Consider the following 40912-nt stretch of genomic DNA (forward strand, 5'->3'; position numbering starts at 1 on the left):
TTTCGTCACGTCTTTATCCATGCTTACGGCGGAACCCAACACACCAGAACCGACAAACGGTAAGTTAGCCATGCGCAGCATCCCTTGCAGGGAGCCATCTTCGCCCAGCGTTCCATGAACGATTGGGAAAATCACATCCACCGGGGCTAAAAACTGCGCAGAGGAGGATTCAATCAGTTGGTTCTGGGTTTGACCAGGCACCACGGCGACATTTGTTCCGGAGCGATTCAGGGCGATCAATGCCGGATTTTCTGCGTTTAACAGATAGTTCGACGCATCATTGACATGCCACTGGCCTTGTTTATCAATTCCCAGCAACACCACTTCAAACTTTGATTTATCAATGGCGTCGACAATATTTTTCGCTGACTGCAGCGACACTTCGTGTTCTGCTGACTTGCCACCAAACACGATACCCACCCGCAGTTTTGCCATGCCTAAACCCATCCTTAAACTGTGCAAAGGCGGACAACATACCACGCTCATTGCGAGGATTCATGTGCTTCCTGCAGCTTAAAACAACGCAATTTCTATAATGATTATTACGTAATCAATATTGCATGTTATTAGGGCTTGGCAGTGAAAATACCGGGCAACAACTCGGCTCGATAAAATCAATTTGTATGATAAAGTTCACATTCTTCGCTATTCTTTTTTATCTCACTTATAAAATGTGCACGGTATGGAATCCTGGAAGGTCAATATTATCTCGGTATGGTTCGGGTGTTTTTTTACCGGATTAGCCATTAGCCAAATTCTGCCGTTTTTGCCGCTGTATGTTGAACAACTCGGCGTAACGTCCCATCAAGCATTGTCTATGTGGTCAGGGCTGACCTTCAGCGTGACGTTTCTGGTTTCCGCTATTGTATCGCCAATGTGGGGTAGTCTTGCCGATCGCAAGGGGCGGAAATTAATGCTGCTGCGGGCATCACTGGGGATGGCTGTCGCCATTTTATTACAGGCGTTTGCCACCAACGTCTGGCAACTTTTTATTCTACGCGCCATCATGGGGCTCACCTCTGGCTATATCCCCAATGCGATGGCGTTAGTGGCCTCTCAAGTTCCTCGGGAACGTAGCGGCTGGGCATTAAGTACTCTTTCAACCGCGCAAATTAGTGGGGTTATTGTTGGCCCATTATTGGGTGGATATATGGCCGATACCCTTGGTTTAAGAATGGTCTTTTATGTCACCGCGGCGTTGTTAATGGTCAGTTTTTTAGTGACATTATTCCTGATTAAAGAAGGTGCACGACCTGTAATAAGTAAATCCGACCGTTTGTCAGGCAAAGCCGTGTTTGCTTCACTTCCTTATCCTAAATTAATGATGAGTTTGTTTGTCACCACCATGGTCATTCAGCTTTGTAATGGTTCGGTGGGACCAATACTCACTCTGTTTATCAAACAGCTTTCTCCTGAAAGTAACAATATCGCTTTTATCAGTGGTTTTATTGCGGCGGTTCCCGGTATCTCGGCTCTTATTTCGGCCCCACGATTAGGTAAGTTGGGTGACAGAATTGGCACTGCCCGTGTATTAATGGCAACGTTGATTATTTCAGTCCTATTATTTTTTGCTATGTCATGGGTGACCTCGCCTATGCAATTAGCCGTATTACGTTTTTTACTGGGCTTTGCCGATGGCGCGATGCTACCAGCGGTTCAAACGTTGTTAGTGAAGTATTGCAGTGACCAGGTGACCGGGCGGATTTTTGGATATAACCAGTCGTTTATGTATCTGGGGAATGTGATTGGCCCCTTAATTGGTGCGGGTGTATCTGCCATGGCGGGGTATCGCTGGGTATTTATTGCTACGGCGTTGGTGGTGTTACTTAATGTATGGCAGTTGGCCGTGATGTTAAGGCGTAAAAGGCAGCAAGATACCATGCGAAATCAGATGCTGCCTTAATCTTTAAAGTTTCTGCAAGGTATTACCCCTTTTAAAAGGGACAAAAACCAACCAAAATTACATCAACCACAAACTATGTTGTTAATTTTAGATCTGAAATAACTGCATGGTGATATTTTTAAGTTGTCATCTATAAAATGTTTTTGCGCTCCAACACAAATTTGTTAATCCATATAAAAATAGTCGCTACTCCCTCTAGGCAACATGAAAACAGAATGATAACGTCAGGTTTCAAATCCTTTGGGATAATTATGATGAGAAACCTCATTTCTGAGTTACTGACCAGACTCGCCGAAAAAGAAGAAGAGTCAAAAGAGTTTGTTGCACAGATAGAAGCCCTTGAAATAGTCGTTACTGCCATTCTCCACCGCATGGGGCACCAGGATCAGCAGGCAATAACATCTAGCATTGAAGACTCTTTAGCCAATGTCAAACCCAGTGATACAGTCACATCTTATGACACTGATCTATTGAAGAAATATTTAATCCGACTTCTGAATCGCCCATCAGTTTGAATTTCGGTATTACTCTTTTTTCTGTCTGGTTTTTTATTATTAATACCCTTAATAGTTAATAAGGGTAATTAAGTTGTACTCATCGTTTTTATTTCTCCATTATTCCTCACAGCTGAGTTTCGATAACGGACGAAGCGGCAGAATACCTGCGTCCGGCAGTTCGCCTTTTCGCACTCTACAGACCAAAATTAAAGCATCACATTAAAAAGGGTGGTGCTATGAAAACGGTATTAATGTTCGCTTTATTGGCAGGTATTGTTGGCTCTGCGGGGGCGGCAGACAAAGCGCTGACGCCGCAGCAACAGCGTATGACGACGTGTAATCAAAAAGCCACTGCACAAATCTTAAAAGGGGATGAACGCAAAACCTACATGAGCAACTGCTTAAAAAATAGCGAGTCGCCCCCCGCAGATAAAAGCCTGACCCCGCAACAACAGAAGATGAAAGAGTGTAATGCGCAAGCGGGGCGACAAACCTTATCCGGTGATGTGCGAAAAACCTTCATGGATAATTGCCTGAAAAAACAGCCTAAATAAGCTAAATGGGTGAGACGCTCCGCTGGCTCACCCTAAAAATCATACTTTCCCCCAAAGCATGCTTTCTATAATTACGGCAAATGTTTCAGAATATTCCTAAATATCATGATTAATGATCACAATTCTGGTAGATGGATTCCTGGGGGGCTTATGGACGGTTCAACATACCTCGATGAGGATCGACATCGTTCGGGAAGGCGGTTTGCCCGCCGCCTTTACATACCGAGAACTATTGGGTTAGGGACCGGTTTTTTCTGTGTCGCCTCGGTATTGGTGATGCAGCCAGTATCGGGGTGGTGGTGGTTGTTACTTATCGCCTATGGCTATATCTGGCCGCACTTAGCATGGCAAATGGCCGATCGCGCACCTGACCCAGCCCGGGCAGAAACCCGTAATTTAATGATTGATTCGTTAATGGGCGGCGTATGGATTGGGGTGATGGGAATGAATGCACTCCCATCAGCATTAATCCTCGCGATGATATGCATGAACAATGTCGGTTGCGGTGGATTGAAACTGTTCTTCAACGGCTTGGGCTTTATAGTGCTGAGTTGCCTGTTGACGCTAGGTATGTTCCTAATACCCCTTAATCTAGAAACCATGCCATCTCAGGTCTGGATTTGCTTGCCGTTTTTGTTGATTTACCCGACTTACTTTGGGCTGGTCAGTTACCGAACCGCGCTAAAACTTTCCGAGCATAAACGGCGCTTAATGCACATGAGTACTCGTGATGGCATGACCGGCGTATATAACCGTCGTCACTGGGAACATCTGCTGCACGGTGAATATGACAACTGCCAGCGCTATCATCGCAGTGCCACCTTGATTTTGATTGATATTGACCACTTTAAATCAATTAATGATTCATGCGGCCATGATGTAGGTGATGAGGCGATTCTGGCCATTACAGAGCATTTGCAGCTCACTTTGCGCATTACAGATGTTGTCGGACGCTTCGGCGGTGACGAATTTGGCGTGATTATGTCAGGCACGGCGCAAGATAGCGCGATACAGGCCATGGCTCGTGTACGTGACTATCTTGATGAGTTTCGTTTACCGCATGCACCGCATATCTCACTGCGTATCAGTGTCGGTGTGGCAGAGTTTGATCACAGCATGGTGAGCTATCGCGAATGGTTAAAAGCGGCAGATGTTGCGTTGTATAAAGCTAAAAACCTGGGGCGCAGCCGTACTGAAGTGGCCGATATTGCAGCTTAAAACCCCCTCCCGGAAACAGGAGAGGGTAACAAAATTATGATTTGCCCAAGTGTTCTGATTTCGCCATACATTTCACCATGGCTTCCATCACTGCAGCTCTGAACCCTTTTTCTTCCAGAACCTTCACGGCTTCAATAGTGGTGCCGCCTGGCGAGCACACCATATCCTTTAACTCACCAGGATGTTTACCCGTTTCCAGTACCATTTTGGCTGAGCCCATGACGGCCTGCGCAGCAAATTGATAGGCCTGTTTGCGCGGCATCCCCCCTAACACAGCGGCATCAGCCATGGCTTCGATAAACATAAACACATACGCTGGTGCAGAGCCGCTAACCCCCACAACCGGATGGATCATGGTTTCAGACACCACTTCGGCAAGCCCGAAGCTGCGGAAAATGTTAACCGCATCGGCAATATCTTCGGGAGTAGCCAGCGCGTTTGGCGTGATGGACGTCATACCCGCATTCACTAACGCTGGGGTATTGGGCATGGCGCGAATAATTTTGCGATCGTGGCCCAGTGCTTTAGCCAGAGAATCCAGCGTTACGCCCGCAGCAATGGAAATCACCACCGAGTCTTTATTCAGGCTGGAATTGACTTCACTCAGCACTTTTAGCATGACATTTGGTTTCACGGCACCGAAAACAATATCTGCAATTTGTGCCACTTCTTGCGCACTTTCTGCCGCATTAATACCATATTGATCGTGCAACTCTTGCACTTTATCGGGCGAAGGTGTGTAGACCCAGATATTACCAGGAAGCACCTGTCCACTGGCTATCAGACCACCAAGGATGGCTTTCCCCATGTTGCCGCAACCAATAAAACCAATCTTCTTATCCATAGTCTCACTCCATCTTCTGAGTTGTACGATGAGCATAGCTTAACGTGATTTCCGCCGCTTCGGCTAACCGTAAGCAAAGATAAAGTTTGCGATTCTGCAAAAGCACGGCAAGATCGCCACCATAAACCCCGACCCACAGGAATCGTCATGCAAATCTGGGTGGATGCTGATGCGTGTCCAAAAGTGATTAAAGAAGTACTGTTTCGTGCAGCGGAACGCGCACAAATGATGGTAACTCTGGTTGCCAACCAGGGGCTAAAAGTTCCACCATCGCGTTATATCCGCAGCCTGCAAGTGGCAAGCGGGTTTGATGTTGCTGATAACGAAATTGTGCGCCGCTGCGAAAAGGGCGACTTAGTCGTCACCGCAGATATTCCTCTGGCCGCTGACGTGCTGGAAAAAGGTGCGATTGCACTGAACCCTCGTGGAGAGCTGTACACGCCAGCGACTATCCGGGAACGCCTGACGATGCGCGATTTTATGGATACTTTACGATCCAGTGGTGTACAAACTGGCGGGCCAGACAGCCTCAACCAGCGTGACCGCCAGCTGTTTGCCAACGAACTGGAAAAGTGGCTGCTGGTTGCCAGCCGTTCAAAAAGCGCCTAAAACCGATGTAATTCTATTCCGCGTACTAGCTTGCTGATATGATGATTCGCGTAACGAAAAACGTTATAGATTCAGATTGCTGACAAAGGGTGATAAATGTGTTTTGTAGGGTGGATAAGCGTTAGCGTCATCCACCATTTACGCCAGTTGTGTCGGATGACGCTGCGCTTATCCGACCTACGAAGAAGTTTGTCATCAGTCTCTGGATTTTTACCTACTCAGATTTTTACCAACTCTGGCGTACTGCTGAGGATTAGCCACTGATGACTCAACCCATTTATTTAGTCGGCGCACGAGGTTGTGGCAAAACAACCGTCGGTGTTGCATTAGCGCAGGCATTGGGCTGTAACTTTGTCGATACCGACCATTACCTTTTAGACAACACCAAAATGAGCGTTGCCGATATTGTGGCAAAAGAGGGCTGGGAAGGTTTTCGTCGTCGTGAATCAGGTGCGCTGCAAAGTGTTACTGCTCCCGGTACGGTTATTGCCACCGGCGGCGGCATGGTTCTGGCCGAAAGTAACCGTCAGTTTATGCGTGAGCATGGTGTCGTCATTTATTTGCGAGCTCCTGCGCAAATCCTGGCATCACGTTTAGAAGCTTTCCCGGAAGAAGGACAGCGTCCAACGCTCACTGGCAGACCTATTACGGATGAAATCGTTGAGGTTCTCGCCGCGCGAGAAGCGCTTTACAACCAGGCTGCACACCATGTCGTTGATGCCACTCGTCCGCCTGCGGAAATTGTTGAAGCGGTGTTGGCGGTACTGCATACGGCTCGAGCCAGCTGATTTTTGTCTATACTTAACGCTCATTCATCTCCAAAGGAAGAGCGATGGCGAGCAATCCTCCATACCCCCGGGAAGCGCGTATAGTTGCCGTTGAAAAAGGTGCGACAGATAAAACTGTGACCTGGTATCAACTTCGAGCCGATCATCCCCATCCTGATACGCTGATTAGTGAGCACGAAAGCGAACAAGAAGCGCTGGATGCTAAACAGCGTTATGAAGATCCGCAAAAGACGTAACATCCCGGCAAGGACGCCAGAATCCCCTCATCTTTTAAGTGAATTCATTGACCTGGTGATTAATCACATCTTTTGCTCAATTCATTTGTTAAATATTCATTACCATGATGTTGTATCAATGTCGTTGACGTTTCGTTGAATATTCCGGCAGGTGCTCTGCAAATATGCTGCTACGCTTTGTGGTTAATTATTGAGCGACCTTCAGCAGAGTATCATTTGTAAGGATTGGTACCAGCGCAGCATTGAGGGGCTGATATGGGACAAGGGCGGAACGAACATGAAACAAACATTGGCAATTATTACCATCGGCGTCGTCCCGGTCAGTGAAATACTGCCGTTACTGACAGATCACATCTCTGAAGAGAGAATCAAACACCTCAGTTTACTGGGCCACCTCTCTCACGATGAAGTGATGGCTGAATACGCCCCTACACCGGGAAATGAACCACTTCTGACGCTTTTATCCGGCAACGTGCTGGTTTATGTCGATAAACAAAAAGTTGAGAAGGCGCTGCAGAGTGTGATTGAAGTGCTGGATAATCAGGGCTTCGATGTCATTTTGCTGATGAGCACCCACCGCTTATCGAATCTCTCCGTGCGTAACGGTATTTTGCTCGAGCCAGAACGTATTATCCCACCGCTGGTGGCCTCAATTGTCGATGGGCATCAAGTCGGTATCATCATCCCCGTTCCTGAATTGCTGAAATTTCAGAATAAAAAATGGCAGTTGTTGGAAAACGAGCCGCTGTATGAATTGGCGAATCCCATTCATGGAAGCGAGCAGGATTTAATCGAAGCCGGAAAGAAACTGGTTAAAGATGGTGCGGATGTGCTGGTTCTGGACTGTCTGGGTTTCCACCAAAAACATCGTGATTTGTTGCAAAAATCACTCGATGTTCCGGTATTGTTATCGAACGTGTTAATTGCGCGCTTAGCGTCAGAGTTGCTCGCATAACAACGGTCAATAATTTGCGTGACAGGCTCTTCCGTTCCCCTCTATATTGTTTTTTCAACTATTTTAAAAAGGGCCTGGTTATGCTTCAAAGTAATGAGTACTTTTCCGGTAAAGTGAAATCTATTGGGTTTACCAGCAGCAGCACTGGCCGCGCAAGTGTTGGGGTGATGGTTGAAGGTGAATACACTTTCGGGACCGCCCAACCAGAAGAAATGACAGTGATTAGTGGGGCATTGCACGTGTTACTGCCGGGTGAAACCGAGTGGAAAACCTATGCGGCGGGCACCGTGTTCCATGTTCCTGGACACAGCGAATTCCATTTACAAGTTGCTGAACCGACCTCTTATCTTTGCCGTTATCTGGCTGATAAATAATGTCTTTATTTCCCTCTTCCCGTCGGGAAGAGGGAACAGATTTTAGCGCTGAGCTTCGCCGCCTAACGCTTCCACCAGGTTCTTAATCAACGCCGCCAGTTCACCCGTCATCAGAATAAAATCTGCATCAAAACGAGCACCGAAATCTTCACGGTCAATATCCTCGTTTTGGTCGCGCAGCGTATCGGCAAACTTCAGACGCTTAATTGAACCATCATCGGCAACCAGGAACTGAATACGTTCTTGCCAGTCCAGAGCTAATTTCGTCACCACTTTATCGGCTTCGATATGCGCAGCAATTTCATCGCACACCAGATCCTGCTGCTTACAGCGGATCACCCCACCACCTTCGAGAATGGCTTTCAGCTCGGCTTCATCCATCAGCGCAAAGCCTGGAGGAACATCGCCGGAGCGCACCCACTCAGTCAGCGTCAGTTCAATTGGGTTTTCCAGTGCCAACGGGACAACCGGTAGCGAACCGAGGCTTTTACGCAGCAGCGCCAACGTATCTTCAGCTTTCTTGGCGCTGGCACAATCAACCATGATCAAACCGTTTACGGTATCGATCCACATCATCGTTTGGTTAAAACGGCTGAACGCGCGTGGCAGCAAAGAGTGCAGCACTTCATCTTTTAGAGAATCTTTCTCGGTCTTTTTCAGCTTGCGAGCTTGTTCGGCTTCGAGCCTGCTGATTTTTGCTTCCAGCTCTTGTTTAATCACTGGAGCCGGGAGAATTTTTTCTTCTTTACGGGCGCAAATCACAATTTGCCCATTGGCGACATGGGTTAATGAATCGCTGTGTGAGCCCATTGGCGATACCCAACCGGTCTTGGCCATGTCCTGGCTACCGCATGGGGTAAAAGTAAATGCGGCCAACTGCTTTTCCATGTCATCCGCTGAAAGCGTGATGTCACGGCTTAAACGGTAAACCATTAAATTTTTGAACCACAGCATGATTTTTTCCCGGACTGTCAGTTAAACGCAGCGGGCATGATAACGAATCAGGCGCTGTGTTTCATTGTCTTTACGGCGTAACACTTCTATTCTATTGATAATACTAATCAAATGAGGGGGTTGCTGTGCGCATTGGTATCGACCTGGGTGGGACAAAAACAGAGGTGATCGCTCTGGCGAACGACGGAAAGCAACTTTTTCGTCATCGCCTGCCAACACCAAAAAATGATTATCAGCAAACCATCGCAACTATTGTTGAACTCGTGCGTCTGGCTGAAGAAGCAACCGGGGAGAAGGGAACGGTCGGAATGGGTATTCCAGGTTCGATTTCACCCTATACCCGCGTGGTCAAAAATGCGAACTCCACCTGGCTTAACGGGCAGCCTTTTGATAAAGATTTGTGCGATGCGCTCCAGCGCGAAGTGCGTTTGGCAAACGATGCCAACTGCCTGGCGGTTTCGGAAGCTATCGACGGAGCGGCGGCTGGTGCGGCGATGGTTTTTGCCGTGATTATTGGTACAGGATGTGGTGCAGGCGTGGCCATTAATGGCCGCAGCCTGATCGGCGGCAACGGCACGGCGGGCGAGTGGGGCCATAACCCATTACCGTGGATGGACGAAGACGAACTCCGTTTTCGTGAAGAAGTGCCTTGCTACTGCGGAAAACAAGGTTGCATCGAAACCTTTATTTCCGGTACTGGTTTCGGCACCGACTACCATCGCCTGAGCGGGAACTCATTGAAAGGCAATGAGATTATGCATCTGGTGGATCAACAAGATCCGATCGCTGAACTGGCGATCTCACGCTATGAAATGCGCCTCGCAAAATCTTTGGCACACATCGTCAATATTCTCGATCCTGAGGTGATCGTGTTAGGCGGCGGCATGAGCAACAACGAACGCTTGTACAAAACGGTGCCACAGTTGGTGAAACCGTGGGTGTTTGGTGGCGAATGCGAAACTCCAATCCGCAAAGCAGTGCACGGCGATTCCAGCGGTGTGCGCGGTGCCGCATGGTTGTGGCCGCTGGAGAAGTAAAAGCTGGCGGATGACGCTACGCTTATCTGCCCTACGAGATCTCACATGTAGGTCGGATAAGCGCAGCGTCATCCGATAAAATTACTCGACAGCAAACTCCTTAGCCAGGCGGCTCACACCCAATCCGTTGATCTTCTTCACCTTAATCTGTACCGGAATACGTTCTTTCATTGCCTCAACGTGGCTTATCACGCCGATGGTTTTGCCGCTGGCATTGAGCGTATCTAACGCATCCAGCGCGGTGTCCAGTGTCTCTGCGTCCAGCGTGCCAAAGCCTTCATCAAGGAACAGCGAGTCGATGCGGGTTTTGTGGCTCACCAGGTCGGATAACGCCAGCGCCAGCGCCAGGCTGACCAGGAAACTCTCACCACCTGAAAGCGTGCGAGTGTCGCGCACCGCATCGGCCTGCCATGTATCGACCACTTGCAATTCCAGCGCTTCGCTATCTTTGCGTTGTAACAAATAACGCCCATGCAAACGGTTTAGCTGGTTGTTCGCCAACCACACCAGATTATCGAGCGTTAGTCCCTGGGCAAACTTACGGAATTTATCGCCTTCCTTCGAACCAATTAACGCATTGAGATAGCCCCAGTCTTCAACTTGCTGCTGGCACTCGACGATGGACTGCATCAGCCCTTGCTGGCGTAGGCGATTTTCTGCGTCATGGCGAAGCTGTTGCTGAATCTGTCCTTGTTGCGTGGTGTTCTCGCGCAGTTGCTGATTACACAGCGTTAATTGTGCGTCCAGCAAACTCAGTTCTGCATCGTCAGCAAGCGTAGTTGGGCGAGCCGCTTTATGGTCAGTGAGCGCTTTCTCAGCTTGCTGGCAAAGAATGGTTTGCTGCTGATGCTGTTGCTCAAGATGCTGTTTTTTCTGCTCAAGTTGCTGGCGTTCACTTTCATCGAGTAATGCGGCCTGGAATGACGGTGCATCGGCGAACTGGCTAGCGGCAAGGGCGGACAGGAACTGCTCATTTGCCTGACCCACGCGGGCTTCTTCCTGTTGCAACTGCTGTTGCAGCGTCTTCCACTGGCTCTCCAGCGCAATACAGTCGCTGTGCAAGTTATGCCAGTTTTGCAACGCTGAAATTTGTTCGCTTTCGGATAGCGGAGCAGGCGTGGTGCCATCATCAATCAGCGCATTGAGTAGGTTTTCCAGGGCGTTTAGTTGCTGTTGTAAACGTGGAAGTTGTTCATTGCGCTGTTGCCAGTTTTGGGATTCCTGTTGGCGCTGTTCCAGCCAGCTATGTTCTTCACCGTGAGCGGGATGTTGTAGGCCAGCATTTTCGAGCACGCTATTGAGTGTTTCTCGTTGTGCCGCGGCCTCTGCCGCTAGTTTGCTGTGTTGCAGACGCGTCCGAGCGAGTTGCTCCTCCAGCACGATCCGTTGGCTGAGTTGATGCAGCTGCTGCTCGCGTTTTTCTTCGCTTTCCAGCCACTGCTGGAGGTCGTCCTCGGGCTTCAGCGCCAGTTGCAGGCTGGCGCACAGTTGCTGCCAGCGTAGACGTAATGCCTTCTCTTCTTCATCAAGCGTTTTGATGGCGACAACCAGGTTTTCGCGCTGTGAACGCAACGTGTCGAGTTGGCCTTTCATCGCAAAACCAGCTTCCGCAAGGCTGGCAACTTCACGTTTTAGTGCCGTCAGACGCTGCTGATTTTCTCCTGGCTGTATGGCCTGATAATCCGCCACTGCCGGATGCTGCGTGGAACCACACAGCGGGCAAGGTTGATCGGGTTGCAAATGGGCGCGTTCAGCTTCGAGACTGACAATGCGCATTTCCAGTTCGCATACTTTTTCCAGGTCACTTTCATGCTGGCGGCGCTCTTTGTATTGCTGGCGTTTGAGTGCCAGCTCGACATCGCCTTGAGTGATCTGTTTTTCAAGTGCAGTAATATCTTGTTGCTGCTGGATTTTTCGCTTGTGAAGTGAGGCAAGTTGCGGCTGTAAAGCAGCAAGCTGCTGGCGCAAAGGGCGCGCGGTAATCGTTGCTTGTAAATGAGTACTCACTTCATCAGCAGTGAGCGTAAGCTCAACGGCTGGCAGCAGTTCCAGCTTTTTCTGGCTAGTTTCAATATCACGCTGCAAGGTCTGTAGCTGGCTGGCATCGCGTTGTTGTTGATTGAATGCCATGCGCCAGCCTGCAAGTTCAGCGCCCCACAGGCGGTACCTGTCATGCGTTTTCAGCCAGGCTTGCAGCTCGCTGTTTTCATGCGCCAGTTTTGCTGCCTGGCTTGCGGCGGCCTGCCGGGTCTGCTGGCGTCGCACTGTCGCTTGATGTAAGCGAGTATTCACTTCTTCGCTTTGTACGCGGGTGTTTTGCAGCGTGGCCTGTAATTCCTGCAAGCGTTGCCAGTCAGGGCGCAGTTTTTCTGCGGGCTGGGCTCGTGTTAGTTTTTCGAGAAGCGGCACTGCTTCTTCGATTGCGCGAGTTGCCGCATTCAGTGCCGTTCCCGCATGCGAATGTTTTTGAGTCAACAGGTCGAGTTGGCTGAGCCATTGCTGGTGTTGCTGAAGTGTCTGCTGTTCAGCCAGGCGGTTTTTTTCTTCTGTAGTAAGTGCCTGCAAACTCTCTGAAAGCTGCTGGCGCTGGGATTCATCCAGAAGTGCTACACCTGCTGCCTGCGCTTGCAGGTTCTCTAATTGGCTGCGTACATTTTTATGATTTTCGAACACCGCCGCAGAAACTGTACCGTAAATTTCAGTACCGGTGAGTTCTTCAAGCAATGAGGCACGGTCATTGGCGTCGGCATTTAAAAACGCCGCAAACTGCCCCTGAGAAAGCATCATGGAGCGGGTGAAGCGGTCGTAATCGAGTCCGGTCAATTTGGCGGTGATATCGAGCTTATCTTTCACTTTATCGGCGATGATCTTGCCGCTTTCTACTTCAGCCAGCTCAACGCGCGGGGCTTGCAGATTGCCGTTGGCCGCATTACGCGCCCGGTTCTGGCTCCAGAATGCGCGGTAGGCAACACCTTTTACTTCAAATTCCACTTCCGCCAGACACTCGGCAGTGTCGCGGGTCATCAGGTCATTCTGCGATTGCGAGACCGTGTTGAGACGTGGCGTTTTGTGATAAAGCGCGAGGCAGACAGCATCAAGTAGCGTAGTTTTACCCGCTCCTGTTGGCCCGGTGATGGCAAACAAACCATTGCTGGCGAAAGGCTCGCGGGTGAAATCAATTTTCCATTCCCCTTTCAGGGAGTTGAGGTTTTTCAATCGCAGACTGAGGATTTTCATGCTTGTTCCTCCGCGTCATGCAGGCTGGCGACCGTTTGGGCAAACAGAGTGCGCAGGCGTTTTGCGCGTTCTTCAGTGGTTTCTTCCTGAACCAGGCGGCGTTCAAAAACCTCTTCAACCGTCAATTCACTTAGGGTTTCTTTATGTTGTTGAGCAATAACACGCTCGCGCTGCTCACGGCTACGGCGCAGCAAAACCACTTCAACAGGTAGCGTTTCGGTTAGCTGTTGAATATGGCGCTGCATATCATGCAGATATTCATCGGTGGCGATTTCAATATCCAGCCACACTTTGGGTTCTGTCGGTGCATCGCGCCATTGTTCAAGCTGCTGTTCAATTTCGTTCAGCGAACCTTTGATCACCGCCAGCGGCTGGCTAACTGGTACCGTAAGTGGGGTGACTTCATGAAGTTTACCTTCTGAAAATTCAACCAGATAAACACTTTTAGTCTTACCGGTTTCGTCAAAACTTAACGGTATTGGTGAGCCGCTGTAGCGGATATGCTCGGTGCCACCAATTAATTGCGCACGGTGAATATGGCCCAGGGCAATGTAATCGGCATCCGGGAAATGCTGCGCCGGGAAAGCGTCGAGTGTGCCAATATAGATGTCTCGCACGGCGTCACTTTTCGTCACGCCGACGGTGGTTAAATGCCCGGTGGCGATAATTGGCAACTGCGCGTCAGCGCGCAGAACGCAAGCGGCGCTAAAACACTGCTGATAATGTTCACCGATCGCTTCCATTAATGAACGCTGCTTTTCATGGCCGGATAAACCCGCCAGACTGTTTTGAATATCGCGTGGCCGCAGAAAGGGAATAGGGCAGAGAATAGCACCAGGCGCGCCATCTTTCGTATTCAGTACAATTGCCTGCTGGCTGGTATCGTGGCGTGCGCTGGCGACGACATAAGTGTTAAGACACGCCATCAGTTCACGGGACTCGTTCAATGTGGCAACTGAGTCATGGTTACCGGCGAGCACCACCAGTGAGCAGCCGGTAGACTGGAGTTGCACCACAAAGCGGTTATACAGTTCTCGCGCATAGCTTGGTGGCGAGCCAGTATCAAAAATATCGCCCGCGACGATTATTGCATCCACATCATGTTCAACGGCAGCTTTCAGCAGCCATTCAAGAAAAGCCTGATGCTCCGGCCCGCGGCTTTTGGTATAAAAATTTTGACCAAGGTGCCAGTCTGATGTGTGAATTATGCGCATAACCTGTCCGGTGGCTTAAAAGCGAGGCCTCGATTATAAGGGGGCGAGGCGGAAAACGGCATAGGTCTCTGTGTCATAAATCAAATTGATGAGTCACTAAACAGTCATGTTTTTCATAAATCTGTCATAAATCTGACGCATAATGGCGCCGCATTGAAACAACTATAATTATTCCTTGAGCAGGGCGAATCATGGCGAAGCGTATTTTAGTCGTAGAAGATGAAGCTCCAATCCGTGAAATGGTGAGCTTTGTGCTTGAGCAAAACGGTTTTCAGCCTGTAGAAGCGGAAGATTATGACAGTGCAGTGAATCTGCTTATCGAACCCTTCCCGGACCTGATTTTACTGGACTGGATGTTGCCAGGCGGCTCGGGTATTCAGTTTATCAAGCACCTGAAGCGTGAAGCATTGACGCGGGAAATCCCGGTAATGATGCTGACAGCACGAGGTGAAGAAGAAGATCGCGTGCGTGGCCTGGAAGTTGGTGCCGATGACTATATTACCAAGCCGTTTTCACCGAAGGAGCTGGTGGCACGCATTAAAGCTGTGATGCGCCGAATCTCTCCGATGGCGGTGGAAGAGGTTATTGAGATGCACGGGCTGAGCCTTGACCCTTCATCACATCGCGTGATGACCGGTGAAAACCCGCTGGACATGGGGCCAACTGAATTTAAGTTATTACACTTCTTTATGACGCATCCGGAACGGGTATATAGCCGTGAACAGTTGCTTAACCATGTATGGGGCACCAATGTGTATGTCGAAGACAGAACAGTGGACGTACATATCAGGCGGTTGCGTAAAGCGCTCGAACATAGCGGGCATGATCGAATGGTACAAACAGTACGCGGTACGGGTTATCGGTTCTCAACCCGCTTTTAGTTCCTTATCAGGAGAGTGACGCGTGCTGGAACGGCTGTCATGGAAAAGGTTGGTGATGGAGCTGCTGCTCTGTTGCTTACCTGCTGTCATCTTGGGCCTTATTTTTGGCTATTTACCCTGGTTTTTATTACTGGCGGTCACAGGACTGCTGGTTTGGCATTTCTGGAATTTGCTTCGTTTGTCGTGGTGGTTGTGGGTTGATCGCAGTATGACACCGCCCCCTGGTCGCGGGAGCTGGGATCCGTTGTTATACGGTCTTCATCAAATGCAGCTGCGTAATAAAAAACGCCGTAAAGAATTAGGCAATTTAATCAAACGCTTTCGCAGCGGCGCGGAATCACTGCCCGATGCGGTAGTGCTGACTACCGAAGAAGGGACCATTTTTTGGTGTAACGGGCTGGCCCAACAGTTGCTGGGGTTACGCTGGCCGGACGATAACGGGCAGAACATCCTTAACTTGCTGCGTTACCCTGAATTTACCCGCTATTTGACGCAAAAAGATTTCGCCCGGCCGTTGACGCTGGTGCTTAACAATGGCCGTCATCTGGAATTCCGTGTGATGCCATACAGCGACGAGCAGTGGCTGATGGTGGCACGTGATGTCACGCAGATGCACCAACTGGAAGGGGCGCGACGTAACTTTTTTGCCAACGTTAGCCATGAACTGCGTACTCCGTTGACGGTACTGCAAGGTTATCTGGAGATGATGCAGGATCAGGCGCTTGAAGGGCCGCTGCGCGATAAGGCTCTGGGCACCATGCGCGAGCAAACTTCGCGGATGGAAGGTCTGGTGAAACAGCTTTTGACGCTATCTAAAATTGAAGCGGCACCGGCAATGGTGCTCAATGAAAAGATTGATGTGCCACTGATGCTGCGTGTGGTGGAGCGAGAAGCGCAAACCCTCAGTCAGCAAAGGCAGACGTTAAAGTTCGATATTGATCCCTCACTCAAAGTCTTCGGTAATGAAGAACAGCTACGCAGCGCGATTTCAAACCTGGTGTACAACGCGGTAAACCATACGCCGGAAGGGACGCAAATTACCGTGAGTTGGAAACGGGTCGCGGGTGGTGTGGGCTTTAGCGTGGCGGATACTGGTCCTGGTATTTCTGCGGAACATATCCCACGCCTGACCGAGCGGTTCTATCGAGTGGATAAAGCGCGTTCAAGGCAAACAGGTGGTAGTGGGTTAGGCCTGGCAATAGTGAAACATGCATTAAGCCATCACGATGCGCGTCTGAATATCGAAAGCCAGCCAGGGAAAGGTTCCACGTTTTCCTTTGTGTTGCCTGAGCGTTTAATCGTTAACGATAAAGTGCTGTAAGCCGCGTAAGTTATGACACTGATGACAAGTTTTTCGTAGATCGGATAAGCGAAGCGTCATCCGACACTTCTCTCTGTAACAACTGGCGCAAATGGTGGATGACGATATCGCTTATCTACCCTGCAAAACCCGTTTATCGCTGAATAGTGTCAAAATAACTTTCCACAGGTCAGCTTGCTGGCCTGTGTTTTTTTTGCCCACATGTAAATCAAAAAAGCTTAATTGGTGATATTTTAACCACACAAAAAACCATACAATTTTCTAATGTATAAACAAATCCACTGATTTTAAGTCTAATTTAAGGAGATCAATCTGGTTTTTGGATCCCTTCTTGCCTTCAAACGCTATAAGCGTTTTAATTGCGCCCCTGTGAATAGCAGACCGACTGGATTTGAGTGGTAATTCAAACAACTATTCTTCGCCACCGATCCCGGAAAGGATTTTCCGCTGTCGTTACTGCCAATCACCGCTTTTATGCCGATGTATGACTGTCTAAGGATTGGCAAATACACGCATAAAAATTTGAATACTTACAACACCACACATCCACAGGCTGCCAAAATTTTATGACCCATCATCTGAAATCTCGAGACATCCTCGCGCTAGGCTTTATGACCTTTGCGCTGTTTGTCGGCGCAGGCAATATCATTTTTCCACCAATGGTGGGGTTACAAGCTGGCGAACACGTCTGGATTGCCTCACTTGGCTTCCTGGTGACCGCGGTTGGTCTGCCCGTTTTAACTATCGTCGCGATTGCTCGTGTCGGTGGGGGTATTGATAGCCTGAGCTCACCGATTGGCCGTCGTGCCGGTGTGCTGTTAGCGACTATTTGTTACCTGGCGGTTGGCCCATTGTTTGCCACCCCGCGTACGGCTACTGTTTCCTTCGAAGTCGGGATTGCACCACTGGTGGGTTCGGGTGAACTGCCACTGTTTATCTACAGCCTGGTTTACTTCGCGATTGTTATCGGTATTTCACTGTATCCAGGTAAATTGCTGGACACCGTTGGCCACGTGCTGGCTCCGGTGAAAATCGTTGCGCTCCTGGCGCTGGCGGCGGGTGCAATGCTGTGGCCAGCAGGCGGTATCAGCACTGCGACTGAGGCGTATCAGAATGCGGCGTTTGCTAACGGTTTTGTGAATGGCTATCTGACGATGGATACCCTGGCGTCGCTGGTGTTCGGGATTGTGATTGTTAACGCGGCACGTTCCCGTGGCGTGACTGAATCCCGCTTGCTGACACGCTATACCATTTTGGCTGGCCTGATTGCTGGTGTTGGCTTAACGCTGATTTACCTTGCGCTGTTCCGCCTGGGTTCTGATAGCGCTACGCTGGTCGCTGACCAAAATGCCAACGGTGCTGCGATCCTGCATGCCTATGTGGCTCATACCTTCGGTAGTGCTGGTAGCTTCTTCCTCGCCGCGCTGATTTTCCTTGCCTGCATGGTCACGGCAGTTGGCCTGACTTGTGCGTGTGCTGAGTTCTTCAGCCAGTATCTGCCACTGTCTTACCGTTCGCTGGTGTTTATCCTTGGCTTGTTCTCGATGGTGGTTTCTAACCTCGGGTTGAGTCATCTGATTCAGGTTTCAATTCCGGTGCTGACGGCGATTTACCCGCCGTGTATTGCGCTGGTGGTGCTGAGTTTCACCCGTCCGTGGTGGCATAACTCAACCCGTGTGATTGCGCCAGCGATGGTCATCAGCACCTTGTTTGGCATCATGGATGGGATTAAAGCTTCAGCAATCAGCGATATTTTACCCGCGTGGACTTCCCACTTGCCGCTGTCCGAACAAGGCCTGGCATGGTTGCTTCCGACCATTATCATGGTGGTAATTACCATCGTATGGGACCGAGCCGCAGGGCGACAGGTGGCCTCCGCCGCCCACTAAAAATTATAATTTTGTACAACCACGGGGCTTTGCTCCGTGGTTTTTTTTATTGTTAAGCAGGGTTGGAATTAATGGAAAACGCTAATAAGCTCAAGCGCGGCTTGAGTACCCGGCACATACGCTTTATGGCGTTGGGTTCGGCAATTGGCACCGGGCTGTTTTATGGTTCGGCAGACGCTATCAAAATGGCAGGGCCAAGTGTGTTGTTGGCCTACATCATCGGTGGGGTGGCGGCTTACATCATTATGCGCGCCCTTGGCGAGATGTCGGTTCATAACCCTTCCGCCAGTTCATTTTCACGCTATGCGCAAGATAACCTCGGCCCGCTGGCAGGTTACATCACCGGCTGGACTTACTGTTTTGAGATCCTGATTGTCGCAATTGCCGACGTCACCGCATTTGGTATCTATATGGGGCTGTGGTTCCCGGCGGTACCACATTGGGTCTGGGTATTGAGCGTAGTGCTAATTATCTGCGCCATTAACCTGATGAGCGTCAAAGTGTTTGGCGAGCTGGAATTTTGGTTCTCTTTCTTCAAAGTCGCGACCATCATCATCATGATTGCTGCCGGTATTGGCATCATCGTTTGGGGTATTGGTAACGGTGGTCAGCCAACGGGTATCCATAATTTGTGGAGCAATGGCGGCTTCTTCAGCAATGGCTGGATAGGCATGATTATGTCGTTGCAGATGGTGATGTTTGCTTACGGCGGGATTGAAATTATCGGTATCACTGCAGGTGAAGCGAAAGACCCACAGAAGTCGATTCCTCGCGCCATCAACTCTGTTCCGCTACGTATCCTGGTGTTCTATGTGGGCACGCTGTTTGTCATCATGTCTATCTATCCGTGGAACCAGGTGGGTACGGAAGGCAGCCCGTTTGTACTGACGTTCCAGCATATGGGGATTACGGCTGCGGCAGGGATTCTTAACTTCGTGGTGATCACCGCATCGCTTTCAGCCATTAACAGTGATGTCTTCGGTGTCGGCCGCATGTTGCACGGTATGGCAGAGCAGGGCAGCGCCCCGAAAGTGTTCGCCAAAACATCACGCAACGGTATTCCGTGGGTCACTGTGTTGGTCATGTGCTGCGCACTGTTACTGGCGGTGGTGCTCAACTACCTGATTCCAGAAAACGTTTTCCTGGTGATTGCTTCGCTGGCGACCTTTGCCACGGTTTGGGTTTGGATAATGATCCTGCTGTCGCAGATCGCGTTCCGTCGCAAGCTATCCCCTGAAGAAACTAAGGCGCTCAAATTCCCGGTACCGGGCGGCGTGGTAACCACCATTGTGGGCCTGGTGTTCCTGGTGTTTATTATCGCGCTGATTGGCTGGCATCCTGACACGCGCATCTCGCTGTATGTCGGCTGCGTGTGGATTGTGTTGCTGCTGGTTGGCTGGATGTTTAAACGTCGTCAAATACTCGCCACAAACTCGTAAGAGTCTTACAGGGTGGACTAGCGTTAGCAAAATCCACCCTATAACTTACATTTCCGGGCACTCTACTTTACTTATTGCTTCCCAGTAGTTTTTCTCGTTGTTGCGTTCAAGCGCAATTCTCGCGTCGCGGATATACATTTTGTTATCTTCGTTGGCGAGAATTTTGTTCCCCCAGGCTTCATCCGTCATTTTCTTTTGTGGATGGCAGGTCTTTTTTAAATCCGCAGTAATCTGTTGTTTATACTTCCCAAATTGCAGCGATTCATAAGGCGAGGCAGCCAGCGTGTTGGCGGAGTAAAATACGAACAGAAGCAAGGAAAGGCTACGGGCAATAGTCATGGCGAGCTCCTTGATGCAGGGCAGATGGAGTAAGAATATTCTCACTATAGGTATCGCTAACTTATTAAGCAACCGACGCTATTTCTCCGCCCCCGCTTTCCTCCCCCAATAAAAATAGTAATGATGAGTGATAAGCGCTTACGCTGTGGCAAGGTGGCGTCAATTTATTCTCTGGGAAAGCGATTATGTTTAATGCCTGGCACCTTCCGGTGCCCCCTTTTATTCAGACACGTAAAGACAAGCTGTACATCAGTTTGTGGGTTTCTGGTGATGATTTGCCGCACCGCGTGGTACTCCGTTATGAAAAGGATAACGAAGAAACCTCGGTACAGATGACTCGCCAGAAAGCCGCACCCGCTGAAGGTATTGTCGCCTGGCGCGGAGTGATTGATTTATCGGAAGGGCAACCGCGACGCCGCTACAGTTTTAAAATGTTGTGGCTGGATAAACAGCGCTGGTTAACGCCACAAGGTATCGGGTCGATCCCGCCGGCACGCCTTGAGCAGTTTGCGGTCGATCTGCCTGACGATGGCCCACAATGGGTACAGGATCAGATCTTCTACCAGATTTTCCCCGATCGTTTTGCCCGCAGTGAGCAACGTACTCCGGAACAGGATCGGATCTATTATCACCACGCCGCAAAGCGCGACATTATCTTGCGTGACTGGGATGAGCCGCTGATAGCGGACGCAGGCGGATCGACCTTCTATGGCGGCGATCTTGACGGTATCAGTGAAAATCTTTCGTATCTGAAGAAGCTGGGTGTCACTGCGCTGTATCTCAACCCGATTTTTACCGCGCCGAGCGTCCATAAATACGATACTCAGGATTATCGCCACGTCGACGTGCAGTTTGGTGGCGATCACGCCTATTTGCGGTTGCGTAAAAACACTCAGCGTTACGGTATGCGCCTGATGCTCGACGGTGTGTTTAACCACAGCGGCGATACTCACCAATGGTTTGACCGCCAGCAAACACACGGCAGCGGTGCGAGCCACAACCCGCAATCACCCTGGCGCGATTTTTACAGCTATAACCAGGAGGGGCAAGCGCTCGACTGGCTCGGCTATTCCAGTTTGCCAAAGCTGGATTACCACTCCTCCAACCTGGTTGACGAGATTTACCAGGGCGACGAAAGCGTGGTGCGCCATTGGTTGCGTGAACCGTGGGGCATAGACGGCTGGCGGTTGGATGTGGTGCATATGCTAGGCGAAGAGGGTGGCGCGAAAAACAACCTGCTGCACGTTTCCGGTATCACCAAAGCGGCGAAAGAAACCAAATCTGATGCCTATATTTTGGGTGAACATTTTGGCGACGCCCGCCAGTGGTTGCAGACAGATGCCGAAGATGCGGCGATGAACTATCGCGGTTTCACCTTCCCGCTGTGGGGATTTCTTGCCAACACCGATATTTCCTATGATCCGCAACATATCGACGCACAAACCTGTATGGCGTGGATGGATGAATATCGTGCGGGGCTTTCTCATCAGCAGCAACTGCGCATGTTTAACCAGCTCGACAGCCACGACACCGCACGCTTCAAGTCGATCCTTGGCAAGGATGCGGCACGCTTACCTCTGGCCGTCGTGTGGCTGTATTGCTGGCCCGGCGTGCCTTGCGTCTACTATGGTGATGAAGTGGGTTTAGATGGCAATAACGATCCGTTTTGCCGTAAACCTTTCCCATGGAATCCGGATCAACAAGATCTGGGGCTGCTGGCACTTTATCAACGGCTCGGAAAATTACGCCACAAAAGCCGCGCCTTGCGCCACGGCGGCTGCCAGGTAATTTACGCCGAGGGCGACGTGGTGGTATTCGTTCGTGTCTGGCAAAACGAACGTGTGCTGGTGGCGATTAACCGTGGTGATGAAGCACTGAGAACGCTGCCGTGGAACCCGCTGTTGCACGGCAAAGCGTGGACACAGCTTGAAGGCGAGGCGACGTTAGAAAATTGCGCACTGTCGCTACCTGCGGTCTCCGTTTCATTGTGGCATAGTCTCTAGTCCTGCAACCGGTTTCCCTTTTGCCAGGCAAAGGGGAATACCGGTGCTATCCTTACTTTTCCCTCTCATCAATAACCTCTGCTTAAGTTAGACATTTCCAGATCTCATACCATTTGGGAGGCTGTACCTTGTGCCGCTTCCTTAATCATTCAGATGAAATTTAAGGAAAATTTATGTCTATACGTGAACTGATCGACCCCACCAACTCCACCCTGATCTTTATTGATCACCAGCCTCAAATGTCTTTTGGCGTGGCGAATATCGACCGCCAGACGCTGAAAAATAACACCGTTGCGCTAGCTAAGGCCGGAAAGATCTTTAACGTTCCGACTATTTTTACCTCGGTAGAAACGAAGAGTTTCAGTGGATATATCTGGCCTGAATTGCTGGCGATACACCCAGAAATTACGCCTATCGAACGCTCTTCAATGAACTCCTGGGAAGATGCGGCTTTTGTTGCGGCGGTGAAAGCGACCGGCCGCAAGAAACTGATTATTTCTGCTTTGTGGACCGAAGTGTGCCTGACGTTTCCTGCCTTGATGGCGCTCGACGAAGGTTTTGAAGTTTACGTTGTGACTGATACTTCGGGCGGCACGTCGGTCGATGCTCACGAACGCTCAATTGACCGCATGGTACAGGCCGGGGCCGTTCCGGTGACCTGGCAGCAGGTGTTGCTCGAATACCAACGCGACTGGGCGCGCCGCGACACTTACGATGCGGTGATGGATCTGGTGCGCGAGCACAGCGGTGCCTATGGCATAGGCGTCGATTATGCTTACACCATGGTCCATGGCGCGCCAGAACGGAAAGCCTGATTTATCGCCGCAGGAAGCCTCCTGCCTTTTGCTTGTTTTGCATCAGGAATAGCCTATGGCTGACAACAATACTGTCACGCTGGTGATAACCCACGCTCTTAAATCAGGCCAGGCGGCGCATTATGAGCAATGGCTGGCGAAAATCATGCCAGCCGCTGCGCGTTATCCCGGACATCTTGGCGTGCACGTTATTCGCCCCACCACCGGAAACGATGTCTACAACATCGTGATTCGTTTCGACACCCTGGAGAATCTCACCGCTTGGACTAAATCGGCTGAGCGAGAAACGCTGGTTGAGGAGATAAAACCTGCTTTGCGTCTTGACGATCATCTGGAAGTTCGCACCGAAAATGCCTTCTGGTTTACCCCGGAAACCCCAGCGCTGAAACGCCCCGCGCAATGGAAGCAATTCCTGATCACCCTGGCGGTCATTTTCCCGAGCACCAACGTTGTTCCGCGTGTTACCGCGATGCTTTTTCCTTCGCTGCACGGCTCGCTTTTGTTGCACCTCATCAATGATGCGCTGGTTGTCGCACTGGTGGTGTGGCTGTGGATGCCAGTCATGACGCGGCTGTTTGCCGGTTGGCTGAAAAAATAACGTTTTACTGAGGAGTACGGGTTATGTCGCAAATTGCCTCACTCATTCTCACTAACGGTCAGTTTCACACTCTCGACAGCGAAACGCCGCTCGCCGAAGCCGTGGCGATCAAAGACGGTAAAATTGTTGCCGTGGGCAGCGAATCCTGGGTGATGAGTTTTGCCAATGAAGAAACGCAGCGTGTTGATCTCAAAGGTTATACGGTGATTCCAGGCCTGAACGACTCACATCTGCATTTGATTCGTGGCGGCTTGAACTACAACCTGGAGCTGCGTTGGGAAGGTGTGCCTTCTCTGGCCGATGCCTTGCGTATGCTCAAAGAGCAGGCATTACGCACGCCGTCGCCACAATGGGTGCGCGTGGTCGGGGGGTGGACGGAATTTCAGTTTGCCGAGCGCCGTATGCCAACGCTTGAAGAACTCAACGAGGCGGCACCGGATACGCCGGTTTTTGTGTTGCATCTCTACGATCGCGCATTGTTAAACCAGGCGGCACTAAAAGCGGTGGGTTACACCAAAGACACGCCCAATCCAGCGGGTGGCGAGATTATGCGTGACCGAAATGGCAATCCAACCGGCATGCTTATCGCCAAACCGAATGCCATGATTCTGTACTCGACGCTGGCGAAAGGGCCGAAATTACCGCTCGATTTACAGGTCAATTCGACGCGCCAGTTTATGCGTGAGCTTAACCGATTAGGGATTACCAGCGCGATTGATGCCGGTGGCGGGTTCCAAAACTATCCCGAAGATTATCAAATCATTGACCAACTCCACGCGCAAAAACAGATGACGGTGCGTATTGCCTACAACCTGTTTACCCAGCGTCCGCAGCATGAGCTGGAAGATTTTGAAAAATGGACCGATATGCTGAAACCGGGGCAGGGCACTGATTTCTATCGTGCAAATGGTGCCGGGGAAATGTTGGTGTTTTCAGCCGCTGATTTTGAAGATTTCTTGCAGCCGCGCCCGGATTTACCAGACGGTATGGAGCAAGAGCTGGAACGCGTGGTGCGCCATTTAGTGGAACATCGTTGGCCATTCCGTCTTCATGCGACTTATAACGAATCCATCAGCCGTATGCTGGAGGTGTTTGAGAAGGTGAATCGTGAGATTCCGTTTAACGGCCTGCACTGGCTTTTTGACCACGCAGAAACCATCAGTGAAAAGAATATTGAGCGCGTTAAGGCGTTGGGAGGCGGTATCGCGGTCCAGCATCGCATGGCTTTTCAGGGCGAATATTACGCGGCACGTTATGGTGCCGAAGCTGTTAAACAGACGCCGCCTATCGCGAAAATGCTCGCCGCTGAATTACCAGTTGGGCTGGGGACGGATGCGACGCGTGTCGCCAGTTATAATCCGTGGACGGCGCTTTACTGGCTGGTGTCGGGGCGCACGGTAGGCGGGATGCAAATGTATGACGACAATAACCGGCTTTCGCGTGATGTGGCGCTTGAGCTATGGACGGCTGGCAGCGCGTGGTTTTCCAGTGAACAGGGTAAAAAAGGGCGTATTAAAGCCGGGCAACTTGCCGATTTAGTCGTGCTTTCAAAAGATTTCTTTAAGGTGCCAGAAGAGGAAATCAAAGGCATTGAATCGCTGTTAACGCTGGTGGATGGCAAAGTGGTTTATGCGGCAGGTGCCTTTACCGCGCTTGCTCCACCACCGATTCCAGTGCTACCCGAATGGTCGCCTGTGGTGAACGTTCCTGGGCATTACCGTTCGGCACCGCCAGAGGCTGGGAAAGTGGGGATGATGGCGCAAGTTCACCAATGCTGCGGAAGCTGTAATGTGCATGGTCATCAACATGATACGGCGCGTAAATCAGCGATACCTGTTGCTGATGAAGGCGCATTCTGGGGCGTGATGGGCTGTTCTTGTTTTGCTTTCTAGAAACTAAAAAAGGCCGCTTGCGCGGCCTTTCTCGTCAAAAACGTTTAGCAATTACAGGCTAGAAACGTTTTCGCTCAGGTATTTAGCAACGCCGTCTGGAGACGCGTTCATGCCTTCTTTACCTTTTTCCCACTGAGCTGGGCACACTTCGCCGTGCTCTTCGTGGAATTGCAGCGCATCAACCATACGCAGCATTTCATCAACGTTACGGCCCAGCGGCAGGTCGTTAACAACCTGGTGACGCACGATACCGGCTTTGTCGATCAGGAAAGAACCGCGCAGAGCAACGCCTGCGTCTGGATGTTCGATGCCATAAGCTTTCTGAATTTCACGCTTAATGTCAGCAACCATCGCATATTTCACTTCACCGATGCCGCCTTTATCAACAGGGGTTTTACGCCATGCGTTGTGAACGAACTCGGAGTCAAAAGATACACCAACGACTTCTACGCCACGTTTCTGGAATTCTTCGTAACGCTTGTCGAACGCAATCAGTTCAGACGGGCATACGAAAGTGAAGTCCATTGGCCAGAAGAACACAACGGTGGTTTTACCATTGGTGTGTGCTTTGAAGTTGAAGTTTTCAACGATTTCGCCACTGCCGAGTACGGCTGCAGCTGTAAAGTCAGGGGCTGGACGAGTAACCAGGACCATATGTACTCCTGTTAATTTTGTTAAAGTGAGTGTTAACGCAACGGGGGGGAGTATAGGGGCGGCAATCCCTCTAACTCAAGCATACTGTGCCGATTAATCAGATAGGATTTACCTATCAAAAAATGAATATTCGCACAGCAGCGATCCAAAGTAGCCCTTTTTTATAAAAGGGCAAGAAGTAAATAACCAGGCTGAGATCGGTTACAAACTTTTTTGTTCTGCCATTACCATCATGCGTGGGTAGAACTGCCAGAACAATTCTTCAAGCGCAGCGTAATGGGTATCAAGATCTTGCCAGGAAGCTCGCAAAGCATCGAGTTTTGGTCTACGCGTAGCCATCCCATTGAGAACATTAGCAATAAATGCCATGTCGCTATAACGCTCGAGCCAGCGCTCGTCCCACAGATAGTGATTAAGATTGATAAAGCGTTCTGGGGTATCGATTAAAAAGGGTTCGATATTGGCACGCGCGTAAGCGACAAATTCTGGCAGCGGCGTGTTTGGGCAGAGTGTCTGCCAGTGGCGTGAAACGAAATGGTCCCACATCACATCTAATGTTATCGGGGCGACACGGCGAGTTTCAGGGCGGAACCATTGTCGCGCAATCGCCACCTCCGGCAAGCTATCGGTCAGCACATCGACGCGACGATGCATATGGATACCCGCCACGACGTCACCCGGATAGCTTTCATTCGGGTTACCACGGACAAAATCGGCAAGCAAATTCCCCAGAAGTGAGCTGTCAGCAAGGCTTGCAAGATGTAAATGGGCGAGAAAATTCATAGTAACCTTAATTGTCGATTCAGCATTAACGGGCGTCCTTTTCCTTGCAGGGAGTGTCCCCTGGCACTAGACTGTAGCGCCACTTTTTAAGTCTTGAGCTCTAAACCATGCGTGTTGCCGATTTTTCCTTTGAATTACCTGAATCCTTGATTGCCCACTATCCACAAGCACAGCGCAGTGGGTGCCGTTTGCTGTCTCTGGAAGGGCCCTCGGGTAATTTAACGCATGGCACTTTCACCGATTTGCTCGATAAGCTCAACCCTGGAGATCTGCTGGTCTTTAACAATACCCGCGTGATCCCGGCGCGCCTTTTTGGCCGTAAAGCCAGCGGCGGCAAGATTGAAGTGCTGGTCGAACGTATGCTTGACGACAAACGTATCCTCGCGCATATCCGTGCTTCTAAAGCCCCTAAACCGGGTGCTGAATTGTTGCTGGGCGATGATGAAAGCGTACATGCCACGATGGTTGCGCGCCACGATGCGTTGTTTGAAGTGCAGTTTGAAGACGAGCGCAGTGTCCTTGATATTCTCAACAGCATCGGCCATATGCCGCTGCCGCCGTACATCGACCGCCCGGATGAAGACTCTGACCGCGAGCTGTATCAAACCGTTTATAGCCAGAAACCTGGTGCGGTTGCCGCGCCTACTGCCGGCTTGCACTTTGACGAGCCATTGCTTGAAGCGTTGCGCAATAAAGGCATTGAGCAGGCGTTTGTGACGTTGCACGTAGGAGCCGGAACATTCCAGCCTGTGCGCGTGGATAGCATCGAAGACCACATCATGCACTCCGAATATGCCGAAGTGCCACAGGACGTGGTTGACGCGGTGCTAGCCTGCAAAGCGCGTGGTAATCGCGTTATCGCAGTAGGAACCACTTCAGTTCGCTCATTGGAAAGTGCGGCGCAGGCCGCAAAAAACGACCTGATCGAACCGTTCTTCGGTGATACCCAAATCTTCATCTATCCAGGCTATCAATACAAAGTGATTGATGCACTGGTGACCAACTTCCACCTGCCGGAATCGACTCTGATCATGCTGGTTTCCGCGTTTGCTGGTTATAAAAACACCATGAACGCCTATAAAGCCGCTGTTAACTCCGAATATCGATTTTTTAGTTACGGGGATGCCATGTACATCACGTACAATCCGCAGGCGATAAATGAGCGCCCTGGCGCCTAATCAGTCAATTCTACGTCGCCGGTCAATCCGACGACGTTTTGTCTTAACCATCAGACTGTTTCTCTGATGCTGGAGGAAATGTGAAATTTGAATTAGATACAACCGACGGACGCGCTCGTCGTGGCCGCCTGGTCTTTGACCGTGGCGTTGTAGAAACGCCTGCTTTCATGCCTGTTGGCACTTATGGCACCGTAAAAGGGATGACGCCAGAAGAAGTTGAAGCCACTGGCGCACAGATTATTCTGGGCAACACCTTCCACTTGTGGCTGCGTCCTGGTCAGGAAATCATGAAGTTGCACGGTGACTTACATGATTTCATGCAGTGGAAAGGTCCAATCCTGACTGACTCCGGTGGCTTCCAGGTATTTAGCCTGGGCGATATCCGTAAAATCACCGAAGCTGGTGTGCATTTCCGCAACCCAATTAACGGCGACGCGATTTTCCTCGATCCAGAAAAATCCATGGAAATTCAATACGATCTCGGTTCCGATATCGTGATGATCTTCGACGAATGTACGCCATATCCTGCTGACTGGGATTACGCGAAGCGTTCCATGGAAATGTCTCTGCGCTGGGCACAGCGTAGCCGCGATCGCTTTGATTCTCTTGAGAATAAAAATGCGCTGTTCGGCATTATTCAGGGTAGCGTTTACGAAGATTTACGAGATATCTCGGTAAAAGGTCTGGTAGAGATAGGCTTTGATGGCTACGCTGTCGGCGGCCTGGCTGTAGGTGAGCCGAAGGAAGACATGCACCGGATTCTGGAACATGTATGCCCGCAAATCCCTGCAGATAAGCCTCGTTACTTGATGGGCGTAGGGAAACCGGAAGACCTTGTTGAAGGTGTTCGTCGCGGTATTGATATGTTCGACTGCGTGATGCCAACCCGCAATGCACGTAATGGTCACCTTTTTGTCACCGATGGTGTGGTTAAAATCCGCAATGCGAAGCATAAAGATGACACTTCGCCGTTGGATTCTGAATGTGATTGCTATACATGTCGCAATTATTCACGTGCCTACTTGCATCATCTTGACCGTTGCAACGAAATACTCGGCGCACGACTCAACACGATTCATAACCTGCGCTATTACCAGCGTTTAATGGCTGGTTTACGCAAGGCCATTGAAGAGGGTAAATTAGAGCACTTCGTGAGTGATTTTTACGAGCGAACCGGTAAACCAGTTCCACCTTTGAATGTTGATTAATTTAATAATGAGGGATTTTGAATGAGCTTTATCATTTCTGATGCGGTTGCTGCAACAGGTGCTCCGGCGCAAGGTAGCCCGTACTCTTTGATTCTTATGCTGGTGGTATTTGGTCTGATCTTCTATTTCATGATCCTGCGCCCACAGCAAAAACGTACCAAAGAGCATAAAAAGTTGATGGACTCTATCTCTAAAGGGGATGAAGTGCTGACTACTGGTGGTCTGGTTGGTCGCGTAGTGAAAGTAGCTGAAACTGGCTATATCTCAATCGCGCTAAACGACACCACTGAAGTGGTTATCAAGCGTGATTTCGTAGCTGCCGTTCTGCCGAAAGGCACTATGAAGGCGCTGTAATTTTCGTTTTTCCCTAAGGGAACTACCGTGCTAAACCGCTATCCTTTGTGGAAGTACATCATGCTGATCGTCGTCTTTATCGTCGGTCTGCTATACGCACTTCCCAACCTATATGGTGAGGATCCGGCAGTTCAGATCACTGGCGCGCGCGGCGTCGCCGCCAGTGAACAAACGCTGATCCAGGTCCAGAACACCTTAAAAGCAGATAAAATCACCGCTAAGTCTGTGGCGCTATCCGAGGGTGCAATTCTTGCACGCTTTGACACCACTGATACGCAGCTGCGCGCTCGTGAAGCGCTGATGGGCGTATTAGGCGACAAATATGTCGTCGCACTTAACCTTGCTCCGGCTACTCCTCGCTGGTTATCCGCTATTTCCGCAGAACCAATGAAACTGGGTCTTGATCTGCGTGGTGGCGTGCACTTCCTGATGGAAGTCGACATGGATACCGCACTGAGCAAGTTGCAGGAACAAACCATTGATAACCTGCGTACTGACTTGCGCGAAAAGAGCATCGCTTACACCAACGTGCGTAAAGCCGATAACTATGGTGCTGATGTTGTCTTCCGTGACAGCAAAACGCGTGATGACGCTATCTCTTATTTATCTCCACGCCATCGTGACCTGGTGATTTCCGCTCAGGGCAGCAACGCATTGCGTGCTGTAATGACGGACGCTCGTCTGAGCGAAGCGCGTGAGTATGCTGTTCAGCAGAACATTAATATCCTGCGTAACCGTGTAAACCAACTGGGTGTGGCTGAACCTCTGGTACAACGCCAGGGTGCAGATCGTATCGTGGTTGAATTACCTGGTATTCAGGATACTGCGCGTGCGAAAGAAATTCTCGGCGCGACAGCAACACTTGAGTTCCGTTTGGTTAACACCAACGTGGATGCCACCGCTGCTGCCTCTGGCCGCGTGCCGGGTGACTCCGAAGTGAAAAATACCCGTGAAGGTCAACCGGTTGTCCTGTACAAGCGTGTGATTCTGACCGGTGACCATATCACTGACTCCACTTCGAGCACCGATGAATACAACCAGGCACAGGTGAATATTTCACTGGATAGTGCTGGCGGTAACATCATGTCTAACTTCACCAAGGACAACATCGGTAAACCGATGGCAACCCTGTTTGTAGAGTACAAAGACAGCGGTAAGAAAGATGCAACCGGTCGTTCAATTCTGGCGAAACAAGAAGAAGTTATCAACGTGGCAAACATTCAGTCGCGCTTAGGTAACAGCTTCCGTATCACCGGTATCAGCAACCCGAACGAAGCGCGTCAGCTCTCTTTGCTGCTGCGTGCGGGTGCATTGATCGCACCAATCCAAATTGTTGAAGAACGTACCATCGGTCCAACCCTTGGTATGGAAAACATCAAGCAAGGTCTGGAAGCGTGTCTGGCAGGTCTGGCAGTTTCAATCATCTTTATGCTGTTCTTCTATAAGAAGTTTGGTCTGATTGCGACTTCCGCATTGTTGGTAAACCTGGTGATGATTGTCGGGATTATGTCCCTGCTACCAGGGGCAACGTTGACCATGCCGGGGATTGCGGGGATCGTGTTAACCCTTGCGGTAGCCGTCGATGCTAACGTACTGATAAACGAACGTATTAAGGAAGAACTTAGTAACGGGCGTTCGGTGCAACAGGCTATCCACGAAGGTTATCAGGGCGCGTTCAGCTCTATTTTCGATGCTAACATCACGACGCTTATCAAGGTCATCATCCTGTATGCCGTAGGCACCGGGGCAATTAAAGGCTTTGCGATCACGACCGGTATTGGTGTGGCGACGTCCATGTTTACCGCAATTGTCGGTACCCGTGCCATCGTAAACCTGTTGTACGGCGGCAAACGCATCAACAAGCTGTCTATCTGAGGAGTGCGTTGTGGCACAGGAATATACTGTTGAACAATTAAACTACGGCCGTAGAGTCCATGACTTTATGCGCTGGGATTTCTGGGCTTTCGGTATTTCCGGATTCCTGTTAATCCTTTCCGTCGTGATTATCGGGGTGAAAGGTTTTAACTGGGGTCTGGATTTCACCGGCGGTACCGTCATCGAAATCTCGCTGGAAAAACCAGCCGATTTGGACATGATGCGTAGTGCACTGGAGAAAGCTGGATTCCAGGATCCGTTGGTTCAGAATTTTGGTAGCAGCCGTGACATCATGGTGCGCATGCCACCTGCCCAAGGGGAAACCGGTGGTCAGGTGCTGGGTAGCCAGGTCGTTAAGGTCATTAACGAAGCAACCAGCCAGAATGCCGGTGTAAAACGTATTGAGTTCGTTGGCCCAAGCGTGGGTGCGGATCTGGCTCAGAATGGTGCTTTGGCGTTGTTAGCTGCGCTTATCTCCATTCTGGTATACGTCGGTTTCCGTTTTGAGTGGCGTCTGGCTGCCGGTGTGGTTATTGCGTTGATGCACGACGTCGTTATCACTCTGGGTGTGCTGTCGTTGTTCCACATTGAGATAGACTTAACCATCGTCGCGTCATTGATGTCGGTTATCGGCTACTCACTGAACGACAGTATCGTGGTATCAGACCGTATCCGTGAGAACTTCCGTAAGATCCGTCGCGGTACACCGTATGAAATCTTCAACGTTTCTTTGACGCAGACTCTGCATCGTACGTTGATCACCTCTGGTACCACATTGGTGGTGATTCTGATGTTGTATCTCTTCGGTGGGGCAATGCTGAAAGGCTTCTCACTGACGATGCTTATCGGTGTTTCTATCGGTACGGTTTCTTCCATTTACGTCGCGTCCGCGCTGGCGTTGAAGCTGGGCATGAAGCGCGAGCACATGTTGCAGCAGAAAGTGGAAAAAGAAGGTGCGGATCAGCCATCGATTCTGCCTTAACCTTTAGGGTTTTGCTGGAAGCTAAAACCGCAGCCATTGTGCTGCGGTTTTTTTTCGTCTGAGTAAAAGTCTCCTGACAGTATGCTGTCAGGAGGGGCTAGTTAGACTCAATGTTGAACATCATCATTGAGGAGTTAAACATGAGCACTATCATCAATTGGTTTGAAATCCCGGTACAGGATCTGGAACGTGCAACAGCATTTTATGAGGCTGTTTTCGCGACTGATTTTCATCGTGAAACGATGTCTGGAATGGAAATGGCCATCTTCCCACATACCAAGCCGAATCCCGGTGGAGCACTACTAAAATCTGATGCGTTTAAACCTTCTGCGCAAGGCACGGTGGTTTACCTGCATGCGCCTGATTTAAGCGCCATGCTTGAACGGGTGGCCAAGGCCGGAGGCGAATGTGTGTTCGGCCCGCAGGAATTACCGGATGACATTGGTACTTTTGCACTCATCACCGACAGCGAAGGGAATCGGGTTGGCTTACATCAACCGTCTTGAGTACGGATATACTGAACAGAAAACGCCTGCCGGTTATGCTGGCAGGCATCACATCGTTCACAAAAGAAACCTATGAGCCGAAGAGCGGATCGCCTTTTTCAAATAGTACAAATTCTGCGTGGACGTCGGTTGTCGACGGCGGCTCTGCTTGCCGAACGCCTCGAAGTATCCGAGCGTACTATCTACCGTGATATTCGTGATTTGTCCCTGTCTGGCGTTCCCATTGAGGGTGAAGCGGGCTGCGGTTATCGCTTATTACCCGGCTACGATTTGCCGCCGTTGATGTTCACCCCTGGTGAAGTGGAAGCGTTAGTTGCGGCGATACGTTTAGTGCAAACGTGGAGTGGTGAAACACTTGCGCAAGCGGCGGGCACAGCAGAGGAAAAGTTGCTTGGGGTACTGACGCCGCAGCGGCGAGTTGTTGCGGAGCGTTGCCGCATCATTTCGCCAGACTTTAACAAATACCCGCAGGTTAAGACCTGGTTTGATATTTTTCATCGTGCAATCGGGGAGTTACAGGTGCTTCATGTTTGTTATGAAGATGAGAAGGGGCGAGCGTCGAACAGGAATGTCCATCCACTTGGGCTGACATTTTGGGGAGAGGTATGGCTGCTAGTCGCCTGGTGCGAAGTGCGTGAGGATTACCGCAGTTTTCGACTCGATCGCTGTGTATCGGTAGATCCAACAGGACGATACTTTTCAGAGCGGCCAGATCGTTCATTGGCCCATTTTATCCAATTGCAGCAAAGTGAAGGATGTTTGCCGGAAACAAAAAAGCCGATCGGCTAAGAGCAGATCGGCTTTTTCTAAAGTTTCAGACGGTTATCAGAAGTTGTACCCAACCACTAAGTAACCACCCCAACCGGTAGAGCGCACGTTGAAATCACCTTCACCGAAGTTCAGGCTGGCGTTATCTGCCCACTGACCACCGTTGTGCCAGTAACGGGCAACAACTGAGTAGTGCCAGTGATCGTAGTTTAGAGCCAGGACATGGCTGGAAGCGATAGAGTTGCTGGTACGCGCATGTTTGCCGTTATTGTCGATGAAGTTGTCATCGCCCAGATCTGAACCCCAGTCAAAGTTGGTGAAGCCGATGTAGCTCAGGTTACCACCCCACAGACTGGTAATCGGTACAAAGTATTTCACTTTAAAACGGTAGCCATCCCACTGGTTTTCGTTGGATGCGCCATAGTTCTGCCACTGGTATTTCGCATACACGTTCAGAGACAGGCTCATTGGCAGACCGGTGTCGATATCGGTGCCCAGACCCATGTACCAGGTGTTTTGTTTGCTGGCATCGTTACCGTGCGCGCCCATATCATAGATATAGTTGTTGGCGATGTACCACTCTTTGAATGGGCCAAATGCCAGGCTGGTGCCGGTCAGCTTATCAATAGAGAAGCGCGGTTCGATCTCCATGAACATACGTGAACCGTCGTCCCAGATACCTTTGTCGTTGCCGTTACCCCAACCGAAAGTTTTTGGAATATCGATGTAGCCATAAAAATCTAACCAATCTTTTTTGGCAAATGCTTCATATTCCAGATACACGTCGTTAGTGATCTGTGGTCCAAAGCGGGTGTGGTAGCTGCCCACAACGTTGACACTTTGATGCCACCAGTCGGAAACATATTCGGAATTTTTTGTATCTTCGGCGTGAGCCGTGAAAGAACTTGAAAGCGCCAGGACGGTGCTAGCCGCCAAAATAATTTTTTTCATTTTATATGCCACTGTTTTTTACATGATTCCCGTGAGGGCAGGGAGCGAGTGATCACCTAAAGTCATCAACCATTCAGCTGGTTTCTTATTGACGCGCCTATTATAGAAATCCCTGCTCACAAAAATATGCTTCATTTCACATTATCGCTGCATGCGTAATCGATTGCGTTCACGTTTGCGCACATTAAAAACGGGCGAGATTTTACCTGTATCGCCAATTTAAGCAAACAGAAGCTAATTGGTTACAAGTTTATGTGATTAAGATCACTAGATTTAATGCTGTGATGAGAGGGTTTTTAACGCATAGCGTCCAGGGAGATGTAACAAAAATCGTAGATGTGACTGTGGGTTACCCCCGCAAAGACCTGTCTCTTATATTCGGCACATCCCTGTGCCGAACCACTTCGTGGCCAACGCAAGCGTTGTTCAAAAATGTTCCTGACATTTTTGTCCGACGATCGCTCTCTTTCGCTGCTCCGGCAGCTCAACCCTGATTTATGGTGAACACCGGGGCAATTTATACCGGGAACAAGGTCAAAACCGGCTCGGTGCTGTCTTTAGCCTTTGACGTTGACCCTGGGTTCCGGCTTCAATCGCGCCATTTTTCACCCTTCAATCGGGGTCACGTGGTCGGGAACCACGTGAGTGAGCGATCGTCGGGAACGAGTCGCGAACGACCGCGAATGTTGGGTGAAAAACGGTGTTTACCGCTTGCGGCGATTGATTTGCCGGGAGTCTGGGTTCTTAGGGTGACGACGGTGGTCACCCTAAGACGTTCACCGGTTCAGTGGCTATATAAAACACTGAACACCGAGTGAACGGAACAGTCTCCCAACTCACTGAGATGTCACTAAGAGACGGCACAAGCGTGAGGGTTGTGGCTATTATTGCGCGGGCAATGCCTGTGAAGGATCTACAGGCTGAATGTCATGAATACGAACAAAACCTGGTTGATTAGGTGAAAGCCCAGAAAGCTGTAACGGAATACTGATATCACTCGGCGCTAATACACTCGCAGGTGCATTGAATTGCTGCGATTGCACGTTAACTTCCTGGTAGTTATCCGTGGTGCCTTGAATCTGCCCCCATTCGACTTTGCCGGTGAAAGCAGGCAGCGGATCGTTCGACTCGCCCTTAATAATGAGCATCACCCGGCTGCCGTTGGCTTCAGGCGTGATGCTGCTCAGAGACATTTGCAAATTACCCAACTGGCTGTTCAGGCGAGCGGGGGTTTTGGAGCCGGGCAGCAAATAAACGCCGGTTGTCGATTTGGCATTGAGCGCATTTTGTTGCGTCAGCTTGACGGTCTGATCGGTGAGTTGGGTCATTTCTTTATTTAACGAACCCACTTCGCTTTTCATTTGGCGGACTTCTGTTTGTTGGGCGCAGGCGCTGAGGCTCACCAGGCTGCTAACCAGGATAATTCTTAGGTAACTCTTTGTCATGAATAGTTTTTCCTTAAGGTTTTGTCCTGATTTAAGCGTAGCTGTTGGCCATTGAAAAGTCATATTTCGCGGGATGAGGCGGCGTTGCCTTTGTACTCCTGCCACTTCGCGGTAAACTATTGTTCATTTGAATAATCCTTCAGGACGCGCCATGCATTGCCCATTCTGTTTCGCAGTAGACACCAAAGTGATTGATTCCCGTCTTGTTGGCGAAGGGTCTTCCGTGCGTCGTCGCCGTCAGTGCCTGGTTTGCAATGAACGTTTCACGACTTTTGAAGTGGCGGAGTTGGTGATGCCGCGGGTAGTAAAAAGTAATGATGTTCGCGAGCCATTTAACGAAGACAAGCTGCGAAGCGGTATTCTAAAAGCGCTGGAGAAACGTCCGGTCAGTTCCGACGACGTGGAAATGGCAGTCAACCATATTAAATCCCAGTTGCGCGGAACCGGCGAGCGAGAAGTACCAAGCAAAATGATTGGTAATCTGGTGATGGAGCAGCTTAAAAAACTCGATAAAGTGGCGTATATCCGCTTTGCCTCGGTTTATCGCAGCTTTGAAGATATCCGCGAATTTGGCGAAGAAATTGCCCGCTTACAGGATTAATGCTGATGTCGCTTGATGAAAAATTTATGGCTCGTGCAATGCAACTGGCAAAGCATGGCCGTTTTACCACGTCACCTAACCCGAATGTCGGCTGTGTGATTGCCAAAGGTGGTGAAATTGTCGGTGAGGGCTTTCATTTTCGTGCCGGTGAACCCCACGCGGAAGTGCATGCTTTAAGGATGGCTGGAGAAAAAGCTCGCGGTGCCACGGCGTATGTCACGCTCGAGCCTTGCAGCCATCACGGGCGCACGCCACCTTGTTGTGAAGCGTTAATTGCTGCTGGTGTTTCGCGTGTTGTTGCCGCGATGCAGGATCCGAATCCGCAAGTGGCTGGTCGCGGGTTGTATGCGCTGCAACAGGTGGGTATTGAAGTCAGCCACGGTTTGATGATGAACGAAGCTGAGGCGATTAACCGCGGTTTCCTCAAGCGCATGCGCACAGGTTTCCCGTTTATTCAGCTCAAACTTGGGGCTTCTCTGGATGGGCGCACTGCGATGGCTAGCGGTGAAAGCCAATGGATTACCTCGCCTGAATCACGCCGTGACGTGCAGCGTCTGCGCGCACAAAGTTCAGCGATTCTTAGCAGCAGCGCTACCGTTCTGGCGGACAACCCTTCTTTAACAGTGCGCTGGAATGAATTAGATAGCGCGACTCAGGCGGTTTACGCCGAAGAAAATTTGCGTCAGCCAACGCGTATTATTCTCGATCGTGAAAACCGGGTGACACCACAGCACAGAATTATTGCTCAGTCAGGTGAGACCTGGCTTGCCCGTTGCCAGGCCGATCAGCAAACCTGGCCTACGGGTGTTGAACAATTTATCGTGCCAGAACATAAAGGCCACCTTGATCTGGTGGTAATGATGATGTTGCTTGGCAAGCGTCAGATAAACTCTGTTTGGGTGGAAGCTGGCCCAACGCTTGGCGGTGCGCTGCTACAGGCAGGCCTTGTTGATGAGCTGATTGTCTACGTTGCGCCGAAATTATTGGGTAATGACGCGCGGGGTTTATGTAACCTGCCTGGGCTTGAAAAATTAGCCGATGCGCCTGAATTTAGCTTTAGTGAAGTCCGTCAGGTTGGCCCTGATTTGTGTCTGCATTTGACGCCGCGATACGCCGGCTTGTAAAACGTAAGCAGCCGCGAAAAGATTATGATAAAATCCGCCCCCCTGCGGGGCTAAACAGAACCCGTAAAGGAAGATTATGAACATTATTGAAGCAGCCGTTGCAACTCCAGACGCTCGCGTCGCCATCACCATCGCGCGTTTTAACAACTTCATCAATGACAGCCTGTTGGATGGAGCGATTGACGCCCTGAAACGTATCGGCCAGGTTAAAGATGAAAACATCACCGTGGTCTGGGTTCCGGGTGCTTATGAGCTGCCACTTGCGGCTGACGCACTGGCGAAAACCGGTCGTTACGACGCGATTATTGCGCTGGGTACGGTTATCCGTGGCGGCACAGCTCACTTTGAATATGTTGCTGGTGGTGCCAGCAATGGCCTGGCACATGTTGCGCAGGAAAGTGGTATTCCAGTCGCCTTTGGCGTGCTGACCACCGAAAGTATTGAACAAGCCATCGAACGCGCTGGCACAAAAGCCGGTAACAAAGGTGCAGAAGCTGCACTGACCGCGCTTGAAATGATTAATGTATTGAAAGCCATCAAGGCCTGATTTTTTGTAAGGGGAAATCTGTGAAACCTGCTGCTCGTCGCCGTGCCCGTGAGTGTGCCGTTCAGGCGCTATACTCCTGGCAGTTATCTCGAAATGACATCGCTGATGTCGAATACCAGTTCCTGGCGGAACAGGACGTCAAAGACGTTGACGTTAACTACTTCCGCGAACTGTTGGTCGGGGTGGCTACTAACAGCGCGTATCTGGATGGGCTGATGAAGCCTTACCTGTCTCGCCAGCTCGAAGAGTTGGGTCAGGTAGAAAAAGCGGTTCTGCGTATCGCACTGTTTGAACTGGCTAAACGTGATGACGTGCCATACAAAGTGGCGATTAACGAAGCCATCGATCTTGCGAAAACCTTCGGTGCCGAAGATAGCCACAAGTTCGTGAATGGTGTTCTTGATAAAGCTGCTCCGCAAATTCGTCCCCGCAAAAAGTAATCTTCTGGCCGGTTAATTCCGGCCTTTCTTTATCTATTTCATTTATAGGCATAACGCATGGCATGCGGTGAGTTTTCCTTAATTGCCCGTTATTTTGATCGCGTAAGCAGTTCCCGCCGCGATGTGGAAACCGGAATTGGCGATGATTGTGCGTTGCTAACGGTAGCCGAAAAGCAGGTCCTCGCGATCAGTACCGATACACTTGTCTCGGGCATTCATTTCCTGGCTGATATTAACCCCCGCGATTTGGGTTACAAAGCGCTGGCGGTAAATTTAAGCGATCTGGCCGCTATGGGCGCTGATCCTGCCTGGCTGACGCTGGCTATTACCCTTCCTGAAGTCGATGAAAGCTGGCTTGAAGCCTTCAGCGACAGCCTGTTTGAGCAACTCGAATACTACGATATGCAGCTAATTGGTGGCGACACGACCCGTGGGCCACTTTCCATGACGCTTGGCATTCATGGCCTGGTGCCTGCTGGCCGTGCGCTAAAACGCAGCGGTGCGCGCATTGGCGACTGGATTTATGTCACCGGCACGCCTGGTGATAGCGCCGCGGGCCTGGCTATCTTGCAGGACCGTTTAACCGTCAAAGATCCCGCTCAAGCGGCCTATCTGAAACAACGCCATTTACGCCCAACAGCTCGTATTTTACAGGGCCAGGCCTTGCGCGATCTGGCGAGCAGCGCAATTGATCTTTCTGACGGGCTAATTTCCGATTTGGGTCATATCCTTAAAGCCAGTGAATGTGGTGCACGCGTTGATCTCGATGCTCTGCCATATTCTGATGCCCTGAAAGCGAATGTCAGTGCTGATCAAGCTTTGCAATGGGCGCTTTCTGGCGGCGAAGATTACGAACTGTGTTTCACCGTGCCAGAAGTTAATCGCGGTGCGCTGGACGTCGCCATCGGCAATCTTGGCGTTCCGTTTACCTGTATCGGCCAGGTTGGACCCGCTTCTGAAGGGCTACAGTTCCTGCAAAATGGCAAACCGGTAACCCTGGATTTAAAAGGATACGACCACTTTGCCTCGCTCTAAAGATGTGGCTAAAAGCCGTCTAAAGCTTAGCAACCCGTGGCACTTGCTCGCCACCGGGTTTGGTAGCGGATTAAGCCCGATTATGCCCGGTACCGCGGGGTCGCTCGCGGCGATCCCGTTCTGGTATCTGATGACCCTGCTGCCGTGGCAGCTCTACTCGATGGCTATCATGCTCGGCATTTGTATCGGGGTTTATCTTTGCCACCAGACTGCACGTGATATGGGCGTTCATGACCACGGCAGCATCGTGTGGGATGAGTTCATCGGCATGTGGATAACCCTGATGGCGCTGCCAATTAACGACTGGCGCTGGGTGGCTGCAGGCTTTGTGATTTTCCGCATCTTTGATATCTGGAAGCCGTGGCCCATCCGCTGGTTTGACCGCAATATTCACGGCGGTATGGGGATCATGGTAGATGACATTGTCGCGGGTGTTATTTCTGCGGGCGTGATTTATCTGATTGGGCACCATTGGCCGATTGGCTTGTTCTGATTTAGGACAATCCTCACGCCAGCCCTCTCCCTAAGGGCTGTCTCTTATACACAACTCGCCCTGGCAATTTTATCAGGGTGAGATCTTTAAGCCTCGCTGATTTTCCGTTCACCCGTGAGTTCAGTTATCTCTTTAATTCCAGAAAACGGTGAGCGAATCAAGGGGTTAACGCCAACCCCTTGATTTGCCGGGAGTCCGGGTTCTTAGGGTGGCGACGGTGGCCACCCTAAGACGTTCACCGGTTCAGTGGCTATGTAAAACACTGAACATCGGGTGAACGGAACTGTCTCCCGACTCACGCAGATGTGACTAAGAGACAGCCCTAAGGGAGAGGGAACATAAACAGACCCTTTAAATATCTTTAAAAACAA

Annotated in this window: 41 protein-coding genes (1 of these 41 running past the window's edge); 31 read left to right on the forward strand and 10 right to left on the reverse strand. The window is 50.4% G+C overall.

Annotated features, from left to right (window positions below; translation table 11 throughout):
* Window positions 1–435: the 5' portion of a D-alanine--D-alanine ligase gene (gene ddlA, locus MES37_RS02030; RefSeq protein WP_121814243.1), read on the reverse strand. The gene continues 666 nt to the left of window position 1, outside the view; the window shows 435 of its 1101 coding nt (coding positions 1–435); it begins with the start codon at window positions 433–435; the stop codon falls past the left edge of the window.
* Window positions 436–682: 247 nt separating this feature from the next.
* Between ddlA and MES37_RS02035 the strand changes: the two genes are divergently transcribed.
* The 4 genes from MES37_RS02035 (at window position 683) to adrA (ending at window position 4172) form a co-directional block, all read left to right on the forward strand.
* Window positions 683–1903 carry a multidrug efflux MFS transporter gene (locus MES37_RS02035; protein WP_237930005.1) on the forward strand — a complete coding sequence of 407 codons (1221 nt, stop codon included), beginning with the start codon at window positions 683–685 and terminating at the stop codon, window positions 1901–1903.
* Window positions 1904–2157: 254 nt separating this feature from the next.
* Window positions 2158–2418 carry an anti-adapter protein IraP gene (iraP, locus tag MES37_RS02040; RefSeq protein WP_064549344.1) on the forward strand — a complete coding sequence of 87 codons (261 nt, stop codon included), beginning with the start codon at window positions 2158–2160 and terminating at the stop codon, window positions 2416–2418.
* A 218-nt stretch (window positions 2419–2636) separates the two neighbouring features.
* On the forward strand, window positions 2637–2954 hold the full coding sequence (locus MES37_RS02045; protein ID WP_064549236.1) for a PsiF family protein: 318 nt from the start codon (window positions 2637–2639) through the stop codon (window positions 2952–2954).
* A 150-nt stretch (window positions 2955–3104) separates the two neighbouring features.
* The gene (gene adrA / locus MES37_RS02050) at window positions 3105–4172 is read left to right on the forward strand and encodes a diguanylate cyclase AdrA (RefSeq protein WP_064549233.1); all 1068 of its coding nucleotides are present in this window, start codon (window positions 3105–3107) and stop codon (window positions 4170–4172) included.
* A 34-nt stretch (window positions 4173–4206) separates the two neighbouring features.
* On the opposite strand, the gene proC is transcribed toward adrA, so the two are convergent.
* Window positions 4207–5016, reverse strand: a complete 810-nt coding sequence (proC, locus tag MES37_RS02055) for a pyrroline-5-carboxylate reductase (RefSeq protein ID WP_064549230.1) — start codon at window positions 5014–5016, stop codon at window positions 4207–4209.
* A gap of 147 nt (window positions 5017–5163) precedes the next feature.
* On the opposite strand from proC, the gene MES37_RS02060 reads away from it, so the two are divergent.
* The 5 genes from MES37_RS02060 (at window position 5164) to ppnP (ending at window position 7978) form a co-directional block, all read left to right on the forward strand.
* Window positions 5164–5625, forward strand: coding sequence for a YaiI/YqxD family protein (locus tag MES37_RS02060; RefSeq protein WP_064549228.1), 462 nt, complete (start codon window positions 5164–5166; stop codon window positions 5623–5625).
* Window positions 5626–5888: 263 nt separating this feature from the next.
* Window positions 5889–6413: a shikimate kinase AroL gene (gene aroL / locus MES37_RS02065; RefSeq protein ID WP_064549226.1), complete on the forward strand. Its 525-nt coding sequence runs from the start codon at window positions 5889–5891 to the stop codon at window positions 6411–6413.
* A gap of 44 nt (window positions 6414–6457) precedes the next feature.
* Window positions 6458–6649: a YaiA family protein gene (locus tag MES37_RS02070; protein ID WP_064549224.1), complete on the forward strand. Its 192-nt coding sequence runs from the start codon at window positions 6458–6460 to the stop codon at window positions 6647–6649.
* Window positions 6650–6926: 277 nt separating this feature from the next.
* Complete coding sequence (locus MES37_RS02075; protein WP_237930006.1) at window positions 6927–7604, forward strand: AroM family protein; 678 nt, start codon at window positions 6927–6929, stop codon at window positions 7602–7604.
* An 80-nt stretch (window positions 7605–7684) separates the two neighbouring features.
* Window positions 7685–7978, forward strand: a complete 294-nt coding sequence (gene ppnP / locus MES37_RS02080; RefSeq protein ID WP_034457894.1) for a pyrimidine/purine nucleoside phosphorylase — start codon at window positions 7685–7687, stop codon at window positions 7976–7978.
* Between the two features lie 42 nt (window positions 7979–8020).
* Here the strand turns inward: ppnP and rdgC are convergent, their stop codons facing one another.
* On the reverse strand, window positions 8021–8932 hold the full coding sequence (rdgC, locus tag MES37_RS02085; protein WP_064549221.1) for a recombination-associated protein RdgC: 912 nt from the start codon (window positions 8930–8932) through the stop codon (window positions 8021–8023).
* 125 nt (window positions 8933–9057) lie between these two features.
* On the opposite strand from rdgC, the gene mak reads away from it, so the two are divergent.
* Window positions 9058–9969 carry a fructokinase gene (gene mak / locus MES37_RS02090; protein WP_237930007.1) on the forward strand — a complete coding sequence of 304 codons (912 nt, stop codon included), beginning with the start codon at window positions 9058–9060 and terminating at the stop codon, window positions 9967–9969.
* A gap of 81 nt (window positions 9970–10050) precedes the next feature.
* Here mak and sbcC read toward each other — a convergent pair whose 3' ends face one another.
* Window positions 10051–13206, reverse strand: a complete 3156-nt coding sequence (gene sbcC, locus MES37_RS02095; RefSeq protein WP_237930008.1) for an exonuclease subunit SbcC — start codon at window positions 13204–13206, stop codon at window positions 10051–10053.
* A complete protein-coding gene (gene sbcD, locus MES37_RS02100; protein WP_064549215.1) occupies window positions 13203–14420 on the reverse strand; it encodes an exonuclease subunit SbcD in 1218 nt (405 codons plus the stop codon). Before sbcD ends, sbcC begins: the two co-directional genes overlap by 4 nt.
* 191 nt (window positions 14421–14611) lie before the next feature.
* On the opposite strand from sbcD, the gene phoB reads away from it, so the two are divergent.
* The 4 genes from phoB (at window position 14612) to proY (ending at window position 19950) form a co-directional block, all read left to right on the forward strand.
* A complete protein-coding gene (phoB, locus tag MES37_RS02105; protein ID WP_064549213.1) occupies window positions 14612–15301 on the forward strand; it encodes a phosphate response regulator transcription factor PhoB in 690 nt (229 codons plus the stop codon).
* A gap of 22 nt (window positions 15302–15323) precedes the next feature.
* A complete protein-coding gene (gene phoR / locus MES37_RS02110) occupies window positions 15324–16622 on the forward strand; it encodes a phosphate regulon sensor histidine kinase PhoR (RefSeq protein ID WP_064549211.1) in 1299 nt (432 codons plus the stop codon).
* A gap of 566 nt (window positions 16623–17188) precedes the next feature.
* Entirely contained in the window at window positions 17189–18511 is a 1323-nt protein-coding gene (gene brnQ, locus MES37_RS02115) for a branched-chain amino acid transporter carrier protein BrnQ (protein ID WP_064549209.1), read from the forward strand.
* 71 nt (window positions 18512–18582) lie between these two features.
* Window positions 18583–19950, forward strand: a complete 1368-nt coding sequence (proY, locus tag MES37_RS02120; protein WP_064549207.1) for a proline-specific permease ProY — start codon at window positions 18583–18585, stop codon at window positions 19948–19950.
* Between the two features lie 45 nt (window positions 19951–19995).
* Here the strand turns inward: proY and MES37_RS02125 are convergent, their stop codons facing one another.
* The gene (locus MES37_RS02125; RefSeq protein WP_064549205.1) at window positions 19996–20289 is read right to left on the reverse strand and encodes a YicS family protein; all 294 of its coding nucleotides are present in this window, start codon (window positions 20287–20289) and stop codon (window positions 19996–19998) included.
* Window positions 20290–20474: 185 nt separating this feature from the next.
* On the opposite strand from MES37_RS02125, the gene malZ reads away from it, so the two are divergent.
* The 4 genes from malZ (at window position 20475) to MES37_RS02145 (ending at window position 25597) form a co-directional block, all read left to right on the forward strand.
* Window positions 20475–22292, forward strand: a complete 1818-nt coding sequence (malZ, locus tag MES37_RS02130) for a maltodextrin glucosidase (RefSeq protein WP_237930009.1) — start codon at window positions 20475–20477, stop codon at window positions 22290–22292.
* Window positions 22293–22465: 173 nt separating this feature from the next.
* On the forward strand, window positions 22466–23107 hold the full coding sequence (locus MES37_RS02135) for a hydrolase (protein ID WP_121814234.1): 642 nt from the start codon (window positions 22466–22468) through the stop codon (window positions 23105–23107).
* A gap of 55 nt (window positions 23108–23162) precedes the next feature.
* Window positions 23163–23705: an antibiotic biosynthesis monooxygenase gene (locus MES37_RS02140; RefSeq protein WP_121814233.1), complete on the forward strand. Its 543-nt coding sequence runs from the start codon at window positions 23163–23165 to the stop codon at window positions 23703–23705.
* A gap of 23 nt (window positions 23706–23728) precedes the next feature.
* A complete protein-coding gene (locus MES37_RS02145; protein WP_237930010.1) occupies window positions 23729–25597 on the forward strand; it encodes an amidohydrolase in 1869 nt (622 codons plus the stop codon).
* Window positions 25598–25648: 51 nt separating this feature from the next.
* Here the strand turns inward: MES37_RS02145 and MES37_RS02150 are convergent, their stop codons facing one another.
* Complete coding sequence (locus MES37_RS02150; protein WP_064549195.1) at window positions 25649–26251, reverse strand: peroxiredoxin C; 603 nt, start codon at window positions 26249–26251, stop codon at window positions 25649–25651.
* Window positions 26252–26452: 201 nt separating this feature from the next.
* Window positions 26453–27034, reverse strand: coding sequence for an ACP phosphodiesterase (acpH, locus tag MES37_RS02155; RefSeq protein ID WP_064549193.1), 582 nt, complete (start codon window positions 27032–27034; stop codon window positions 26453–26455).
* 107 nt (window positions 27035–27141) lie between these two features.
* On the opposite strand from acpH, the gene queA reads away from it, so the two are divergent.
* The 7 genes from queA (at window position 27142) to MES37_RS02190 (ending at window position 33926) form a co-directional block, all read left to right on the forward strand.
* Window positions 27142–28212, forward strand: coding sequence for a tRNA preQ1(34) S-adenosylmethionine ribosyltransferase-isomerase QueA (queA, locus tag MES37_RS02160; RefSeq protein WP_064549191.1), 1071 nt, complete (start codon window positions 27142–27144; stop codon window positions 28210–28212).
* A gap of 80 nt (window positions 28213–28292) precedes the next feature.
* Window positions 28293–29420, forward strand: coding sequence for a tRNA guanosine(34) transglycosylase Tgt (gene tgt / locus MES37_RS02165; RefSeq protein WP_064549189.1), 1128 nt, complete (start codon window positions 28293–28295; stop codon window positions 29418–29420).
* Window positions 29421–29441: 21 nt separating this feature from the next.
* A complete protein-coding gene (yajC, locus tag MES37_RS02170; protein WP_034457929.1) occupies window positions 29442–29774 on the forward strand; it encodes a preprotein translocase subunit YajC in 333 nt (110 codons plus the stop codon).
* 27 nt (window positions 29775–29801) lie between these two features.
* Complete coding sequence (secD, locus tag MES37_RS02175) at window positions 29802–31649, forward strand: protein translocase subunit SecD (protein WP_074388604.1); 1848 nt, start codon at window positions 29802–29804, stop codon at window positions 31647–31649.
* A gap of 10 nt (window positions 31650–31659) precedes the next feature.
* Window positions 31660–32631 carry a protein translocase subunit SecF gene (gene secF, locus MES37_RS02180; protein ID WP_064549185.1) on the forward strand — a complete coding sequence of 324 codons (972 nt, stop codon included), beginning with the start codon at window positions 31660–31662 and terminating at the stop codon, window positions 32629–32631.
* Window positions 32632–32771: 140 nt separating this feature from the next.
* Window positions 32772–33137 carry a VOC family protein gene (locus MES37_RS02185; protein WP_064549342.1) on the forward strand — a complete coding sequence of 122 codons (366 nt, stop codon included), beginning with the start codon at window positions 32772–32774 and terminating at the stop codon, window positions 33135–33137.
* Window positions 33138–33209: 72 nt separating this feature from the next.
* Window positions 33210–33926 carry a helix-turn-helix transcriptional regulator gene (locus tag MES37_RS02190; protein WP_121814229.1) on the forward strand — a complete coding sequence of 239 codons (717 nt, stop codon included), beginning with the start codon at window positions 33210–33212 and terminating at the stop codon, window positions 33924–33926.
* Window positions 33927–33962: 36 nt separating this feature from the next.
* Here the strand turns inward: MES37_RS02190 and MES37_RS02195 are convergent, their stop codons facing one another.
* Window positions 33963–34856: a nucleoside-specific channel-forming protein Tsx gene (locus MES37_RS02195; RefSeq protein WP_064549181.1), complete on the reverse strand. Its 894-nt coding sequence runs from the start codon at window positions 34854–34856 to the stop codon at window positions 33963–33965.
* Window positions 34857–35740: 884 nt separating this feature from the next.
* The gene (locus MES37_RS02200; protein ID WP_237930011.1) at window positions 35741–36301 is read right to left on the reverse strand and encodes a DUF3251 domain-containing protein; all 561 of its coding nucleotides are present in this window, start codon (window positions 36299–36301) and stop codon (window positions 35741–35743) included.
* Between the two features lie 151 nt (window positions 36302–36452).
* Here MES37_RS02200 and nrdR point away from each other — a divergent pair, with 151 nt between their 5' ends.
* The 6 genes from nrdR to pgpA all read left to right on the forward strand — a co-directional run bounded on the left by nrdR (window position 36453) and on the right by pgpA (window position 40541).
* Window positions 36453–36902, forward strand: coding sequence for a transcriptional regulator NrdR (gene nrdR, locus MES37_RS02205; RefSeq protein ID WP_064549177.1), 450 nt, complete (start codon window positions 36453–36455; stop codon window positions 36900–36902).
* 5 nt (window positions 36903–36907) lie between these two features.
* On the forward strand, window positions 36908–38026 hold the full coding sequence (gene ribD / locus MES37_RS02210; protein WP_121815680.1) for a bifunctional diaminohydroxyphosphoribosylaminopyrimidine deaminase/5-amino-6-(5-phosphoribosylamino)uracil reductase RibD: 1119 nt from the start codon (window positions 36908–36910) through the stop codon (window positions 38024–38026).
* A 76-nt stretch (window positions 38027–38102) separates the two neighbouring features.
* Window positions 38103–38573, forward strand: coding sequence for a 6,7-dimethyl-8-ribityllumazine synthase (gene ribH / locus MES37_RS02215; RefSeq protein ID WP_064549174.1), 471 nt, complete (start codon window positions 38103–38105; stop codon window positions 38571–38573).
* Between the two features lie 20 nt (window positions 38574–38593).
* Window positions 38594–39013: a transcription antitermination factor NusB gene (gene nusB, locus MES37_RS02220; protein ID WP_034457944.1), complete on the forward strand. Its 420-nt coding sequence runs from the start codon at window positions 38594–38596 to the stop codon at window positions 39011–39013.
* Between the two features lie 57 nt (window positions 39014–39070).
* Window positions 39071–40048, forward strand: coding sequence for a thiamine-phosphate kinase (thiL, locus tag MES37_RS02225; protein WP_121814225.1), 978 nt, complete (start codon window positions 39071–39073; stop codon window positions 40046–40048).
* A complete protein-coding gene (gene pgpA, locus MES37_RS02230; RefSeq protein WP_133522329.1) occupies window positions 40035–40541 on the forward strand; it encodes a phosphatidylglycerophosphatase A in 507 nt (168 codons plus the stop codon). Before thiL ends, pgpA begins: the two co-directional genes overlap by 14 nt.
* Window positions 40542–40912: the final 371 nt, after the last annotated feature.

The organism is Buttiauxella sp. S19-1 (assembly GCF_022134725.1).
GTDB lineage: Bacteria > Pseudomonadota > Gammaproteobacteria > Enterobacterales > Enterobacteriaceae > Buttiauxella > Buttiauxella ferragutiae.

Coding starts and splice junctions, on each gene's coding strand:
- ribH (WP_064549174.1), top strand. CDS start 38,103: ATGAACATTATTGAAGCAGCCGTTGCAACTCCAGACGCTCGCGTCGCC.
- MES37_RS02140 (WP_121814233.1), top strand. CDS start 23,163: ATGGCTGACAACAATACTGTCACGCTGGTGATAACCCACGCTCTTAAA.
- rdgC (WP_064549221.1), bottom strand. CDS start 8,932: ATGCTGTGGTTCAAAAATTTAATGGTTTACCGTTTAAGCCGTGACATC.
- MES37_RS02195 (WP_064549181.1), bottom strand. CDS start 34,856: ATGAAAAAAATTATTTTGGCGGCTAGCACCGTCCTGGCGCTTTCAAGT.
- MES37_RS02145 (WP_237930010.1), top strand. CDS start 23,729: ATGTCGCAAATTGCCTCACTCATTCTCACTAACGGTCAGTTTCACACT.
- yajC (WP_034457929.1), top strand. CDS start 29,442: ATGAGCTTTATCATTTCTGATGCGGTTGCTGCAACAGGTGCTCCGGCG.
- iraP (WP_064549344.1), top strand. CDS start 2,158: ATGAGAAACCTCATTTCTGAGTTACTGACCAGACTCGCCGAAAAAGAA.
- MES37_RS02200 (WP_237930011.1), bottom strand. CDS start 36,301: ATGACAAAGAGTTACCTAAGAATTATCCTGGTTAGCAGCCTGGTGAGC.
- phoB (WP_064549213.1), top strand. CDS start 14,612: ATGGCGAAGCGTATTTTAGTCGTAGAAGATGAAGCTCCAATCCGTGAA.
- MES37_RS02070 (WP_064549224.1), top strand. CDS start 6,458: ATGGCGAGCAATCCTCCATACCCCCGGGAAGCGCGTATAGTTGCCGTT.
- sbcD (WP_064549215.1), bottom strand. CDS start 14,420: ATGCGCATAATTCACACATCAGACTGGCACCTTGGTCAAAATTTTTAT.
- queA (WP_064549191.1), top strand. CDS start 27,142: ATGCGTGTTGCCGATTTTTCCTTTGAATTACCTGAATCCTTGATTGCC.
- nrdR (WP_064549177.1), top strand. CDS start 36,453: ATGCATTGCCCATTCTGTTTCGCAGTAGACACCAAAGTGATTGATTCC.
- MES37_RS02075 (WP_237930006.1), top strand. CDS start 6,927: ATGAAACAAACATTGGCAATTATTACCATCGGCGTCGTCCCGGTCAGT.
- MES37_RS02060 (WP_064549228.1), top strand. CDS start 5,164: ATGCAAATCTGGGTGGATGCTGATGCGTGTCCAAAAGTGATTAAAGAA.
- MES37_RS02125 (WP_064549205.1), bottom strand. CDS start 20,289: ATGACTATTGCCCGTAGCCTTTCCTTGCTTCTGTTCGTATTTTACTCC.
- aroL (WP_064549226.1), top strand. CDS start 5,889: ATGACTCAACCCATTTATTTAGTCGGCGCACGAGGTTGTGGCAAAACA.
- proY (WP_064549207.1), top strand. CDS start 18,583: ATGGAAAACGCTAATAAGCTCAAGCGCGGCTTGAGTACCCGGCACATA.
- adrA (WP_064549233.1), top strand. CDS start 3,105: ATGGACGGTTCAACATACCTCGATGAGGATCGACATCGTTCGGGAAGG.
- sbcC (WP_237930008.1), bottom strand. CDS start 13,206: ATGAAAATCCTCAGTCTGCGATTGAAAAACCTCAACTCCCTGAAAGGG.
- thiL (WP_121814225.1), top strand. CDS start 39,071: ATGGCATGCGGTGAGTTTTCCTTAATTGCCCGTTATTTTGATCGCGTA.
- ppnP (WP_034457894.1), top strand. CDS start 7,685: ATGCTTCAAAGTAATGAGTACTTTTCCGGTAAAGTGAAATCTATTGGG.
- MES37_RS02045 (WP_064549236.1), top strand. CDS start 2,637: ATGAAAACGGTATTAATGTTCGCTTTATTGGCAGGTATTGTTGGCTCT.
- ribD (WP_121815680.1), top strand. CDS start 36,908: ATGTCGCTTGATGAAAAATTTATGGCTCGTGCAATGCAACTGGCAAAG.
- acpH (WP_064549193.1), bottom strand. CDS start 27,034: ATGAATTTTCTCGCCCATTTACATCTTGCAAGCCTTGCTGACAGCTCA.
- MES37_RS02150 (WP_064549195.1), bottom strand. CDS start 26,251: ATGGTCCTGGTTACTCGTCCAGCCCCTGACTTTACAGCTGCAGCCGTA.
- brnQ (WP_064549209.1), top strand. CDS start 17,189: ATGACCCATCATCTGAAATCTCGAGACATCCTCGCGCTAGGCTTTATG.
- MES37_RS02190 (WP_121814229.1), top strand. CDS start 33,210: ATGAGCCGAAGAGCGGATCGCCTTTTTCAAATAGTACAAATTCTGCGT.
- MES37_RS02185 (WP_064549342.1), top strand. CDS start 32,772: ATGAGCACTATCATCAATTGGTTTGAAATCCCGGTACAGGATCTGGAA.
- MES37_RS02135 (WP_121814234.1), top strand. CDS start 22,466: ATGTCTATACGTGAACTGATCGACCCCACCAACTCCACCCTGATCTTT.
- malZ (WP_237930009.1), top strand. CDS start 20,475: ATGTTTAATGCCTGGCACCTTCCGGTGCCCCCTTTTATTCAGACACGT.
- MES37_RS02035 (WP_237930005.1), top strand. CDS start 683: ATGGAATCCTGGAAGGTCAATATTATCTCGGTATGGTTCGGGTGTTTT.
- proC (WP_064549230.1), bottom strand. CDS start 5,016: ATGGATAAGAAGATTGGTTTTATTGGTTGCGGCAACATGGGGAAAGCC.